The organism is Pseudomonas sp. IT-347P, from assembly GCF_949768005.1.
Classification (GTDB): domain Bacteria; phylum Pseudomonadota; class Gammaproteobacteria; order Pseudomonadales; family Pseudomonadaceae; genus Aquipseudomonas.
In genome coordinates this window covers 691,044-747,906 of record NZ_CATKPQ010000011.1, presented here as the reverse complement: position 1 = coordinate 747,906, position 56,863 = coordinate 691,044, and the positions used below count along the sequence as shown (strand labels likewise).

Annotated in this window: 53 protein-coding genes (2 of these 53 only partly in view); 32 read left to right on the top strand and 21 right to left on the bottom strand. The window is 60.4% G+C overall.

Translation table 11 applies throughout. The annotated features are described in order from the left end of the window. Both ACM6IV_RS07255 and ACM6IV_RS07250 read right to left on the bottom strand, forming a co-directional pair. On the bottom strand, positions 1-908 hold the 5' portion of the coding sequence (locus ACM6IV_RS07255) for an isopenicillin N synthase family dioxygenase (protein ID WP_414869348.1). Its footprint begins 139 nt before the window's first position; 908 of the gene's 1,047 nt are visible here — the first part of the coding sequence; the start codon lies at positions 906-908; the stop codon falls past the left edge of the window. 1,034 nt (positions 909-1,942) lie between these two features. After that, complete coding sequence (locus ACM6IV_RS07250; protein ID WP_414869347.1) at positions 1,943-2,218, bottom strand: hypothetical protein; 276 nt, start codon at positions 2,216-2,218, stop codon at positions 1,943-1,945. 137 nt (positions 2,219-2,355) lie between these two features. On the opposite strand from ACM6IV_RS07250, the gene ACM6IV_RS07245 reads away from it, so the two are divergent. Next, positions 2,356-3,192, top strand: coding sequence for an AraC family transcriptional regulator (locus ACM6IV_RS07245; RefSeq protein WP_414869346.1), 837 nt, complete (start codon positions 2,356-2,358; stop codon positions 3,190-3,192). Between the two features lie 54 nt (positions 3,193-3,246). Further along, positions 3,247-3,843 (top strand): LysE family translocator, encoded by a 597-nt coding sequence (locus ACM6IV_RS07240; protein WP_414869345.1) that lies wholly within the window; start codon positions 3,247-3,249, stop codon positions 3,841-3,843. A gap of 61 nt (positions 3,844-3,904) precedes the next feature. Here ACM6IV_RS07240 and ACM6IV_RS07235 read toward each other — a convergent pair whose 3' ends face one another. Then, on the bottom strand, positions 3,905-4,675 hold the full coding sequence (locus ACM6IV_RS07235; RefSeq protein WP_414869344.1) for a helix-turn-helix domain-containing protein: 771 nt from the start codon (positions 4,673-4,675) through the stop codon (positions 3,905-3,907). Positions 4,676-4,905: 230 nt separating this feature from the next. Here ACM6IV_RS07235 and ACM6IV_RS07230 point away from each other — a divergent pair, with 230 nt between their 5' ends. From ACM6IV_RS07230 to ACM6IV_RS07200, 7 genes are all read left to right on the top strand, one after another. Continuing rightward, the gene (locus ACM6IV_RS07230; RefSeq protein WP_414869343.1) at positions 4,906-6,531 is read left to right on the top strand and encodes an APC family permease; all 1,626 of its coding nucleotides are present in this window, start codon (positions 4,906-4,908) and stop codon (positions 6,529-6,531) included. Positions 6,532-6,553: 22 nt separating this feature from the next. After that, positions 6,554-7,480, top strand: coding sequence for a 4-hydroxyproline epimerase (locus tag ACM6IV_RS07225; protein ID WP_414869342.1), 927 nt, complete (start codon positions 6,554-6,556; stop codon positions 7,478-7,480). A 55-nt stretch (positions 7,481-7,535) separates the two neighbouring features. After that, a complete protein-coding gene (locus ACM6IV_RS07220; protein WP_007916052.1) occupies positions 7,536-8,483 on the top strand; it encodes a dihydrodipicolinate synthase family protein in 948 nt (315 codons plus the stop codon). A gap of 70 nt (positions 8,484-8,553) precedes the next feature. Continuing rightward, positions 8,554-10,146, top strand: a complete 1,593-nt coding sequence (locus ACM6IV_RS07215; RefSeq protein WP_414869341.1) for an aldehyde dehydrogenase (NADP(+)) — start codon at positions 8,554-8,556, stop codon at positions 10,144-10,146. Beyond that, on the top strand, positions 10,136-11,398 hold the full coding sequence (locus ACM6IV_RS07210) for an NAD(P)/FAD-dependent oxidoreductase (RefSeq protein ID WP_414869340.1): 1,263 nt from the start codon (positions 10,136-10,138) through the stop codon (positions 11,396-11,398). The genes ACM6IV_RS07215 and ACM6IV_RS07210 overlap by 11 nt, the downstream gene beginning before the upstream one ends. Before the next feature lie 173 nt (positions 11,399-11,571). Continuing rightward, complete coding sequence (locus ACM6IV_RS07205) at positions 11,572-12,405, top strand: oxidoreductase (RefSeq protein ID WP_414869339.1); 834 nt, start codon at positions 11,572-11,574, stop codon at positions 12,403-12,405. A gap of 11 nt (positions 12,406-12,416) precedes the next feature. Then, positions 12,417-13,355, top strand: a complete 939-nt coding sequence (locus ACM6IV_RS07200) for an AraC family transcriptional regulator N-terminal domain-containing protein (protein ID WP_414869338.1) — start codon at positions 12,417-12,419, stop codon at positions 13,353-13,355. Positions 13,356-13,360: 5 nt separating this feature from the next. On the opposite strand, the gene ACM6IV_RS07195 is transcribed toward ACM6IV_RS07200, so the two are convergent. The 3 genes from ACM6IV_RS07195 to ACM6IV_RS07185 all read right to left on the bottom strand — a co-directional run bounded on the left by ACM6IV_RS07195 (position 13,361) and on the right by ACM6IV_RS07185 (position 14,898). Next, the gene (locus tag ACM6IV_RS07195) at positions 13,361-13,573 is read right to left on the bottom strand and encodes a DUF2945 domain-containing protein (protein WP_095111899.1); all 213 of its coding nucleotides are present in this window, start codon (positions 13,571-13,573) and stop codon (positions 13,361-13,363) included. Between the two features lie 29 nt (positions 13,574-13,602). Next, the gene (locus tag ACM6IV_RS07190; RefSeq protein WP_102899126.1) at positions 13,603-13,803 is read right to left on the bottom strand and encodes a hypothetical protein; all 201 of its coding nucleotides are present in this window, start codon (positions 13,801-13,803) and stop codon (positions 13,603-13,605) included. A gap of 168 nt (positions 13,804-13,971) precedes the next feature. Next, a complete protein-coding gene (locus ACM6IV_RS07185; RefSeq protein WP_414869337.1) occupies positions 13,972-14,898 on the bottom strand; it encodes a Gfo/Idh/MocA family protein in 927 nt (308 codons plus the stop codon). Positions 14,899-15,086: 188 nt separating this feature from the next. On the opposite strand from ACM6IV_RS07185, the gene ACM6IV_RS07180 reads away from it, so the two are divergent. The 6 genes from ACM6IV_RS07180 (at position 15,087) to ACM6IV_RS07155 (ending at position 19,780) form a co-directional block, all read left to right on the top strand. Then, complete coding sequence (locus ACM6IV_RS07180; RefSeq protein ID WP_414869336.1) at positions 15,087-16,136, top strand: NAD(P)-dependent alcohol dehydrogenase; 1,050 nt, start codon at positions 15,087-15,089, stop codon at positions 16,134-16,136. A gap of 123 nt (positions 16,137-16,259) precedes the next feature. Then, the gene (locus tag ACM6IV_RS07175) at positions 16,260-16,955 is read left to right on the top strand and encodes a tRNA (adenine(22)-N(1))-methyltransferase (protein WP_414869335.1); all 696 of its coding nucleotides are present in this window, start codon (positions 16,260-16,262) and stop codon (positions 16,953-16,955) included. 181 nt (positions 16,956-17,136) lie between these two features. Next, entirely contained in the window at positions 17,137-17,352 is a 216-nt protein-coding gene (locus tag ACM6IV_RS07170) for a tautomerase family protein (protein WP_414869334.1), read from the top strand. Then, entirely contained in the window at positions 17,349-18,005 is a 657-nt protein-coding gene (locus ACM6IV_RS07165; protein ID WP_414869333.1) for a DsbA family oxidoreductase, read from the top strand. Before ACM6IV_RS07170 ends, ACM6IV_RS07165 begins: the two co-directional genes overlap by 4 nt. A 47-nt stretch (positions 18,006-18,052) precedes the next feature. Beyond that, a complete protein-coding gene (locus ACM6IV_RS07160; protein ID WP_414869332.1) occupies positions 18,053-18,763 on the top strand; it encodes an SDR family NAD(P)-dependent oxidoreductase in 711 nt (236 codons plus the stop codon). Positions 18,764-18,856: 93 nt separating this feature from the next. Next, positions 18,857-19,780, top strand: coding sequence for a LysR family transcriptional regulator (locus ACM6IV_RS07155; RefSeq protein ID WP_414869331.1), 924 nt, complete (start codon positions 18,857-18,859; stop codon positions 19,778-19,780). Positions 19,781-19,855: 75 nt separating this feature from the next. Here the strand turns inward: ACM6IV_RS07155 and ycaC (ACM6IV_RS07150) are convergent, their stop codons facing one another. Next, positions 19,856-20,488, bottom strand: coding sequence for an isochorismate family cysteine hydrolase YcaC (gene ycaC, locus ACM6IV_RS07150; RefSeq protein WP_394506975.1), 633 nt, complete (start codon positions 20,486-20,488; stop codon positions 19,856-19,858). A 171-nt stretch (positions 20,489-20,659) separates the two neighbouring features. After that, positions 20,660-21,670 (bottom strand): LacI family DNA-binding transcriptional regulator, encoded by a 1,011-nt coding sequence (locus ACM6IV_RS07145; RefSeq protein WP_414869330.1) that lies wholly within the window; start codon positions 21,668-21,670, stop codon positions 20,660-20,662. Between the two features lie 178 nt (positions 21,671-21,848). Here ACM6IV_RS07145 and ACM6IV_RS07140 point away from each other — a divergent pair, with 178 nt between their 5' ends. From ACM6IV_RS07140 to ACM6IV_RS07130, 3 genes are read left to right on the top strand one after another with little or no spacing between them, the layout of a single operon-like run. Next, positions 21,849-23,039: a Gfo/Idh/MocA family protein gene (locus ACM6IV_RS07140; protein ID WP_414869329.1), complete on the top strand. Its 1,191-nt coding sequence runs from the start codon at positions 21,849-21,851 to the stop codon at positions 23,037-23,039. Continuing rightward, positions 23,029-24,111, top strand: coding sequence for a sugar phosphate isomerase/epimerase family protein (locus ACM6IV_RS07135; protein WP_414869328.1), 1,083 nt, complete (start codon positions 23,029-23,031; stop codon positions 24,109-24,111). The genes ACM6IV_RS07140 and ACM6IV_RS07135 overlap by 11 nt, the downstream gene beginning before the upstream one ends. Before the next feature lie 42 nt (positions 24,112-24,153). After that, a complete protein-coding gene (locus tag ACM6IV_RS07130) occupies positions 24,154-25,392 on the top strand; it encodes a nucleoside permease (RefSeq protein WP_414869327.1) in 1,239 nt (412 codons plus the stop codon). Positions 25,393-25,475: 83 nt separating this feature from the next. On the opposite strand, the gene ycaC (ACM6IV_RS07125) is transcribed toward ACM6IV_RS07130, so the two are convergent. Continuing rightward, complete coding sequence (gene ycaC, locus ACM6IV_RS07125; RefSeq protein WP_160040662.1) at positions 25,476-26,108, bottom strand: isochorismate family cysteine hydrolase YcaC; 633 nt, start codon at positions 26,106-26,108, stop codon at positions 25,476-25,478. A 264-nt stretch (positions 26,109-26,372) separates the two neighbouring features. Between ycaC (ACM6IV_RS07125) and ACM6IV_RS07120 the strand changes: the two genes are divergently transcribed. After that, positions 26,373-26,771: a hypothetical protein gene (locus ACM6IV_RS07120; RefSeq protein WP_414869326.1), complete on the top strand. Its 399-nt coding sequence runs from the start codon at positions 26,373-26,375 to the stop codon at positions 26,769-26,771. A 42-nt stretch (positions 26,772-26,813) separates the two neighbouring features. Then, positions 26,814-27,230: an organic hydroperoxide resistance protein gene (locus ACM6IV_RS07115; protein WP_414869325.1), complete on the top strand. Its 417-nt coding sequence runs from the start codon at positions 26,814-26,816 to the stop codon at positions 27,228-27,230. Positions 27,231-27,340: 110 nt separating this feature from the next. Here ACM6IV_RS07115 and ACM6IV_RS07110 read toward each other — a convergent pair whose 3' ends face one another. The 7 genes from ACM6IV_RS07110 to ACM6IV_RS07080 form a co-directional block, all read right to left on the bottom strand. Continuing rightward, positions 27,341-28,759, bottom strand: coding sequence for an aldehyde dehydrogenase family protein (locus tag ACM6IV_RS07110; RefSeq protein WP_414869324.1), 1,419 nt, complete (start codon positions 28,757-28,759; stop codon positions 27,341-27,343). A 90-nt stretch (positions 28,760-28,849) separates the two neighbouring features. Next, positions 28,850-29,599, bottom strand: coding sequence for a creatininase family protein (locus ACM6IV_RS07105; RefSeq protein WP_414869323.1), 750 nt, complete (start codon positions 29,597-29,599; stop codon positions 28,850-28,852). 87 nt (positions 29,600-29,686) lie between these two features. Beyond that, positions 29,687-30,463 carry an alpha/beta fold hydrolase gene (locus tag ACM6IV_RS07100; RefSeq protein WP_414869322.1) on the bottom strand — a complete coding sequence of 259 codons (777 nt, stop codon included), beginning with the start codon at positions 30,461-30,463 and terminating at the stop codon, positions 29,687-29,689. Between the two features lie 23 nt (positions 30,464-30,486). Then, entirely contained in the window at positions 30,487-30,984 is a 498-nt protein-coding gene (locus tag ACM6IV_RS07095) for a cytochrome P460 family protein (protein WP_414869321.1), read from the bottom strand. A gap of 15 nt (positions 30,985-30,999) precedes the next feature. After that, positions 31,000-32,073: an alpha/beta fold hydrolase gene (locus ACM6IV_RS07090; protein ID WP_414869320.1), complete on the bottom strand. Its 1,074-nt coding sequence runs from the start codon at positions 32,071-32,073 to the stop codon at positions 31,000-31,002. Positions 32,074-32,129: 56 nt separating this feature from the next. Next, complete coding sequence (locus ACM6IV_RS07085) at positions 32,130-33,494, bottom strand: epoxide hydrolase family protein (protein WP_414869319.1); 1,365 nt, start codon at positions 33,492-33,494, stop codon at positions 32,130-32,132. 359 nt (positions 33,495-33,853) lie between these two features. After that, positions 33,854-34,828: a quinone oxidoreductase family protein gene (locus ACM6IV_RS07080; RefSeq protein ID WP_414869318.1), complete on the bottom strand. Its 975-nt coding sequence runs from the start codon at positions 34,826-34,828 to the stop codon at positions 33,854-33,856. A 344-nt stretch (positions 34,829-35,172) separates the two neighbouring features. Here ACM6IV_RS07080 and ACM6IV_RS07075 point away from each other — a divergent pair, with 344 nt between their 5' ends. The 3 genes from ACM6IV_RS07075 to ACM6IV_RS07065 are packed head-to-tail and all read left to right on the top strand — an operon-like array spanning position 35,173 to position 39,051. Beyond that, entirely contained in the window at positions 35,173-37,986 is a 2,814-nt protein-coding gene (locus ACM6IV_RS07075) for a PAS domain-containing protein (RefSeq protein WP_414869317.1), read from the top strand. Continuing rightward, complete coding sequence (locus ACM6IV_RS07070; protein WP_414869316.1) at positions 37,986-38,384, top strand: response regulator transcription factor; 399 nt, start codon at positions 37,986-37,988, stop codon at positions 38,382-38,384. Before ACM6IV_RS07075 ends, ACM6IV_RS07070 begins: the two co-directional genes overlap by 1 nt. A 49-nt stretch (positions 38,385-38,433) precedes the next feature. Continuing rightward, positions 38,434-39,051, top strand: a complete 618-nt coding sequence (locus ACM6IV_RS07065; RefSeq protein WP_414869315.1) for a response regulator transcription factor — start codon at positions 38,434-38,436, stop codon at positions 39,049-39,051. A 16-nt stretch (positions 39,052-39,067) separates the two neighbouring features. Here the strand turns inward: ACM6IV_RS07065 and ACM6IV_RS07060 are convergent, their stop codons facing one another. After that, positions 39,068-41,962 carry an ATP-binding protein gene (locus ACM6IV_RS07060; RefSeq protein ID WP_414869314.1) on the bottom strand — a complete coding sequence of 965 codons (2,895 nt, stop codon included), beginning with the start codon at positions 41,960-41,962 and terminating at the stop codon, positions 39,068-39,070. A 147-nt stretch (positions 41,963-42,109) separates the two neighbouring features. Next, positions 42,110-43,042 carry a helix-turn-helix transcriptional regulator gene (locus tag ACM6IV_RS07055; protein ID WP_414869313.1) on the bottom strand — a complete coding sequence of 311 codons (933 nt, stop codon included), beginning with the start codon at positions 43,040-43,042 and terminating at the stop codon, positions 42,110-42,112. Positions 43,043-43,613: 571 nt separating this feature from the next. Between ACM6IV_RS07055 and ACM6IV_RS07050 the strand changes: the two genes are divergently transcribed. The 4 genes from ACM6IV_RS07050 (at position 43,614) to ACM6IV_RS07035 (ending at position 47,552) form a co-directional block, all read left to right on the top strand. Beyond that, positions 43,614-44,963 carry an MFS transporter gene (locus ACM6IV_RS07050; protein ID WP_414869312.1) on the top strand — a complete coding sequence of 450 codons (1,350 nt, stop codon included), beginning with the start codon at positions 43,614-43,616 and terminating at the stop codon, positions 44,961-44,963. A gap of 97 nt (positions 44,964-45,060) precedes the next feature. Next, positions 45,061-45,753: a fumarylacetoacetate hydrolase family protein gene (locus tag ACM6IV_RS07045; RefSeq protein ID WP_414869311.1), complete on the top strand. Its 693-nt coding sequence runs from the start codon at positions 45,061-45,063 to the stop codon at positions 45,751-45,753. A gap of 50 nt (positions 45,754-45,803) precedes the next feature. After that, the gene (locus ACM6IV_RS07040; protein WP_414869610.1) at positions 45,804-46,562 is read left to right on the top strand and encodes an SDR family oxidoreductase; all 759 of its coding nucleotides are present in this window, start codon (positions 45,804-45,806) and stop codon (positions 46,560-46,562) included. 33 nt (positions 46,563-46,595) lie between these two features. Beyond that, entirely contained in the window at positions 46,596-47,552 is a 957-nt protein-coding gene (locus ACM6IV_RS07035; RefSeq protein ID WP_414869310.1) for a 2-hydroxyacid dehydrogenase, read from the top strand. Positions 47,553-47,787: 235 nt separating this feature from the next. Here ACM6IV_RS07035 and ACM6IV_RS07030 read toward each other — a convergent pair whose 3' ends face one another. Then, positions 47,788-49,914 carry a TonB-dependent siderophore receptor gene (locus tag ACM6IV_RS07030; protein ID WP_414869309.1) on the bottom strand — a complete coding sequence of 709 codons (2,127 nt, stop codon included), beginning with the start codon at positions 49,912-49,914 and terminating at the stop codon, positions 47,788-47,790. Positions 49,915-50,180: 266 nt separating this feature from the next. Between ACM6IV_RS07030 and paoC the strand changes: the two genes are divergently transcribed. Further along, positions 50,181-52,382 carry an aldehyde oxidoreductase molybdenum-binding subunit PaoC gene (gene paoC / locus ACM6IV_RS07025; protein ID WP_414869308.1) on the top strand — a complete coding sequence of 734 codons (2,202 nt, stop codon included), beginning with the start codon at positions 50,181-50,183 and terminating at the stop codon, positions 52,380-52,382. A 20-nt stretch (positions 52,383-52,402) separates the two neighbouring features. On the opposite strand, the gene ACM6IV_RS07020 is transcribed toward paoC, so the two are convergent. Next, positions 52,403-53,113 carry a carboxymuconolactone decarboxylase family protein gene (locus ACM6IV_RS07020; RefSeq protein WP_414869307.1) on the bottom strand — a complete coding sequence of 237 codons (711 nt, stop codon included), beginning with the start codon at positions 53,111-53,113 and terminating at the stop codon, positions 52,403-52,405. A gap of 306 nt (positions 53,114-53,419) precedes the next feature. Here ACM6IV_RS07020 and ACM6IV_RS07015 point away from each other — a divergent pair, with 306 nt between their 5' ends. The 3 genes from ACM6IV_RS07015 to ACM6IV_RS07005 are packed head-to-tail and all read left to right on the top strand — an operon-like array spanning position 53,420 to position 55,395. After that, positions 53,420-54,367 carry an NAD(P)-dependent alcohol dehydrogenase gene (locus ACM6IV_RS07015; RefSeq protein ID WP_414869306.1) on the top strand — a complete coding sequence of 316 codons (948 nt, stop codon included), beginning with the start codon at positions 53,420-53,422 and terminating at the stop codon, positions 54,365-54,367. Continuing rightward, a complete protein-coding gene (locus ACM6IV_RS07010; RefSeq protein WP_414869305.1) occupies positions 54,367-55,071 on the top strand; it encodes a helix-turn-helix transcriptional regulator in 705 nt (234 codons plus the stop codon). The genes ACM6IV_RS07015 and ACM6IV_RS07010 overlap by 1 nt, the downstream gene beginning before the upstream one ends. Before the next feature lie 3 nt (positions 55,072-55,074). Continuing rightward, positions 55,075-55,395, top strand: a complete 321-nt coding sequence (locus ACM6IV_RS07005; RefSeq protein WP_414869304.1) for a hypothetical protein — start codon at positions 55,075-55,077, stop codon at positions 55,393-55,395. A 12-nt stretch (positions 55,396-55,407) separates the two neighbouring features. On the opposite strand, the gene ACM6IV_RS07000 is transcribed toward ACM6IV_RS07005, so the two are convergent. Continuing rightward, complete coding sequence (locus tag ACM6IV_RS07000; protein WP_414869303.1) at positions 55,408-55,992, bottom strand: TetR/AcrR family transcriptional regulator; 585 nt, start codon at positions 55,990-55,992, stop codon at positions 55,408-55,410. Between the two features lie 212 nt (positions 55,993-56,204). Here ACM6IV_RS07000 and ACM6IV_RS06995 point away from each other — a divergent pair, with 212 nt between their 5' ends. Next, positions 56,205-56,863, top strand: the 5' portion of a protein-coding gene (locus ACM6IV_RS06995; RefSeq protein ID WP_414869302.1) for a type 1 glutamine amidotransferase domain-containing protein. The gene runs 19 nt beyond the window's last position; the window shows 659 of its 678 coding nt (coding positions 1-659); it begins with the start codon at positions 56,205-56,207; the stop codon falls past the right edge of the window.

Genomic DNA, 56,863 nt, shown 5'->3' with positions numbered 1-56,863 from the left:
GCCGGCCCGCGCGCCTCGCGCAACAGTGCGGTGGGCAGCGGATACAGCGGCACCACGGCATCCAGTTGCGCGCCGAGAAAGAACGCGACAGACAAGCGTTCACTGCCCTCGGGCGGCGACACGACCCGGTGCACCGTGGCACGCAAATAACCGTTGCTGGCCAGTTCCAGCAGTTCGCCGATGTTCACCACCAGGGTGTTTTCACGCGGCAAGGCGTCAATCCAGCGCCCCTCTTCGATTTCGACTTGCAGACCGGCCTGCTGGTCTTGCAGCAGGAAGCTGAGGAAACCGGAGTCCTTGTGCGCGCCGACGCCTTGGTGGCTCGACTCGCTCGACTGGCCGGGATAGCGCATCAGTTTGATGTGTTCATTGGGTTTGTCGCCGTACAGCTGATCAAACGCATCGGCGCGCAGCGACAGCGCCTGAGCGAACGCACGCAGCAGGCGCAACGACATCCGTGTCATCGCCTCCTGCCACTCGAACAACAGAGGTTTCAGTTCCGGCAATGCCGCCGGCCATTGGTTGGGGCCTTGCAGCCGCGCCCAGAACGGGCTGTCCGCTAGCAAGGGCAGCGCCTCGCGCTCGGCGCCCAGGTCAAACTGTTCACGCAGATCGGGCTGCCCACGGGTGATCTCCGAAGCGGCACGGTTGTACCCGCGAAAGTGCGGTGAGTTGATCATGCCGACGGCGGTTTTCTCGCTGTCGGGCAAGGCGAAAAACTGCCGGGCATGGGCTTGCACCTGCTTGAGCAATTCGCTGTCGATGCCGTGGCCGGTCAGGTAGAAGAACCCGACGTCGCGGGCGGCATGGCGCAGGTCTTCCAGAAATTCGTAACGCTGCTGCGCCGTGCCTTCAAACAGCGACAGGTCCAGCGTCGGTAATGTGGTGATGTTGAGGGTATGCGGCATGATTCACTCCCGTGTGAATCAAACCTGAAGAACCTGTGATCGATTCAGCGTGTGCCGTCATGGCAATCGGGGTCTATCGGTTTGATGCGTTTTGATTCGTGGTTGAGACGAAACTAAACGATCTTAAAAAAGCGTAGCCAATATCTTTTTCGCATTACCTTAGGTCGACATGAAAACCGCAGGTGTTGATGGATTCGGGCAATCCTTGGGATGACGTAACGTCCAATCGGACCCGCACCTACACGTATCCGAGAAATGTCCTACGCAATAAAGCGACAAATAAATTAATTATTACTTTTGACAGCTATCCTTAACCAAAAAAAGCCCGTTCCAGTCGAAACCGAAACGGGCTTTTCCCACCTCAACGGCCGTTACTTCAGGTCGTCAAAATGGTCTCGCAGGAACTCGTAAAAGCGAAACGCCTTAAACAATCTCCATACAAGGCTCAGCGTACGCAGCAACAGCTTCATACGTTTTGGCCTCCAGGGCTGGGGGCCAATCCTCCAGCAAGCTTACCGGATCATGCTTGCTTTCAGCCTGAATGTCAGTTCGACTAGTGAGGCGGCCGGTTGAAAACCCTTTGAGCCATCATCCGGCACGGGTGCAAAACCGTGTCAAAGGGAATGAAACTGTTAAGTTTCCAGCCAGACCTCAACGCCGAACCAACATATGAGCGCCTGCATCATAACCCTCAATCAAAGGGTCTCATGCAGAGAGATTTAGTGCTTTTGTAAATTGTTATTTCTGTCTGTTTATATGAATAAAAAGACTTGAAAAAAATCGTTCAAAAAAGGCTCTTGCCGTTGCAAGGTGGCACAAAGGCTCATACTATCCTCACACGTCAGTTCGGCTAGTGAAGCAACAAACCTCGGTCGCAAACCAGGGTTTACAAAAAAAACCGCCCCGCAAAGGCGGTTTTTTTTCGTCTGACTTTTCACTGCACCCGCCGACGAAGTACAGATCACAGTCCCCGCGCGCAGGTGGGACCGTAATCGCTCAGGTACTGGGCGACCCCCTCTGCCATCAACAAACAGCTATCGGCACTTGGCCAACACCACCTGGCAGGTGTCCGGCGTGCCCCCGGAGCGTCCGGCATAACGAATACAGTTGTTCAGCGACTTCTGCCGGGCCATGTTCAGGCTGGAACCCCAAGCCAGACCGCCCTCGCCGATTGACGGCAAGGCTTTGGCGTAGCAGGCATCGCCAACACCGGACGGTGGATAGTGTTTCCGGCTGGAGCAACCTGCGTTAAGCGTCAGGCTGAGACCGATCAGGGTAAGCATGCCCCAGAGCGTGCATCGGTTGAGCATCGTATTTCACCTGCCGCCAAAGGGGTTGTGACCTACAGAGTCTAGCCCCCTCACCTGCACAAATCTTCTAAACGTCGATGACCATTGCGCGGTATTTTATGGGGCCGCACCTTTTCATGGCGAACACTGGAGCCTTCGTGGATAAACGCAACTGGATCGAGCTGTCCCAGGATGTCGACACCGGGATTGAGTCGATTCGCGCTCATTTTCAGGGGCATGCCTACGATCCGCACTGGCATGACAGTTTCCTCGTCGGCGTCACCGAGCAAGGTGTGCAGCAATTCAATTGCCGCCGCATACGCCATCGCAGTACACCGGGCAACGTGTTCCTGCTGGAGCCGGGGGAGATTCACGATGGGCAAGCGCCGACCGAGGAAGGTTTTACCTATTCGATGCTCTACCTCGATCCGCAGTGGCTTGAGCGTGAAATGCATGCGCTGTTCGAAGACGCACCGTCCGACGGCCAGCCCGGTTTTGCCGACACGCTGAGCCAGGACCCGCGTCTGGCCAAAGCGATCAGCCAAGCCTTCCATGCGCTGCATGACGGTGATCTGCGCATCGTTCGGCAGACCGCCATCGACGCTCTGCTGAGCTCGCTCACGCACCATCTCGACTGGCGCAAGCGCCAGAATTTCGATCCGCGGCTGCCGTTGGTGGCGCAACTGGCTCGCGACTATCTGCACGCGCATACCTATGAAGATGTCGGACTCGATGATCTCGCACGGGTTTGCGGGGTGGACCGTTTTCGTCTCAGCCGCGCCTTCAAGTCAGCGTTTGGCCTGGCGCCGCACGCGTACCTGATCCAGTTGCGCCTGGCCAAGGCGCGGCAGATGCTGGCGCGCGGTGAAACGCCGGCGCAGGTGGCCAGCGTGCTCGGTTTTGCTGATCAAAGTCACCTCGGCCGCTGGTTCCGGCGCGCCTATCAACTGACGCCGGCGGATTACCGCAAGCGCTGCTCAAACCTTCCAGACTGACGCCCGTCACCTGGCGATGATGGATACCTGTGTTGATTTCAGGGAATCCCGATCATGGCGTCATTGCTGCCTTTTCTGCTGTTTGCTTTCGTTGCTTCGATCACACCGGGGCCAACCAACATTCTGGTGTTGAGCCACAGTTCACGCCAAGGCTTGCTCGCCACGCTACCGATCATTTTCGGTGCCTGCGCGGCAGCGGCGCTGATCGTGCTGGTGGTCGGCCTCGGTGCCGGTGAAACCTTGCTGCGCTACCCACGCGTGCAGCAAGCCATGGCGTGGGGCGGCGTGTTCTGGTTGAGCTGGCTGGCGTGGCAGATCTTTCGCAGCGCGCCACCATCGCTGGACCCGGCTGATACGCGGGAAGAAGGCTTCAGCGTAATGAGCGCCGCCATGCTGCAACTGGTCAACCCCAAGGTGTGGATGATGGCCGTGGCGGTGGTCAGCGTGTTTGTCGGCGGGGGTGACAAGACCTTGCGGTTGATGGTGTTGTCACTGGCGTTTCTGCTGGTGTCCCTGCCGTGCATGACGTTCTGGGCGTTGCTGGGTGTGGGTAGCGCTCGTTTGATGGGATCGCCGAACGCGTTCAAGCTGATGAACGCGGCACTGGCATTGTTGCTGCTGCTGTCGGCATGGCTGACCGTCCTGGCTTGACAACACATTTACTGTAGGAGCTGGCGCAGGCTGCGATCTTTTGATCTTCATAGCCCTTTCATCAGGGTGAGGTCGCCTGTCGATACTCACGCGGAGTAAACCCGGTAGACGCCTTGAACTGGCGGGTAAAAGCGCTGTGATCGGTGTAACCACATTGCAAGGCAACCTCGGTAATCGGCAGCTCGGTATGCAGCAACCGGTGCGCGTGCTCCAGGCGTACTTTCTGGATCATCTGCCGTGGCGTCAGGTGGAACACCCGTTTGCAGTAACGCTCCAGTTGCGCCACGGAGATATCGGCGATGCGGGTCAGTTCACCGAGGGTCACGCGCCGATTGAAATTCGCGCGAATGTGCTCATCGACAGCCGCGAGCCGCTCGAATGCCGGATGGGTTTCGCTGGCCGATTGCAGGTCTACCGAGATTCCCACCAGACCAATGATTACCCCGTCACGGTTGTACAACGGTTGTTTGTGCGTCAGACACCAGCCTGGTTCGCGACTGCCGTAAAGATGCAGTTCGAGCTGATCCTCCAGCACAAAGCCCTCCTCCAGTACCTTGCGATCCTGCTCGGTGTAGCCCGGCCCGAGTTGCGCCGGAAACACTTGCGCGCTGGTCTTGCCCAGTAACGGACGCAAATCCTTCAAGCCACAACGCTGCACCAGTGTGCGATTGGCGAGGACGTAACGGGCCTGCACATCCTTGATGAATATCGCCGCGTTGGGGATCACATCGAGCATCGGCAACAGCAGCGCCGCGCCCGTCAACAGCTCCTCCAGAGTCTGCGGCCGCTGGCCATCCATGCCTTGAGCCAGGATCGAAAACGCCTGCTGCATCAAACAATCCCCTCGTGATGCGGATGGGCGAAGCACCCGCGATGCGCCCCTCGGTGCAGATTGCAGCATCGTTGAAGGCGTGTCGAGAGGCGTGTTTCATCGGCGCCATTGTGCTGATTTCGTCATCGAAGCCTGCAAAAAACATCAATCGCCACGAGGTCGATGAGTTCAAAGTCTGGCCGTCCCAGTGACACAACTGCCTATCCAATAACTCACAAGAAGGCGATGCCATGTCAGGCCAAGGCAAGTTCAAAAAACAGCTATCACTGATCGACCTCACATTTATCGGGCTGGGGGCGATCTTCGGTTCCGGCTGGTTGTTCGCGGCCAGTCATGTGTCCGCCATTGCCGGGCCGGCGGGGATTTTGTCCTGGCTGCTGGGCGGCTTCGCCGTGTTATTGCTGGGCATCGTCTATTGCGAACTTGGCGCTGCCCTGCCGCGTGCCGGCGGCGTGGTGCGTTACCCGGTGTACTCCCACGGGCCGCTGCTCGGCTACTTGATGGGCTTCATCACGCTGATCGCGTTTTCCAGTCTGGTAGCGATCGAAGTGGTTGCCTCACGCCAATACGCAGCGGCGTGGTTTCCTGGCCTGACCAAGGCTGGCACCGGTGATCCGACGATTCTCGGCTGGCTGGTGCAGTTCGGTCTGCTCTGCGTGTTCTTCCTGCTCAACTACCGCAGCGTGAAAACCTTCGCCAAGGCCAACAATCTGGTCAGCGTGTTCAAGTTCATCGTGCCGTTGCTGGTGATTGGCGTGCTGTTTACTTTCTTCAAACCGGCCAACTTCGAGGTGCAAGGCTTTGCTCCGTTCGGCCTGTCCGGTGTGGAGATGGCTGTGTCGGCGGGCGGTATCATCTTCGCCTATCTGGGGCTGACACCAATCATCTCGGTGGCCAGTGAGGTGAAGAATCCGCAGCGCACCATTCCCATCGCGCTGATCCTTTCGGTGCTGCTGTCGACATTGATTTACGTGCTGCTGCAAATGGCCTTTCTCGGCAGCATCCCCACAGAAATGCTCGCCAACGGCTGGGCCGGAATCAGCAAGGAATTTGCCCTGCCCTATCGCGATATTGCCCTGGCACTGGGCGTCGGCTGGCTGGCGTATCTGGTGGTCGCCGATGCGGTGATCTCGCCGAGCGGCTGCGGCAACATCTACATGAACGCTACTCCGCGGGTGATCTACGGCTGGGCGCAGACCGGCACCTTCTTCAAAGTTTTCACGCACATCGATGAAAAGTCCGGCATCCCGCGTCCGGCGCTGTGGCTGACCTTTGCCCTGTCGGTGTTCTGGACCTTGCCGTTCCCATCGTGGGAAGCGCTGATCAACGTCGTCTCCGCCGCGCTGGTATTGAGTTACGCCGTGGCCCCCGTGTCCGTCGCCGCACTGCGCCGCAATGCGCCAGACATGCCACGGCCGTTCCGGGTCAAGTGCATGGGCGTGCTCGGGCCGGTGTCGTTCATCATCGCCGCGCTGATCGTCTACTGGTCGGGCTGGAACACCGTGTCGTGGCTACTCGGCCTGCAAATCCTGATGTTCGTGGTGTATCTGCTGTGCGGCCGCTTTGTGCCGACCGCCCACTTGAATCTGGCGCGTCAGGTGCGCTCCTCGGCGTGGCTGATCGCCTTTTACGCGGTCACCATCGTGCTTTCGAAACTTGGCACCTTCGGCGGCCTCGGCATCCTCGCCCATCCGTTCGACACCCTTGTCGTCGCGGCCTGTGCCACCGGCATTTACTACTGGGGTGCGGCGACAGGCGTACCGGCGCATCTGCTGCGACTGGAAGAGGATGAAGAGGAAAGCGAAGTTGCCGCCCCTGCCTCGACCGTGTCTGCGCGCCCTGCCGGCGCCTACTGAAATCATCCAAAGGGACATGTTCATGAAACAAGTACACGTGATTGATTCCCACACCGGCGGCGAACCGACGCGCCTGGTGATGAACGGCTTCCCCGCTCTGCCCGGCAACACCATGGTCGAGAAACGCGATGCGCTGCGCGCACAACATGATCAATGGCGCCGCGCCTGTCTGCTGGAACCGCGCGGCAACGATGTGCTGGTGGGCGCTTTGTATTGCGAGCCGGTCTCGTCCGATGCCACTTGCGGGGTGATCTTCTTCAACAACGCTGGCTACCTCGGCATGTGCGGCCACGGCACCATCGGCCTGATCAATTCGTTGCAGTACCTGGGAAAAATCGAACCGGGCGTGCACAAAATCGACACCCCGGTCGGCCCGGTCAGCGCCACGTTGCATGACGACGGCTCGGTGACATTGGGCAACGTGCCCGCCTACCGCCATCGCAAACAGGTACCGGTGGATGTACCGGGCTTCGGCCGCGTTTTTGGCGACATCGCTTACGGCGGCAACTGGTTCTTCCTCGTTTCCGAACACGGCCAGACGCTGACGATGGACAACGTCGAACACCTCACTGCCTACACCTGGGCCATGCTCAAAGCCCTCGAAGACCAAGGCATTTACGGCGAAGACGGCGCGGTGATCGATCACATCGAACTGTTCGCCGATGACGATCAGGCCGACAGCCGCAACTTCGTCATGTGCCCCGGCAAAGCCTACGACCGTTCCCCCTGCGGCACCGGCACCAGCGCCAAACTCGCCTGTCTGGCCGCTGACGACAAGCTGCAACCCGGCGCGACCTGGGTGCAGGCGAGCATCACCGGCAGCCAGTTCGAAGGTCGCTTCGAATGGCAAGGCGAACGCATCCGCCCGTACATCACCGGTCGCGCTTACATGACCGCCGACAGCACCTTGCTGATCGACGCAGAAGACCCGTTCGCGTGGGGCATCTGAGTCGCCACGCTGACTTTTCACCTCAATTTGAACGATGTGCCAAGGAGTTAAAACAATGAGCGACAACATCTTCACCGGTTGCATGCCGGCCCTGATGACCCCGTGCACCGCCCAGCGCAAACCGGACTTCGACGCCTTGGTGGCCAAGGGTCGCGAGCTGATCGATATCGGCATGAGCGCGGTGGTGTATTGCGGCTCGATGGGTGACTGGCCGTTGCTGACCGAAGCCGAGCGTCAGGAAGGCGTGGCACGTCTGGTTGCGGCGGGTATCCCGACGATCGTCGGCACTGGCGCGGTGAATTCCCGGGAAGCGGTTTCACACGCGGCGCACGCCGCAAAAGTCGGCGCACAGGGCTTGATGGTGATTCCCCGTGTGCTGTCCCGTGGTGCTTCGGTCACGGCGCAAAAGGCCCATTTCGCCGCGATTCTGCAAGCCGCGCCGAATCTGCCGGCGGTGATCTACAACAGCCCTTACTACGGCTTTGCCACCCGTGCCGATCTGTTCTTCGAACTGCGCCGCGAGTACCCGAACCTGATCGGCTTCAAGGAATTCGGCGGTGGCGCCGACCTGCGTTACGCCGCGGAAAACATCACCTCCAAGGACGATGACGTGACCTTGATGGTCGGCGTCGATACGCAAGTGGTGCACGGTTTCGTCAACTGCAACGCCACCGGCGCGATCACCGGTATCGGCAACGCCCTGCCGCGCGAGGTACTGCAACTGGTTGCCCTGAGCAAGCAAGCGGCCAAGGGCGATGCCAAGGCCCGGCGTCAGGCGCGGGAGCTGGAATCGGCGCTGGCGGTGTTGTCGTCGTTCGATGAAGGCTGCGATCTGGTGCTGTATTACAAACACCTGATGGTGCTCAACGGTGACAAGGAATACACCCTGCACTTCAATGAAACCGATGCACTGAGCGATTCGCAACGTCGGTATGCCGAGAAGCAGTATTCGCTGTTCCGTCACTGGTACGAGAACTGGTCGGCGGAACAGAACTTCGCCTGACGCGCCCCTCACCTGCCGCGAAGCCTTGTGATTCGCGGCAGGCCTCCCTCTTTTTTATCAGGAAGACACCATGACTCTGACGGGCCACATGCTGATCGGGCAGCGCTGGATTGCCGGCAATCGCATCGCCATTCGCGGGATCGATCCGGCCACCAATCAAACGCTGGAACCGGCATACGCCGGTGGGTCGGCCGAGCACGTCGAACAAGCCTGCGCGCTGGCCTGGGCAGCGTTCGATGATTATCGCGAGACAACTCTGAATGTCCGCGCTGACTTCCTGGAAAGCATTGCCGTAGAAATCGAAGGTCTCGGCGATCAACTGATCGACCGTGCCCACGCCGAAACCGGCCTGCCACGCGCACGCCTGCTCGGTGAACGCGGGCGTACTTGCCAACAACTGCGAGTGTTCGCCCGCACGGTTCGCGCCGGTGAATGGCTGGATGTGCGCGTCGATAGCGCACAGCCGCAACGTCAACCGCTGCCGCGCGCCGATCTGCGTCAGCGGCAGATTGCGCTGGGGCCGGTCGCGGTGTTTGGCGCGAGCAACTTCCCGCTGGCGTTTTCAGTGGCGGGCGGTGATACCGCATCGGCACTGGCCGCCGGTTGCCCGGTGGTCGTCAAGGCGCACAGTGCGCATCCCGGCACCAGCGAACTGGTTGGCCGCGCGGTCGCTCGGGCAGTAAAAGCCTGTGGCTTGCCGGAAGGCGTGTTCTCGTTGCTGTACGGCTCCGGCCGCGAAGTGGGCATTGCGCTGGTCACAGATCCACGGATCAAAGCGGTAGGTTTCACCGGTTCGCGCAGCGGCGGTCTGGCGTTGATTCAAGCGGCGCAAGCGCGGCCCGAACCGATTCCGGTGTACGCGGAAATGAGTTCGATCAATCCGGTGCTGCTGTTTCCAGCGGCGCTGGACAACCGAGCGAAGGCGTTGGCTGAAGGGTTTGTGGCTTCGCTGACATTGGGCGCAGGCCAGTTCTGCACCAATCCGGGCTTGGTGATTGCCTTGAAGGGAGCAGCGCTGGACAGGTTCATCGCCGCCACTGCCGAGATCATTCAGCACAGCCCGGCGCAGACGATGCTGACACCCGGCATTTTCAGTGCCTACGAGTCAGCCGTGAATGCGCTGGCCGAAAATGCCGCTGCACGCATCACCGGTATCGGTCAGGCCGGCAATGGCGTGAACCAATGTCAGGCCCGTGTATTCGTGGCTGAGGCTGCCGATTTCCTCACCGATCAGAGCCTGCAAGCCGAAGCCTTCGGTGCAGCGGCGCTGATCGTGCAATGCAGCAGTGAGGCTGAAATCCGCCAGGTCAGCGAACATCTGGAGGGCCAGTTGACCGCAACATTGCATCTGGATGACCAAGACCTGGAACAGGCCCGTGCATTGCTGCCGACGCTGGAGCGCAAGGCCGGTCGCTTGCTGGTCAATGGCTGGCCCACCGGCGTCGAGGTGTGTGACGCAATGGTGCATGGCGGACCGTTCCCGGCCACCTCTGATGCGCGCACCACCTCCGTGGGGACCGCAGCGATCCTGCGATTCCTGCGCCCGGTCTGCTATCAGGACTTTCCGGAAAGCTTGTTGCCGACCGCACTGAAACAGGCCAATCCGCTGCAATTGCGGCGTTTGGTGGATGGGCACAGGGAAGCGCAGCACTATGGCGAATAACGTCTCCCACGACATCGCGGTGGTCGGCGCCGGCATCATCGGCGTCGCCTGCGCACTGCGTCTGGCACGCCAAGGATTGCGCGTGGTGGTCATCGATTCGCAGCAACCCGGCCACGGCGCTTCGTTCGGCAATGCCGGGCATCTGGCGACCGAGCAGGTATTCCCGATTGCCGATGCCTCCATCCTCAAGCGCCTGCCGGCGATGCTGATGGACCCGATGGGGCCATTGCGCCTGGACTGGAAATACCTGCCGCGCGCCTTGCCGTGGTTTACCCGGTTGTTGCTGAATCTGCGCCCGGCGCCATTTCAGAACACCGTGGCAGGCTTGCGCGCGTTGAATGAAAGCAGTCTGCAGGCCTGGCAGCGCCTGCTTGCCGACATCCAGCGGCCGGAATTGTTGAAGATCGACGGCTCGTTGCTGGTGTTCGAACGTGCCGAGTCGCGTCAGGCCATCCAGGCATTACAGACACGACTGCATCAGCAGCAGGTGCCGGTCGATTACTGGCAGACCGGCGCCATACGCGACACCGCACCGCAACTCAGCGAACAGATTCAGGGCGGCTTGTTCTTCCCGTGCACCGGGCATTTCATCGATCCCTATCGCGTGGTCTGTGAACTGGTCGAAGCGGCCAAGGCTTGTGGCGTGAGTTTTGTACAGCAACAGGTTCAGGGCGGCCACGTGCAGGCACACGGTGTGGAGCTGATCACCAGCAACGGCGCTCTGACTGCCAGCCGCGTGCTGATTGCCTGCGGCGCACATTCGGCGAAGCTCACCGCCGCCCTCACCGGCAAAAAAGTACCGCTGGACACCGAGCGCGGTTATCACCTGATGCTTCCGCAGGAACACGACCGACTGCCCTTCCCCGTCACCTCGCTGGAGCGCAAGTTCATCATGACGCCGATGTCCGCAGGGCTGCGCCTGGCCGGCACAGTTGAATTCGCCGGCCTGGAAAAACCACCGAGCATGCAGCGCGCGTGGCAGTTGCACCGGTTGAGTCAGGGCTTGTTTCGCAAGGATTTGAATGCTGAAGCGGCGACGCCGTGGATGGGTTTTCGACCATCGTTACCCGATTCATTGCCGGTGATTGATCAGGTCTGTGAGGGCAAGGTGTTGCTTGCGTTCGGGCATCAGCATCTGGGGCTGACGCAGGCGGCGGTGACGGCGGAGATGGTGGTGCGGATGGCGGGCGCAGATGCAATCCCGACAACGGCTTTGCCAAGTGGCGCGCCCTATCGACTGGCACGTTTCTGATGGCCACAGAACAGCAAGATCGACGGTGAGCGTGCTTTGCGGCGTTGCCACCGTTTTTTTCTGAACATCACGAACGCCTGATAGGAACAGGCAAGGCTCCAAGACAAACCGGCATAGGTTACCGCTTGTGTGGTGGCTACCATGACGTCACACCCGAGTCATTGGAGCCCGTCATGAAACCAAGCAAAACCCTGTTCATCACCGGCGTCAGCAGCGGTTTTGGCCATGCACTGGCCAAGGAAGCCATTGCCAACGGCCACCGCGTGATCGGTACTGTGCGCAATCAAACCGACCTGAAAAACTTTCAGGCGCTGTCCCCGGAGAACGCTTACGGCGTGCTGCTGGACGTCACTGATTTTGAGCGGATCGAAAGCGTTGTCGCTCAAGTGGAAGCCAGGCACGGCCCGGTCGATGTGCTGGTCAACAATGCCGGTTACGGTCACGAAGGCATTTTTGAAGAGTCGCCGCTGGAGGACATGCGTCGTCAGTTCGACGTCAATGTGTTCGGCGCGGTCGCCGTGACCAAGGCCTTCCTGCCCTACTTGCGCCAGCGTCGCGCCGGCCACATCCTCAACATCACCTCCATGGGTGGCACCATCACGATGCCCGGCATCGCCTATTACTGCGGCAGCAAATTTGCGCTTGAAGGGATCTCCGATACCCTGAGCAAAGAGCTGCGGCCCTTCAACGTCTTCGTCACGGCGGTGGCGCCCGGCTCGTTTCGCACCGACTGGGCCGGCCGTTCGATGCAACGCACCGCGCGCAGCATTGCCGACTACGACGCCAGTTTCGACCCGATACGCCAAGCCCGGGAAGCAAAAAGCGGCAAGCAGCTTGGCGACCCGCAAAAGGCAGCGCAAGCGATGCTGCAGATCATCGATTGTCCCGAGCCTCCCGCCCATTTGTTACTAGGCAGTGATGCGATGGGACTGGTGCGTGTCCGGCTGCAACAGGCGCTCGACGAGATTGATCAATGGCAAGCGCTGAGCTGCTCCACCGATCACTGAGAGAGAAAGCAATGTCGCAGGCCAATGACAGCACCGCGCGCATGGTGCAACTGATGGAAGTCCTCGCGCCGGTCGAAGGCTACAACCTCAGCGCGCTCGATGACGTGCGCTTCCTGCGTTCGAATCGCCCACTGACCCGCACTCCGGTGTTGTACGATCCGGGCATTGTCATCCTCTGTCAGGGTCGCAAGCGCGGTTATCTGGGTAAGGACACTTACGTCTATGACGCGCAGCATTATCTGGTGGTGTCCGTGCCCATCCCCTTCACCATGGAGACCGACGCCACGGCAGCCGAGCCGATGCTCGCGATTTACATGCACCTGGACTTTCAATTGGCCAGCGAGTTGATGTTGCAAGTCGATGAGGTGCATGGCGTCAGCAATGCTGAGCCGAAGGGCATGTACGCCTCGCCGATGGACGACGCGCTGCGCACCACGACCTTGCGTTTTCTCGAGGCGATGAGCGTCGCCGGTGAAGCGCAAATTCTCGGGCCGGCGCTGGTGCGTGAGATCTACTACCGCATTCTGACGGGCGAGCAAGGTGGATCAATGCGTGCCGCGCTGCATCGTCGCGGGCATTTCGGCAAGGTGAGCCGGGCGATCCGCAAGATTCACAGCTGTTATCAGCAGCGCCTCGACGTCGAGCAATTAGCCCGCGAAGCGAGCATGAGCGTACCGAGTTTTCACCTGCACTTTCGCAGCGTGACCGATACCTCGCCAATGCAATACCTGAAGTCGACACGCCTGCATCAGGCGCGGCTGCTGATGCTGCGCCAAGCCATGAGCGCATCGGCGGCAGCGTTCGACGTCGGTTATGAAAGCGCCTCGCAATTCAGTCGCGAGTTCAAACGGTTTTTCGGCCGCACGCCCCAGGCGGAGGTTGAATGGATGAAGGCAACGTACTCCTTGCCGCCGCCGACAACGCCTTCCGAGTTCGTTTCGTCGCACTAGACCGGTCACTTCGCGGGATGAAGCGCCGCGCCGTGGTGCATCGCCAGATGCCCGGTCTTGTCACTTTTGACTTCGTACTGTGGCTCGTCCTTTGAAGCAGGCCGATGGCGGCCCATGAACTCGACATCCCGGGTGTGCACCTTGACAACCTTGCCGCGAATCTCGCCGGCCTCGCTGTTCCAGTGAACCGCGTCGCCGACCTTGAATGGTGTGCTCATGGCCTGTCCCCCACACTGATTCAATCCGGTCATTGCGACTCAGGATGCTCGCTCGACACCGAGTTGTTGGCCGCCACATCCGTCATGTCTTCATCGACCGGCGACTCTTCATCGGCGGGCAACGGAACCTCGGGCGGGTTGCGTTTCGGATCATGCCCCGTCTCATTGTCCGTCGTCCGTGTCACGTCTTGCTGTGACCGGTTGCCCGGTGCATTTTCATCGATGTCCATGCTTGCTTCTCCGCTCTTGTACGCGGGATATCCGCGCTTAAACGTGAGAGGCAATGGCACAGCGCAAGTGCCGGGCACTGGACGAACGGTGCTTCAACGAAAAAAGCCTGCCGTTAAGGGCAGGCTTTCGCTTGGCGACTAAAATAACCGTGCCGGGCCAGCCGGACGCTAATCGTAAAACGCCTCAACCGACACTCGGCTGCCGACAAAGAAACTGTCCGCCACCAAGCGCAAAGGCTGCACATCCAGATCGCTGGCCTTGTCGCCAATCAACTGCTGAAAGTGCCGATACACCGCCGCGTACTCACCCTCCTCCGACACGCTCTGGCGCACACCGTCGATGCTCAATACCGCACCGCCGTTATCCAGACGCAACACACCTTCAGCGCAACGAACCTCAATGCTCCACAGCTCATCATGCCCATGGTCGAAATCAAATTCGGCACGCACATCGAGTTGATGCGCATCAGCCATTTTGATCGACGCCGCAATCGGCGATTGGCAGTTGTTCGGCACACGCAGTTCGGCCGATTCGACAAACAGCGGCAACTTGAGCAAATGAGTGACGATCGACAAGGCGTTGATGCCCGGATCGAAAACACCAAGGCCGCCGGGTTGCCAGATCCAGGCCTGGCCAGGATGCCATTTGCGCACGTCTTCTTTCCAGTCGATCTGCACGCTTTGCAACGTGCGAGAGGCAAGCCAGTCGCGTGCGGCTTCGATGCCGGGGGCGTAGCGTGAGTGCCAGGCAAACAAAGCACTGACGCCCTGCTCAGCGGCCTGATCGACCAAGGCCAGCGCTTCGCCCAATGTGGCGCAGGGTGGCTTCTCCACCAGCACGTGTTTGCCGGCGGCCAGCGCTTGCTGCACGAGGGCGAAGCGTCCTTGCGGCGGCGTGCAGAAGGCAATCGCATCCACCACCGGGCCGTTTTCCAGCAATTCACTTAAGGATTGGAAGTTTTCCACGCCTGCGCAAGGCTTGCCTTGGGTAGCGACGGAGACTAGCTGGAACGCGGGATTGGCGAGGATCGCCGGGACGTGTTGATCCTGGGCAATCTTGCCGTAGCCCACCAGACCGAGACGGATTGGTTGCATCAATGACTCCTGTTTTGATTTTGTTGTCGTCAGTGGACCGCGAGATTACCTGCAAACGCCACAAACGTCTGTCCGCACAATGTCACAACGATGCACAGGATCAGGCAAGGATTGCACAGGAATGCGCTACTGCCCGCAGCGCTGGAACAGGAACAATGCCTTACGACAAACCGATTGAGGACGTTCCCATGCTTGTTCAAGCCTACGGTGCCCACGCTGGCGACAAACCCCTTGAGCCGATGCAGATCAACCGCCGCGCGCCGGCCGCCCATGATGTGCAGATCGACATCGCGTTCTGTGGCATCTGCCATTCCGACCTGCACCAGGTACGCGCGGAATGGGCCGGTACACAATTCCCTTGCGTACCGGGGCACGAAATCGTCGGTCGCGTTTCGGCCGTCGGCGCCCATGTCGGGGATTTCAAGGTAGGTGATCTGGTAGGCGTCGGTTGCATCGTCGACAGCTGCAAACATTGCGATGACTGCGAAAGCGGTCTGGAAAACTACTGCGACGGCATGATCGGCACCTACAACTTCCCGACCCCGGATGCACCGGGCTGGACGCTGGGCGGCTACTCGCAAAACATCGTTGTGCATGAACGCTACGTGCTGCGCATCCGCCATCCCGAAGCGCAGCTGGCCGCCGTCGCACCGCTGCTGTGTGCCGGCATCACCACCTACTCGCCACTGCGTCATTGGAACGCCGGTCCCGGCAAGAAAGTCGGCGTGGTCGGCATCGGTGGCCTGGGTCACATGGGCATCAAACTGGCCCACGCCTTGGGCGCCCACGTGGTGGCGTTCACCACCTCTGAATCCAAACGCGAAGCGGCGAAAGCGCTGGGCGCCGATGAAGTGGTGGTGTCGCGCAATGCCGAAGAAATGGCCGCCCACGCCAAGAGCTTCGACCTGATCCTCAACACCGTTGCGGCGCCGCACGATCTCGATGCTTTCCTCGTGCTGCTCAAGCGTGATGGTGCCTTGACCCTGGTCGGTGCGCCGGCCACTTCGCACCCGTCGCCGAACGTGTTCAACCTGATCATGAAGCGCCGCACGATTGCCGGCTCGATGATCGGCGGCATCCCTGAGACCCAGGAAATGCTCGACTTCTGCGCCGAGCACGGCATCGTCTCCGACATCGAACTGATCCGCGCCGACCAGATCAACGACGCTTACGAACGCATGCTCAAGGGAGACGTGAAGTATCGTTTCGTGATCGACAACGCCACGTTGGCGGGCTAAGCGCAAACGCCGATTGGCAGCCCAGCGCGGCCAATCGGCTATTCAATTCCGTCGCCGGGATTTGACAGTCCTGGCGTTGCTCGCCAGAGTCGCACCCCTTTGCCTGCCATCAAGGGGTTGCCGTTGAACGAACAGACATTGTCCATGCGCCTTGAACGCGTGGCTGCCCACGTGCCTGCCGGTGCCCGGCTGGCGGATATCGGCTCGGATCATGGTTATCTGCCGGTAGCGCTGATGCGCCGTGGTCTGATCAGCGCCGCCGTGGCGGGTGAAGTCGCGCCGACGCCGTTCCACGCGGCTGAACGCACCGTGCGCGAAAATGATCTGCAGCAGCAGATCAGCGTACGCCGGGCCGATGGTCTGGCGGCGATCAAACCTGACGACGGCATCACCGCCATCAGCATCTGCGGCATGGGTGGTGAAACCATCCGCGACATCCTCGACAGCGGCAAGGCCCACCTCAGCGGCGAGGAACGTCTGATCCTGCAACCCAACGGCGGCGAGCAACCGTTGCGCCAATGGCTGATGGAAAACGGCTACCGCATCCTCAGCGAAGAGCTTCTGCGGGAAAACCGCTTCGACTACGAAATCATCGTGGCCGAACGCGCCGAACCGGTGAGCTATACCGACAAGGAGCTGTACTTCGGCCCCTTGCAGATGCAGGCCCGCAGCCCCGAGTTTCTGCGCAAATGGCAGCACAAACTTCACCACAAGCAAAAGACGCTGAGCCAGCTCGCTCATGCGCAACAAAGCCTGCCAGAGCAAAAGCTGCAAGACCTCAAACAACAGACACGCTGGATTGCCGAGCTGCTGACCTGAGCGCCAGCGTTTCGCACGGAGAAAACGCGTGCACTGGATAAATACTCGCGCGCCCTCATTTGATACACCACATCACAAATGATGTACCTCAAGCCCCATTTATCAATTCCTGCCTGCCTCTTAAAGTTCTCTCCAACAGCCGCCCGTCACCCCGACGGGCCAGCGATTGGAGAGTCCTCACATGCCTTTCATCAGCGTACGCATCACCCGTGACGGCGTGACCCGGGAACAGAAAGCCCAGGTCATCAAGGAAATCACCGAAACGATGGAGCGGGTGCTGCACAAGGATCCAAAGCTCACCCACATCGTGATCGAGGAAGTCGACACCGATAACTGGGGTTATGCCGGCATCACCACCACCGAGTATCGCCAACAGTTAAAGGACTCGCAGTCATGAACCGGGCGGTGAAAATCGATTTCGTTTCGGATGTCGTTTGCCCCTGGTGCGCCTTAGGCGTCACAGCTCTGGAACAGGCAATCGAGAATCTGGCAGACGAAGTCGATGTGGAGTTGACCTACAAACCGTTCGAACTGAATCCGGACATGCCCGCCGAAGGTGAGCACGCCATCGAGCACATGATGCGCAAATACGGGCGCAGCGCTGAGCAAGTGGCGGATCGCAACGCGATGATCATCGAGCGCGGCGAGCAGATCGGTTTTCACTTCGACCTGGAAAAACGCAGCCATTTTTACAACACCTTCGATGCCCATCGACTGCTGTTCTGGGCCGCCACACAAGGACGTCAGCGTGAGTTGAAGCAAGCCTTGCTCAAGGCCTACTTCACTGACGGCATGAACCCGGATGACCACGCCACGCTGGTGATGCTGGCAGGCGTAGTCGGGCTCGACAGTCAGCGTGCGCAAGAGGTTCTGGCCAACGCTGAGTTCAGCCAGGCCGTGCGCGAACTTGAACGGTTTTACCAGCAACGCGGCATCGACTCGGTTCCGGCCATGGTGATCGATGACAGACAGGTCGTCCCCGGTTCCCAGTCCATTGCCTATTACGAGCAAGTGTTACGTCAGGCAGCGCAGCTTCCGGCTCACGCCTGACCAGTGAAATCCGTTTTTCAACCTTCCATATTGCATGAGGAAACATCATGAGCACGTCCAACAAAGTTGTCGTAATCACCGGCGCCTCGCAAGGCATTGGCGCAGGCCTGGTCAAGGGTTTCCGCGAGCGCGGCTATCAGGTTGTCGCGACCTCCCGCTCGATCAAACCGTCCACTGACCCGGACATTCTCGCCGTCGCCGGTGACATTGCCGACCCGCAGACCGCCGAGCGGGTGATTCGCGAAGCCGTCGCACGTTTCGGGCGTATCGACACGCTGGTCAATAACGCCGGGATATTCGTCGCCAAGCCGTTCACTGAATACAGCCAGGAAGACTACGCACAAGTGGTGGCGACCAACATGAGCGGCTTTTTCCATATTTCGCAATTGGCGATCGCCGAGATGGAGAAAAACGCCAGCGGCCACATCGTCAGCGTCACCACCAGCCTCGTCGATCACGCGATTGACGGCGTGCCGTCGGTGCTCGCTTCGTTGACCAAGGGTGGCATCAATGCCGCGACCAAGTCGCTGGCCATCGAGTACGCCAAGCGCGGCATTCGGGTCAACGCGGTGTCGCCCGGCATCATCAAAACACCGATGCACGGCGAAGAGACCCACGCCGCCCTCGGCAGCCTGCACCCGGTCGGCCATATGGGTGAGATCGATGACATCGTGCAAGCGATCCTTTATCTGGACAGTGCGAACTTCGTCACCGGCGAAATCCTCCATGTCGACGGTGGTCAGAGCGCTGGCCATTAATAGCGGCCTGCAGCACCGCCGGTGTGTACCGGCGGTGTCGCTTCATGAGATAAGCCTGAAAATGGACTATCAGTCGATTCCCGGTGTACTCACATGAAGCGCCACTTTGATGATTTGCAGTTAGGCAGTATCGAACTCTTTTGCCTCGCCGCTGAAGCGGGCAGTTTCACCGCCGCTGCCCAACTCGCAGGGGTTACGCCAGCCGCCGTGAGCCGGTCGATTCTTCGCCTTGAAAAGCGTTTGGGTTCACGCCTGTTTGCCCGCACCACCCGCAGCATTCGCTTGACCGAGGCCGGCCGAAACTTTTTCCTTCAATGCAGCCAGGCCCTGACCCAACTGGTCGAAGCGCAACAGGAAGTCATGGGCGCACAGACGTCACCATCCGGTCAGTTGCGCATCAGCCTCCCGACCACTTACGGGCATCACCGCATCCTGCCGCTGCTCCCCACATTCCGCGCGCTCTATCCCGACGTCAGCGTCGACATCCATTTGGGCAACCGCAATATCGACTTCGTCGGCGAAGGCTACGATCTGGCAATCCGCGTCCGCGCCCAACCGGATTCGACCATGGTCGCGCGACTGCTGGAGGATGCAAAACTGGTGGTGGTCGCCTCCCCCGAATACCTGAAAAAGGCTGGCACACCGAAGACGCTGGAAGACCTGGTGCAACACGAATGCATACAGTTCGAACTGCCCAGCAGCGGGCGGCGGATTTCCTGGCTATTTCAGGAAAACGGTGAGGACCGTGAAGTGATTTCCGACGGCGGCTACTCTTGCTCCGACGATGTCCTCGGCGGCGTCACGCTGGCCAAGCATGGCGCAGGGGTCTTTCAGACCTACAAATTCATCGTCGAAAAAGAACTGGCCGACGGCAGCCTTGTCGAGGTTCTCCAGCCGTACGCCGGGCGCTCGCGACCGTACACCTTGCTGTACCCGCATGGCCGGTATGTGCCGCAACGGGTGCGGGCGTTTGTCGATTTTCTGCTGCAGTTTCGGGATGAGTGGGCGCAGGCGTAATGCTGAATAAATCGGCGCTACGCAAACGTTGAAAGCCTGCTTTTCAGGGCAGGCTTTCGTTTAAGTCGCGTCAGCTCACTTCTGCTGAGCAGTCAGCGCCGTGTAGCTGTTCATCAGGTTGCGGTAGTTGGGGATGCGCTGCGACAGCAGGTTACCCAGTCCTTCAATGTCGTTGCGCCAGTCGCGGTGCAGCTCACACGCCACCGAGAACCAGTTCATCATCTGTGCACCAGCCTGAGTCATGCGGCTCCACGCTGCCTGTTGCACGGTGGTGTTAAAGGTGCCGGAAGCATCAGTGACCACAAACACATCAAAGCCTTCCGCCAGCGCCGACAAGGTCGGGAACGCTACACAGACATCCGTGACCACACCGGCAATGATGATCTGCTTGCGGCCGGTAGCCTTGATTGCCTTAACGAAATCTTCGTTGTCCCAAGCGTTGATCTGACCTGGACGGGCGATGTAGGGCGCATCCGGGAACATCTCTTTCAACTCCGGCACCAGCGGGCCATTCGGGCCTTGTTCGAAACTGGTGGTGAGGATGGTCGGCAGGTCGAAGAACTTGGCCAGATCGGCCAGGGCCAGCACGTTGTTCTTGAACTCGTTCGGCGAGAAGTCCTGCACCAGAGAAATCAGACCGGTCTGGTGGTCGACCAGCAGCACGATAGCGTCGTCTTTGTTGAGGCGGTTGTAGGTTGGAGTGGTCATGGTCTGCTTCCCTATTGAGTGTTTGAATTTTGTTGTTGCGTTCAAGTTGGGTACAGATTACCGACGCATCGAAAAGGGATAAATCGGCTGAAAAGCGTTTCACCGTCCACTCAGACAGGACAATTTTCAGGTCAGGGTGGAGGCTGAAACTTGAGCGGGGAATTCAGAGGTTTATCTACCCCCTTCATCGACCCGCGCCGTGCTGTCGCGCTTGGTCAATGCGAATGGCAGTACCACATGCCGTTGCGGCAACGGCCGTTTCTCGATCAACGCGATCAGCATTTCCACGGCTTTCTCGCCGAACATTTCGGCGGGTTGGGCAATGGTCGTCAGCGCTGGATCGCAGTACGCGGCCATTGGGATATCGTCGAATCCCGCGAGCGAAATATCCTCCGGCACGCGCAACCCCATCTCTTTGATGCGCTTGAGCGCGCCGATGGCCATCTCGTCATTTTCACAAAACAGCGCGGTCGGTCGGTTGTTCAGCGCGAGCAGTTTCCCCGCCCCCGAGTAGCCTGCGTCCAGCGTGAAGTCGCCGTGACAGATGAGCGCATTGTCCAGGGCGAGACCGGCTTCGCGGATGCCCGCTTCGTATCCAGCCAGACGATCCCGGGTGAGCGGACTGCCTTTGGGTCCTTTGATCAGCCCGATGCGCTGATGCCCCAGCGCGATCAGGTGCTTGGTCATGGCTTTGGCCGCCGCAACGTTATCCAGGCTGATCGTCGGGTGGCGCCCATGCCGGATGACTTCGCAGGCATTGACGATCGGCGTCAGTGCCGGCTCGGCGGCGGACTCATCGAATGGATCATAGGCACGCAACTGAATGACGCCATCGGCTTGATGGGCGTACACCAGATGGGCGAACTGGCGCTCCAGCGATTCCTGGCCCTGGGTATCGCACAACAGCAAGCGATAGCCGGAGGCCTGCGCGGCTTTCTGTGCGCCGCTGATCACCCTGGCGAAAAAGGTGTTGGCAATGGTCGGGACCAGAATCACCAGGTTGCCCGTTCTGCGCGAGCGAAACTGCACCGCCATCAGGTTCGGTCGATAGCCGGCTTGCTGGACGGCGGCCATCACCCGCTCGCGGGTATCGGGCAGCACACGCTCGGGGGACGTCAATGTTCTCGACACCGTTGCCACCGAGACACCCGCCAGCCGTGCCACTTCGCGGATATTGGACAAGACTGCCTCGCTCTTTCATTCAAATCGGCCGTCGAGCTTACCGCACGGCGTCATGCACCGAAACGTTCACATTCGTCAGGCACGGTTTGACACCCGGTGAATTCAAGCCTAGATTCCGCCAACGATGTAACCGGTTACATCACCAATAATATGCGCAGACTCCCCTGAGACAATTGCCATGATTGCTGAAAGTCGAAAAATAAGAATGGGCTTCGTCGGCGGCGGTGAAGGCGCCTTCATCGCCCAGGCACACCGGCAAGCCGCCGGCCTCGATGGACGCTTCGAACTGGTCTGTGGTGCGTTCAGCCGCGACGTTCACAACAATCGACGCAGTGGCGAGGCCTTGGGCTTGCCTGCGCAACGCTGCTATGACGCCTGGCAAGACATGCTCGCCGCCGAACACGCACTGCCGGCCGATCAGCGCATGGAACTGCTGGTGATCGTCACCCCCAATCACCTGCACGCCCCTATCGCCAGTGCAGCATTGAGTGCGGGTTTCCATGTGTTCAGTGAAAAGCCTGCTGCGCTCAATCTGGCGCAAGTGCAGGACCTGGCGCGGGTGGTCAACAACAGCCAGCGAATCTACGCCCTGGCGCACACCTATCTGGGGTATGCGATGGTCTGGCAGGCACGCGAGATGGTCGCCAGCGGTGTCATTGGGCGTCTGCGCAAAGTCCTTGTCGAATACCCCCAGGGCTGGCTAAGCAGCGATCTTGCTGGCCAGGGCAACAAACAGGCGGGCTGGCGCGACAATCCTGAACAATCCGGCATCGGTGGCTGCATCGGTGACATCGGCACACACGCGTTTTCCCTCGCAGAGTTCGTCGCTGGCCAACCCATTCAATCCATCAGCGCGATGCTCGGCTCACATTTGAGCGGTCGCCAACTGGATGACGACGCTTCGATGCTGTTCAAAATGGCCGACGGCGCCAGCGGCGTTTTAATCGCCAGCCAAGTGTGCGCCGGCGAAGAAAACCCGCTGAAGATTCGTCTGTATGGCGACAAGGGTGGGCTGGAATGGCGTCAGGAAGAGCCGGCCAGTCTGATCCATCGCTCCCTGGATGCACCGATGCGCGTGCTGCGTTCGGGTCTTGGTCAACCCTGGCTGTGCGAAGCCGCGACCCGGCGCATGCGCTTGCCTGCCGGCCATCCGGAAGGCTACCTGGAGGCCATGGCCAATCTCTACGGCGACCTTGCGCAGGCCATTTTCAACGGTGCGGATGGCCCTGACGCACCCGGTGTTCCCGGCATCGCCATCGGGCTACGCGGTATGGCCTTTATCGAGACCGCCATCGCCAATCATCGCGGCGAAGCCAAATGGACCGCCATCCCTGACCTAGTCAATGGAGCAACCGCCAATGAGCATTGATCAACAGCCTCCGACCGGGATGCGCGGCCCGGGCATTTTTCTCGCCCAATTCATCGCCGACGAAGCGCCCTTCGATACCTTGGCCAATATCGCGCAATGGGCGGCGTCTCAAGGTTACAAAGCCATTCAGTTACCGACACTCGGCACGCGCTTCATCGACCTTGAACGTGCTGCGCAGAGTCAGGATTACTGCGACGAGCTCATCGCCGTATGTGCCAACGCCGGCGTGGTGATCAGCGAGTTGTCGACGCACCTGCAAGGCCAACTGGTCGCGGTGCATCCGGCGTTCGACGCCCTCTTCGACGACTTCGCCCCGGCAGCGCTGCGTGGCCAGCCGCAAGCACGTACCGAGTGGGCCATCAACCAGTTGAAACTGGCGGCACGTGCCAGTCAGCGCTTGGGCTTAACCGCCCACGCGACCTTTTCCGGTGCCCTGCTCTGGCCGTACGTCTACCCGTGGCCACAACGTCCGGCCGGGCTGGTCGAACAGGGCTTTGCCGAATTGGCAAAACGCTGGTTGCCGATTCTCGAGTGCTTCGATGAGGCCGGTGTCGACCTCTGCTACGAGATCCACCCCGGCGAAGATTTGCACGATGGCGCTTCATTTGAACAATTTCTCGAAGCGGTGAATCACCATCCGCGCGCGGCGATTCTGTACGACCCGAGCCATCTGTTGCTGCAGCAAATGGATTATCTGGGCTTCATCGATCGCTACCACGCGCGGATCCGCATGTTTCACGTCAAAGATGCGGAGTTTCACGCCGACGCTCGGTCCGGCGTTTACGGCGGCTATCAGAGTTGGGTTGATCGTCCGGGCCGCTTCCGTTCACTGGGCGATGGCCAGATCGACTTCAAGGCGATCTTCAGCAAGTTGACTCAATACGATTTCAACGGTTGGGCCGTGCTGGAATGGGAATGCTGTCTGAAAGACGCTGCGCAAGGCGCTGCCGAAGGGGCGGCGTTCATCGAACGTCACATGATTACCCGAACCCGCAAGGCATTCGACGATTTCGCCAGTGTGAACGCCGATGAGCAATCCAACCGGCGTTTGCTGGGCCTGGGCGAGCTTTGATGACCACGCTGTTACCGACATAAAAATAATACGGTGATTGAAATGAACGTAATGAATGCGCGACTCAGCGTGATGATGTTTTTGCAGTTTTTTATCTGGGGCGGCTGGTTCGTCACCCTCGGCACTTACCTCACCACGACGCTGGCGGCAAGCGGCGGCCAGGTGGGAATGGCGTTCTCCACACAATCGTGGGGTGCGATCGTTGCGCCTTTTGTGATTGGCCTGATTGCCGATCGTTTTTTCAATGCCGAACGCATTTTGGCAGTGTTGCACTTGCTGGGCGCGGTGCTGCTCTATCAGCTCTATCGGGCAACTGATTTCAGCGCGTTTTATCCCTATGTGCTGGCCTACATGATGGTCTACATGCCCACACTGGCGCTGGTCAACGCCGTAGCCTTCCGACAGATCAAAGACCCGGCCCGGGAGTTTTCCCGCATCCGCGTGTGGGGCACCATCGGCTGGATCGCCGCCGGCATCGTCATCAGTTTCGGCTTTGCCTGGGACGCTCAACAGGCGATCGTTGCCGGCGGTTTGCGCAACACGTTTCTGATGTCGGCCGTGGCCTCGCTGCTGTTGGGCCTCTACAGTTTCAGCCTGCCGGACACTGCACCGCTGAAATCCACGGCCGCTTCGCCGGGCATCAAACAGATGCTGGGGGTGGACGCGTTGGGCTTGCTCAAGGATCGCAGCTATCTGGTGTTCTTTCTCGCGTCCATCCTGATCTGCATTCCGCTGGCGTTTTATTACCAGAATGCCAATCCGTTTCTGGCCGAAATCGGTGTCACCAACCCCACCGCGAAGATGGCCCTCGGGCAGGTCTCCGAAGTGCTGTTCATGCTTCTGTTACCGCTGTTCATCCAGCGTTTCGGTATCAAGATTGCGTTACTGGTCGGAATGCTCGCCTGGGCCTTGCGCTATGTGTTGTTCGCCTACGGCAACAATGGTGACCAGGCGTTCATGCTGCTGATGGGGATCGCTTTGCACGGTGTGTGTTATGACTTTTTCTTTGTCTGCGGGCAGATCTACACCGATGCCAAAGCGCCCGAGCGCTTTCGCAGCTCGGCTCAGGGCCTGATCACCCTGGCGACTTATGGTGTGGGCATGCTGATCGGATTCTGGGTGGCGGGTCAGATCACCGACCACTTCACCTCGGCGAACGGCCACGACTGGACAAGCATCTGGCTGTTCCCGGCGGGATTCTCGGTGGCGGTTCTGCTGTGTTTCGCACTGGCATTCAAAGGCCGTGGTGGCGAAAAGGAGGGTGTACCGTCGACCGTTTAGAAACGCTGACCTTGTAGCTGCTGCGACAGGACAGCGCAGAAAGCCTGCTTTTCAGGGCAGGCTTTCGTTTAAGTCGCGTCAGCTTACTTCTGCTGAGCAGTCAGCGCCGTGTAGCTGTTCATCAGGTTGCGGTAGTTGGGGATGCGCTGCGACAGCAGGTTGCCCAGCCCTTCAATGTCGTTGCGCCAGTCGCGGTGCAGCTCACAGGCCACCGAGAACCAGTTCATCATCTGCGCGCCGGCCTGGGTCATGCGGCTCCACGCGGCTTGTTGCACGGTGGTGTTGAAAGTGCCGGAAGCGTCGGTCACCACAAACACATCAAAGCCTTCCGCCAGCGCCGACAAGGTCGGGAACGCGACGCAGACATCCGTGACCACACCGGCAATGATGATCTGCTTGCGGCCGGTAGCCTTGATTGCCTTAACGAAATCTTCGTTGTCCCAGGCGTTGATCTGGCCTGGACGGGCGATGTACGGCGCATCCGGGAACATCTCTTTCAACTCCGGCACCAGCGGGCCGTTCGGGCCTTGTTCGAAACTGGTGGTGAGGATGGTCGGCAGTTCGAAGAACTTGGCCAGATCGGCCAGGGCGAGCACGTTGTTCTTGAACTCGTTTGGCGAGAAATCCTGCACCAGAGAAATCAGACCGGTCTGGTGGTCGACCAGCAGCACGATAGCGTCGTCTTTGTTGAGGCGGTTGTAGGTTGGAGTGGTCATGGTGTGCGTCCCTTTTCAATGTTGGAAAGTTGTTGTTGCGTTCAAGTTGGGTACAGATTACCGACGCATCGAAAAGGGATAAATCGGTTGAAAAGCGTTTCACCGTCCACTCCAGCAGGACAATCTAACAAGCGCTAACAGCACATAACTGGCGGCTCATCCCCTGGCACGTCAGGCTTGAACTCCACCCCTTCACGCTTGCGTACACGCTTGTGCCCAGCGGTTGGCTGAACAGTCGAACAAATGACGCCGAGGGATTCGATCATGGTCGAAGATTATTGTGTGAGCTGCCTGAGCGCGGATGACCGGCTCGCCAATGAGCAACTGCATGCCTTGATGGCAGGCGTGGTCAGACGTGACCGCATTCAATCGCAACGGTTGTTCGCCACTGTGACGCCGTTGCTCATAGCGTTTTATGAGGGGCAGGCGCAGGCCGGCCGGATCAGCCGGGACCAAACGTCTGGCCTGGTTCAGCAGGCCTTCAAGACGCTTTACCTCGACCAGGAACGCTATGATCCGAACCAGCCTTTTCGAGCCTGGATTATCGACATCGCACGCTCCACGCTGCTCGGCAACCGGCAATGCCACGAGAACGAAGCGGCAGTCGACCTCCGTACCAGCATGACCCGTCGCGCTTCTGATCGGGTGCCACATACCCGCTGAATCGATAAGCCGATACCGTGTTATCCAGGCCAGGAAGTACGCATGATCAATATCGAAAGAACGTTGTATACCGCGCACACCTACACCGCCGGTGGTCGTGAAGGACATGCTCTCAGCCTTGATGGACGGCTCGACCTGAAGCTTTCTCCGCCGGGCGCGCCCGGAACCGGCACCAACCCTGAGCAATTGTTCGCCGTTTGTTGGTCGGCCTGTTTTCTCGGGTCGCTGCGCCACGCCTGCAATGCACGCAAAATCAGCTTTCCCGACAAGGCGTGCGTCGATGCCCAAGTGGACCTGGCCCATGGCGAGCAGGGTTTCTTTCTACAGGTGCGACTGGTCGTGTCCTTGCCTGACATCGAAGCGGAAACGGCGCTGCAGCTCATCGAATTGGCCCATCAGAACTGCCCCTACTCCAAGGCCACACGCGACAACATCGATGTCAGCATTACGCTCGGCTGAGCACAGCTTTCCTCTCTGACAGCCCTGTCTGTGCTTGTCGATGCACACAGGGAGCACAAGCCGTCCCTCAGCCGAAGCCGATCGGTCGATCAGCTTCGGCAACCGGGCGACTAGTCCATCACAATACTTTTCGGCTCCAGGTACGATTCCAGGCCAAAGACCCCGAACTCTCGCCCGACCCCCGACTGCTTGAGCCCGCCAAACGGCGCCAGCAACTCGGGGGCAATGCGGTTGATCAACACCGAGCCGACCTCCAGCCTCGCGGCCAGACGTCGGGCGCGCTCCGGTTGCTGGCTGAACACGTAAGCCTGCAAGCCGTACACACTGGCGTTGGCAATTTCGATCGCCTGCTCGTCGGAGTCATAGGCAATGATTGACAGCACCGGGCCGAAAATTTCCTCGCGCGCAATGTCCATGTCATTGCTCACATGGGCAAACACGGTCGGCCTGACGTAATAACCCTTGTTCAGACCGGCGGGTCTGCCCTCCCCGCCGGCAACCAGCCTCGCACCTTGCTCCAGCCCGCGGCGAATGAAGCCCTGCACGCGATCGAATTGCGCCTGATTGACCAGTGGCCCGATAACCGTGGCCGGATCCTGCGGCTGCCCGACGGTCATCGTCGCGACCTGGGCTGTTACCCGTTCGATGATGTCCCTCTCCAGGTTGCGTGGCACCAGCAGCCGCGTGCCGGCGACACAGGCCTGACCGTTGTTCATGAAGGCCGCGTTGACGGCCAGCGCAATCGCGGTGTCGAAGTCGGCATCGTCGAGGATGATCGAGGCCGATTTGCCAGTCAGCGACAGACTGACGCGCTTCATGGTCTCTACCGCCGACCGGGCAATGAGCTTGCCGGTTGCAGTGGATCCGGTGAAGGAAATTTTCGCGACATCGGCACTGCGGCTGATTTCGTCACCGACATCAGCACCGCGTCCCAGGAGAATATTGAACACCCCTTTAGGCAATTCGGCGCGGTGCAACGCGCGGGCGAGGACGTCAGTCTGCAAGGGACTCAACTCGCTCGGTTTGATCACCGACGCACAACCGGCGGCAATGGCCGATGCCAGTTTGCTGCAGATCGTACCGGCCGTGCTGTTCCAGGGCGCAATCAGCGCTGCCACTCCCACCGGCGCCATCACCACGCGCGCGTCGCCGAAGTGGCGAACCAGCTCGTAGCTTTCCAGGGTTTGCGCCGCGTTGGCGAACGACTGCGACGCATAGCGACTGACCCACTGGGCCCGCGCGAACGGCGCGCCGTATTCTTCGATCGCGGTATCGCGAATCTCATCCGTACTGGCCAGCACGGCGGCCTGCAAGCGCTTGAGCATGTCGATGCGCTCGGCTTTGGAGGTGAGGTTCATGCTGTGCTGGGCACGCTGCGCCGCTGCAATCGCCCGTCTGGCGTCTTCGCGTCCGGCCAGCGTGGCCGTGCCGATCACCGCCTCGGTGGCCGGGTTCAAACACTCCATTGTTTCTTGTCCCTGAACGGGAACGAACGCTCCATCAATGTAGCTGTGATTGATCTTCCACATCGTGGCGTACCTGATTGATTGGTGGTGTCCGGTGAAAGAGCAACGCCCGGAATAACCGGGCGTTGCTGCGCAAGACGCTGAAGTCCGGGTTCAGCCCGGCATCGCTTCACGGCTGAAGGCGTTCACCTCGTGGATCAGGCCCTGAGCAGCCATCATCACCAGTTGCCGGCCTTTTTCCGGGGACGCTTGTGCGGGGTCCGAGCCCATGCGGCCATCGGGATGCCGTGCGCGGAAGTCAGCGGCCTCGCGAATCGGGCCCCAATTGGCAATCTGTGGTGAATAGTCAGCCGACTTGATCGCGTCCGGATAAGCCCACTGGGTCACGGCTATTTCAGAAGGCGTGGCATGGATGCCGTGGCCTGTGGGGAATTGGTCGCGGGCCAGCTCGTTGACGCCCTCCAGGTCCCACCAATTACACAGTTTCAGGGCGAATCCGGCCGGACGACGGGCAAAACTTGCTTCGGCATACAGCTCCGAGAACGCCGCTTCGATCGACGCGATGTTGCCGCCATGGCCGTTGAGGAAGAAGATTTTTTCAAAGCCATGCGCGGCCAATGAGCGTGTCCAGTCACTGATGGCCGCGATGAACGTTGAAGGGCGCAGCGAGATCGTCCCGGGGAACCCGAGATGATGCTGCGCCATGCCAATATTGAACGTCGGCGCGATCAGGAGATCGGCGCTTTTCTGCGCCTCATGCGCGATGATTTGCGGGCACATCCAATCGGTTCCGAGCAGGCCGGTCGGACCGTGTTGCTCGTTGGAACCGATCGGAATGACCACCGTACGGCTGCGTTGCAGGAATTGCTCGATTTCAGTCCAGGTCGATAGATGTAAAAGCATCTGCGTTCTCTCTTTGGAAAGGTTCCTTGCGGAACATCACGGGAAATTCAAAGCGCTGCGCACTGGCAGCGCTTTCTCATGGATTCATCACTTCACCACAGCGGCCTGTTCGATCAGGTGGGCCACCGCCCCCGGATGGGACACCATCACCACATGCGAGGCGCCCTTGACCACCTCCACGGCTTTCGAGGCGGCGCGTTTGGCCATGAACGCCATGGCCTGCGGCGGGATGTTCTTGTCCTTGTCGCCGTAGATGTACCAGGACGGAATATGCTTCCACGCAGGACTGCCCGACGGCTCGTTGAGCGCCGCTTCTGTCACCGGACGCTGAGTGGCGGCCATCAAGGCAGCATCGGCGGCGGGCACGTCGGCGGCGAACTGATCGTGAAACTTGTCCTGCTGTATGTACAAATCCTTGCCCCCCTCGGCCAGCGGCACGGGGGCCGCCAGCGTCGGGCCGAGCGTACTGCCGGGGAATTTTCCGGCCAGCTCGGCGACGGTTTCCCCGCTCTCAGGCGCAAAGGCACTGACGTACACCAGCGCCTTGACGTTGCTGTGATCGTTGGCAGCATCGGTGATGACGTTACCGCCGTAGGAATGGCCCACCAGCACCACAGGTGTATGAATGCTCGTCAGCAATGCCGAGATCGCTGCACCGTCGCTCTTGACGCCGCGCAACGGGTTGGCGGCGGCGACCACCGGGTAACCATCCTTCTCAAGGATTTTCACGACGCCGTTCCAGCTCGAGGCGTCGGCAAAGGCGCCGTGCACCAGCACGACCGTGGGTTTTTCAGTTTGCGCCCACGCTTGGGCACCGAGGCCGAGACTGATGGCCATGGCCAATGCGCTGAATACTTTTTTCATGTGCGGACTCCAGGGTTGAAGGATCAGGGGGCAAATCGGGTGAAGACGTAATCGTGATTGCGCACGCGTGCCTGATGACAGGCAAAGCAAGTCTGGTGTTGGGCCTCGTCGGCAGGCTTGCCATTGATAAAGCGGCCAAAGCCCCAGCCACCGGTGGCGGCATATTTTTGCGAGTCCTTGACCATCACTTGCACCGTGGTGGCAGCACCGGGGATGGACGCCGGTTCGAACTCCGGTGACTGCACGTGTTTCCAGGCAAGCTTGACCAGCACCGTGCCATCCGGAAACGGCAGGGTTGCCTGTTGATACGCCTTGACGGCCACGTCATTGCCCAGCACCGCACGCAACTCGTCCAGTGGCGCTGCTTCCTGCGCCGGCGCAATCAGCGGCCATTGCCGATAGTTGTCCGGCAGTTTCACGCCGTAGATCGGTGAAGCGTTGAGGTCGCCGGTATCGCTCAGGGCAGCTCCGCTGGCAATCAGCGCGACACCCGCAATGGCAGCCAGATAGCTGAGTTTCATCGTTGTCTCCTGCGCTTAGAGATGATCGGCATCCATTACCGCCTGAGCGAAGGCTTGCGGCGCTTCCTGCGGCAGATTGTGGCCGATACCGCCATTGATCAACCGGTACTCGTACTTGCCGGTAAAGCGCTTGGCGTACGCTTCGGCCGGTGGATGGGGCGCGCCGTTGGCATCACCTTCCAGGGTGATGGTGGGTACGGTGATGGATGGAAACGCCGCGAGTTTTTTCTCCAGTCCATCGTATTTGGCCTCGCCTTTGATCAGGCCCAGGCGCCAGCGGTAGTTGAAGATCGACACCGCGACATGATCCGGATTCTGCAACGCAGCGGCGCTGCGGTCGTAGGTGGCGTCATCGAAATTCCACTGCGGCGAGGCCAGTTTCCAGATCAGCTTGGCGAAGTCGTGGGTGTTCTTTTCATAGCCCTGACGACCACGCTCTGTCGCAAAGTAAAACTGATACCACCATTGCAGTTCGGCGGCGGGCGGCAGCGGGGCCTTGCCGGCATCCTGACTGCCGATCAGGTAACCGCTCACCGCGACCAGCGCTTTGACCCGCTCCGGCCACAGCGCAGCGACGATATCGGCCGTGCGGGCGCCCCAGTCATAGCCGCCGAGGACGGCTTGCTTGATGTGCAGCGCATCCATGAAGTCGATCAGGTCACTGGCCAGCGCGGCGGGTTGACCATTGCGTACGGTCTTGGCCGAAAGAAACCGTGTATCGCCATAGCCACGGGCATACGGCACCAACACCCGATAACCCTGCTGCGCCAGCGCCGGGGCAACGTCGCTGTAACTGTGAATATCGTAGGGCCAGCCGTGCAGCAGGATGACCACGGGGCCGTCGGCGGGACCGAGTTCGGCATAGGCAACATCCAGCAGTCCGGCCTTGACGTGCTTCAGAGGCCCAAATGAAACGTGGCTGCCGGGCGTAATGGCGCTAATTTTGCCGGCCGGCACTTCTGCGGCGTTGACAGAGGAGAACGGCATACTCAGTACACCGACTTGCAGCAAGGCGATGGCCAGAATGGATCGAGCGAGCAGGCGCCGATGGCCGAGGTTCGTGAAGCGGTTCAACACGATCTTGTTCATGGTGAGTCTCCATTGAGAGCCGTCCGTTAGCGGCGCGGCCGTAAGTGCGAAGCGTTTTATCGGGTGGCGGTGGTGCTTGCAGCCGTGCGCAGCGGACGGAATGCCGCGCGCAATTCCTCACTGAACAGTTGCGGCTGTTCCCACGCCGCGAAGTGGCCACCCTTGCTGACTTCACTGAAATACGAGAGCGACGGATAGGCACGCTGCGCCCACACTTTCGGGGCACGGTAGATTTCATGCGGGAACACGGTGATTGCCACGGGCACCTTGATGTCGGCGGTCTTTTGCGCGGCGGCGCTGAAATTATTGTTGTTGTTCTCCCAATAGAATCGGGACGACGACGCACCGCTGTCGGTCAGCCAGTACAGACTGATGTCATCGAGCATTTCATCGCGGCTCAGGACACGCTCGGGATGACCGTCACTGTCCGTCCATGCGGCAAATTTTTCATACATCCAGGCTGCCGTGCCCGCCGGGGAGTCGGCCAGCAGGTAGCCAATGGTCTGTGGCCGCGTCACCATCATGGCGCCGTACGCAGCATTGCGGCCGAAAAACGTGCTGAGCGCGTTGTAGGCAGTTTGCTCCGGCGCGGTCAGCCCGGCCGGTGCCGGATCGCCGCTGTTGATCGGTTTGACCAGTTCCGGTGGCACCGTGGCCGGCATGTTCAAATGAATACCGAGCAACCCCGGTGGTGACAGACGCCCGAGCGCGTCGGAAATCACCGACCCATGGTCGCCGCCCTGCGACACGTAATGGCTGTAACCCAGGCGCTTCATCAGCACGTCCCACGCTTTCGCCACCCGATCAGGTCCCCAGCCAGTCCCGGTCGGCTTGCCGGAAAAGCCATGGCCGGGAATCGACGGAATCACCACATCGAAGGCATCTTCGGCGCGGCCGCCATAAGCGCTCGGGTCGGTCAACGGGCCGATGGTCTTGAGAAACTCGAACTGCGAACCCGGCCAGCCATGGGTCAGGATCAGCGGCATGGCGTTGGGGTTAGAGGAGCGAACGTGGATAAACTGAATATCAACGCCATCGATCGTGGTCACGAACTCTGGCAAGGCATTGAGTTTCGCCTCCGCTTTGCGCCAGTCATAACCGTTGCCCCAATACTTCACCAGCGCCTGCACTTGAGCCAGCTGCACGCCTTGTGAACCGTCGTTGACCGTTTCCTTGTCAGGCCAGCGGGTGTCCATGATTCGCTTGCGCAGGTCGGCCAATTGCGCCTCATCGACATGAATGCGATAGGGCCGGATCGCCTGCGACTGCACCGCCGTGACCGTGGCAGAAGGCTGTTCGGGCGCCGCGTCGGCAGCCCACACGCCGCTGCCGACAGTCAGCAAGGCGAGCCCCAGCATGCCTGCACTGATGGACGTCGCCAGGTGTTGGCGGCCGATGGAAAAAGACGATAGCGCAAGCATGATGAAGCTCCTTTCAAAAGATGGCCTGTCTTGGCGCCAGTCCAGGCTCTGTCGTCTGCGGCGCAGGACTGATGCCAACCGATCAAATCACTCGTAGGTTGCGGGCGCGATTACACGATGGTGTCGGTCGATACCTTGGTATGACGGCCAGACGGCCCCAGCAGAATTTCCCACCCGAATTGCGCGACGATTACCGGGCCACATGCCCCGTCATTGGCTTGCACAGCGACGCCCTGACGGCGCTGCGGGTCGCGGTGAAGGCAAGCATTCGTCTGCCTGCCGCATACATTGAAATGACATTGAGGGTTACCAGTTCATGACGACACCTGCGTGCTTGAGTGATTGGATGTGCGGACGTTTCACGCCTGCCAAGGCTGGATAATCAGCTTGCCGCTGGTGTTTCGAGACTCGATATCGCGATGAGCCTGGACCACGTCTTCAAGCGCATAACGCTTGCCGATCAGCGTTTTCAACTTGCCTGAACCTGCCCAGGCGAACAGTTGCCGGGAATGCGCCAGCAACGCCTCTCGGGTACGCACGTAATGCATCACCGAGGGGTACGTCAGCTTGATACTGCGCGGCAGGGAAAAAACATCGATCGGGTCGATCGGATTCATGAACGGCCCGTAGAGCGCCAGCGTGCCGAAGTAATCCAGCAGGCTCAGTGATTCGCTGAAACCTTCCGCCCCCGTGCCGTCATACACCACATTCACAAGTTGGCCCCCGGTCAGACGCAGCACCTGGCTGGCAATATGGCTGGCGCGTCCGATCACCACATAATCGGCGCCTGCGGCCAAAACCGTGTCGACCTTGTCGGCTTGCGAAACGCGACCGATGACCTTGCCGCCACGCAGTTTGATCATCTGCGTCAGCAGCAGCCCCACCCCACCCGCCGCGGCATGGACCAACGCGACGTCACCGGGTTTGATGGCATGAACCATGTCCACCAGGTTGCTCGCCGTCAGGCCTTGCATCATCAGGCTGGCGGCGGTGTCGAAGTCGATGCCGTCGGGCAGCGGCACCAATTGGTTGACCGGTGCAATGACTTGTTCGGCGTAACTGCCGGGAACGTAGTGCCACGCAACCCGATCGCCCGGCTGGACCGTCTCCACGTCGGGGCCGATCGCCATGACCACCCCGGCGCCCTCCACGCCCGGTGTCATTGGCAACGACCAGGCCGCCCCCAGACCGCGGCGTGCGCCGGTGTCCATAAAATTGATACCGGCGGCCATGACCCGGATCAAGGCTTGACCGGGCCCGGGCGCTGCCAGGTGAATGTCTTGCACCGTCATGACGTCGGGGCCGCCAAAAGCCTGCATTAGCACTGCTTTCATGATGATCTAACCTGCTGAGTGGACGGACTGCCCTGAGCCAGGACGCGTGCGTCACATCAAAGTCATTCAATCGTCGAGTGACGTTGAAACCGGAGTCCATGCTGGCGGCGGCGTGTATCCGGGCGGTTTCGAAAACACCGGCGTTTGCATGCTGATGTAACCGGGCGCGCGCTGGATACATTGGCTTACAACGGTGCGAACGAATCGTTTGTCCAACAGCAAATGCATTGATTGGCGGGGGTCAATCAGGGGGATATTCGCCCTGACCGACACCAAAGTATGATGGGCGAGCGCGGCGCGAAGGCGCATCTTGGTTCACTGGCGACAGCACAATGAGAATCGGTATGGCGAATGACCTCAAGCGCATTCTGGATGCGCTGCCGGGTGTGGTTTTCACCGCACGGGCCGATGGTTGCGTCGATTATGTCAATCAGCAATGGCACGCCTGCACCGGACGCGAAGCCCTGGCAGACGCGTGGCTGTCGGCCGTTCACCCTGACGACCGTTCGGGGTTGCTTGAACGCTTGCAAGGCAATCCGGATCAGGGCTCACCCACGCAAAGTTATGCTCGCCTGCTGCGCGCCGATGGCAGCTACTGCCAGTTCGCTTGGCGATTCTCTGCCATGGATGATCACCCGCACGGCCAAAGCAAATGGTGTGTGATGGGCAGCGCTGTCGAGTCACCGCACAGTGCTGATTCAGGTAAGGCCCTGGACGTCAGTTCGATCATCGACAGCATCCCGGCAATGGTCGCGTTCATGACGCCCTGCGGCGAACTGGAACAGGTCAACCGCCAGATCGTCGATTACATTGGCAGCCCCCTTGAGGTGCTCAAGCACTGGGCCGCCAGCGACACCGTTCACCCGGATGACCTGCCATCGGTGATCGCGGCCTGGACGCATTCGGTGGCGACCGGTGAACCCTATGGCTGCGAGCATCGCATCCGTCGCGCCGATGGCGTCTATCGCTGGTTCCATGTGCGCGGTCTTCCGATCAGGGACACTGAAGGCACAATCACCCGCTGGTGCGTCTTACAGGTCGATATCGAAGAACGTCGGCGCGACAAGGCGCTGATCGCCGAAACCCTCGCCGAGGTCACTGCGTCGGAAGATCGTCTGCGCAATATTATTGATGCCGTCCCCGGATTTGTCTGGAGCGCCTCGCCAGAAGGCTGCGTCGGCTTCGTCAATCAACGCTGGTGCGATTACACCGGCATGACCCTCAGCCAGGCCTGCGGTGACGGCTGGACCGCCTCGATCCATCCTGACGATCAGGCCAGCCTTGAGACCTACTGGCGCGGGCTTCTGCGTTCGGGCTGCGCCGGTGAATACGAAGCTCGTCTGCGGCGTTTTGACGGTGCTTATCGCTGGTTCCTGATCAGGGCCGTGCCACAGCGCGATGAGGCTGGCCGGCTACTGCGCTGGTACGGCGAGAACACCGACATCGAAGACCGCAAACGCGCAGAAATATTACTGGACGGCGAAAAACGCCTGCTCGGCCTGATGGCGGGAGGTTCCTCCCTGCCGGTGATCCTGCAAACGCTTTGCGGGTTGGTAGAGGTTTTTCTTGATCGTTGCGTGGCCAGCGTGGTGCTGGTCGACCACACACGCTCAGACGCTGCAGCACAAGCGTCGCTGCGTTTGCATGCGGGTGCGACTGGCAACATGCCGAGCGAATTGATCCCGGCAGCGAACGACAAACCGCTCAATCCTGAGCGTTGCCCCATCGTCTCGGCCGCCGCGTTCAATACGTCGATCATTGCCAACGACCTCTCGCGGGAAACACGTTGGCCGGGCTGGTGCTCGCTGGCTTTGTCCCAAGGCTTCAGCGGCACCTGGTCGATCCCGATCGCCTCCAACAGCGGCACGCTCACCGGTGTCCTGACGGTCCTGCATCGGGAGAGCAAAGCGCTCGGTGCCGATCAACAGGCGCTCATCGCACAATTCACGCATCTGGCCAGCATCGCCATCGATCGTGTGCGCGCCGAAGCCGCGTTGAAGCAAAGCGAGGCGTTTCTGGCCAAGGCCCAGCGCTTGAGCGCCACAGGTACATTTTCATGGTGCGTCAACACGGACGAAATGACCTGGTCCGATGAGGTCTTGCGCATCCTTGAGCTGGATCCGGGCACGCCGCCAGGATTCGATGCGATTTACCGCCGCATGCATCCGGATGACCTGTCGAGCCATCGGGAAATGATCCGTCGCCAACGCCGCAAGGGCGGTGACTTCGAACACGAGTACCGGCTGTTGATGCCGGAAGGAGCGGTGAAACACGTACGTCTGGTGGCGCACTCGATCAGGCACCCGGAAAAAGGCCTCGAATACATCGCGGCACTGCAGGACATCACGGCGCGGCGGCTCGCCGAAGAAGTTCTGCACAAAGCGCGCGCCGAGCTGACGCACCTGGCCCGGGTGGCAAGCCTGGGTGCAGTCACCGCTTCGATTGCCCATGAGGTCAACCAGCCGCTGGCCGGAATCATCACCAATGCCAGTACCTGCTTGCGCATGCTCGGGGCCGATCCGCCCAATGTGACGGGCGCCCTGGAGACGGCACGACGCACGATCCGCGACGGCAATCGCGCCGCCGATGTGATCAACCGGTTGCGCGCGTTGTTCTCGAAAAAAGACATCACCCTTGAGGATGTCGACCTTAACGAAGCGGCGCGGGAGGTGATCGCCATGTTGCTGGGGGAATTGCAGCGCAACGGTGTCGCTCTGCACCCGCAATTTGCCGAACCGTTACCGAAAGTCAGGGGGGACCGGGTACAGCTGCAACAGGTGATTTTCAACTTGATCATGAATGCCGCGGAAGCCATGAACACCCTCACTGGCCGCGCACGAAACATGCAGGTCAGCACCGCTGTGACTGATGGGCAAAGCGTCATGTTGGCCGTCACCGACAGCGGAAACGGCGTCGACCCACAGGACCTCGAACGCATTTTCAACGCGTTCTACACCACCAAAAGTGCCGGCATGGGTATTGGCTTGTCGATCAGCCGATCCATTATTGAACGTCACGACGGCAAGCTGTGGGCCTGCGCCAACGACGGACCAGGGACCACGTTCCGGTTTTCCATTCCGCACCTCAACGAGGACGCCATCGAACAACCGGCCTTCCCTGCAACGGCGAATGACCGCCAGGCCATGGAGAGCAACTGATGGACACTCCCCTACTCGTATCGGTCGTCGACGACGACGAGTCAGTACGCGAAGCGTTGCCGGACCTGATCAGAGAATTCGGATTCGCCGTCCAGGCGTTCGCCTCGGCACAGGAATACCTCTGCTCTGCTTACATCAACAGCACCGACTGCCTGATTCTGGACGTGGCCATGCCGGGAATGTCGGGGCCGGATCTGCTCAGGGCATTGCGACTTCGTGGTCACGCCACGCCGGTCATCTTCATCACCGCCCACGGCGATGACCGCGAGCAAGCGCAACTGAAACACTGTGGCGCGGTGGAATGTCTGCTCAAGCCGTTCAGCGAAACAGCGCTGATCAAGGCGTTGAGTACGGCACTGCCGCTCGATCACCCGGACACCGAAGACGCAAGGAGCTGAACAGTTGAACATGCCCAACGTCCTGGTTGCGGAAAACGGAGCATCACTGATGAACGATGTCATGCCTGTCGTATTCGTCGTGGACGACGACATTTCCGTGCGCGAGTCGCTGGAACTGCTGATCCGCTTCGCCGGCTGGCAGCCACGACTGTTCGAGTCGGCGCAGGCTTTTCTCGACGAGCCACGGCCACACGCCCCCAGTTGCCTGGTGCTGGACATCAACCTGCCGGATCTCAACGGCCTGGACTTGCAGCGCTCTATTGCCACCGCCCGGCACACCCTGCCCATCATTTTCATCACGGGTTACGGTGATATTCCGTTGACCGTGAGAGCACTGAAGGCCGGCGCAGTGGAGTTTCTGACCAAGCCGTTCAACGATGAGGTGTTGCTCGAAGCCATGACCGAGGCGCTGCAGGGCAGTCGTGCCGCCCTTGCAGAGGAGCAACAGCTGGATTCGCTGCGACAGACCTACCGAACCCTGACGCCGCGCGAGCAAGAGATTATGGCGTCGGTGGTCAGGGGGCGCCTGAACAAGCTGATCGCCGCTGATCTCAATATCAGCGAGATCACCGTCAAGGCGCATCGCGGCAAAGTCATGCGCAAGATGAAAGCGCGCTCACTGGCGGAGCTGGTGAAAATGGCTGCCTTGATCACGGACCCGGACTGACGGGGTCACACGCGAGTCATGAGCTTTCCTGAACACTGTGCCAAAGCGCTTGCAGTCGGCGCACATCAAGCGTGTCGAAACCTTCCGATAACCCCTCGCGGCAGTTTCCGAGCAACGTTATTGCCCGCTCGCGATCCCCGTGCTCAAGCGACAATCGGGCCAGATCCATTGATGTGCGTACTTCCCAGGCCCACGCGCCCTGCGCTCGGCTCAGGGCGAGTGACTCTTCGAGGCTGACCGTCGCCGCACGAATGTCCTTCTCATCACTGGCCTTGAGGGTGCCGGCCCTGATCCGCAACAACTCCGGCAGGGCGAAGGCGTCACCGCTGGCACGGCAGTGGCGGATTGTGCCGTTCACGACCTCCATGGCCTTTATGTGTTGCCCGTTGAGCATCAAGCCTTCTGCCAGGGCAATTTCGAATGACGTAGTGAGCAGCTCGTAACGCATGCCGTGCAGGCGCGTCAGACTCTCTTCGAGCACGGCGACCGCGTTACCCGGTTGTTCGGCGCGTATGGCGATCATTGCGCGGAAGCCGTGCGCCGCAGCGATATATGGCGCCAGCGCATTGGATTCAGCGGTTACGCTGAACTGTTCAAGGCTGGCCAGCGCTTTGTGCAAATCGCCCGTCCAGATGTAAATGCACAGAATCCACACCATCGCGATGCAATACGTGACCGAATGCTGGAGTGCCAAGGCTTCTCTCTCTATCTGCTGCGCCCAGTCTCGTGCCTGATCCGCAAACCCCTGCAGCCAGAGCGTGCGAGCCAATGCCAGGCCCGTACGATTACGGTGGTCGAAACCGTAGTAAATCGTGCCGCTGCGTTTTGACGGCAAGCTGTCGCGCAATGAACGTTCCAACTGCTGGCGGGCCAGCGGCTGGTTGCCCAGCAGATGATGGGAAATGCCGAGAAGTGAAGAGGCAATGGCACTGGCTTCGGGCCTGTTCAGCACAACACCGACTTCACCGGCGCGTTCCGCCCACATCAGCGATGAGGCGAAATCGCCAATACGTTCGTAGAAGATCTGCAGCCGCCCGAGCAATCTCAGCTGTGACCAGTAGTCCCCTGCGGCAGTCGCGATGTCGAGCGCCCTGAGCAAGGCTTTTTCTGCGGACGCGCTGTTGCCACGGGTGAACATCAGCACCAGACCAAGTGCCGCCTGCAATTCCATTTCAGTCGACGTGCCGAAATACCCTAGCTCAAGTAATTCCGCGGCCCGCGAGCACCAGGTGCGGCACTCCACCAGCAACGAAAAATGCAAAAACAATGCAGCGCTTGCTGCGGCCAGAGGCAGCGCCAACCCCGGGTCCCCCTCAGGGCCGAAACTCCATTCCAGCGCACTTCGCACGTTGCCCAACTGACTGGCAAGACGCGCCGACCGCAGAAAAATTTCATTGGGCGATGTGCCTAGATGCCCCAGCAGATCCATATAAAAGGCCGCATGCCGGAACGCCAGCGCGTTGCACTCGGCATCGCCTCGAACCATCAGCTTTTCACGGGTATAAGCACGGGTCATTTCCAGCAGGCGGTAGGTCCACGTCGAGTCGCTGTGATCGATGGCGACCAGGCCCTTGCACACCAACTCGTCAAGCATTGCCGCTGCGACGGCCGCGTCGATCTGCTCATCGGCAATGACCTGCGAAACCGCTTCCTGGGAAAACGGCCCGACAAACACCGAAAAACGTTCCAGGGCCAGCCGTTCCAGCGGTGACAGCAGTTCATAGCTCCAATCGAGCATCGCGCGCAAAGTCTGATGCCGTGGTAACGCCGTTCTTCGTCCCGACCAGCCCAGCGAGAAACGCTCGCCGAGCAATGCGTGAGTCGATTTCAGGCCATGGCTGGCGACGCGCATCGCCGCCAGCTCGATCGGCAACGCCATGCCTTCCAGACGCAAGCACATGTCGGCAATCAGCTGCGCATCAGCGGCGTCGGGCAGCCATGCCGCGTTACCCGATGACGCGCGTTCGATAAACAACCTGATCGCGGCAAACTCCAGAAGCTCAGCGATTTGCAGACGCTGCGGTTCACGGGGAAATGCCAGCGGGTTGAGCCAGTGAACGTATTCGCCACGGGCCCGCAACGGTTCGCGGCTGGTGGCCAGAACGCCGACATTGGGCGCCGCCTCACTGATTTCCTCAACCATCGCGGACACTGCGTCGATCACATGCTCGCAATTGTCGATGACCAGCAACAGCCGCTGCGTACGCAGGTGCGCGAGCAGTACAAACAGCGAATCTTCGGCCTGAACCGGGATCTCCAGCGACCTGGCCAGCGCCGACAGCACCAGCGCAGGGTCTTCCACCTGAGCCAGGTCGACGAAGCGCACCGTCTGGTAGCCTTGTGCGGCGGTGCGGTGCGCGACCTCGATGGCCAGACTGGTCTTGCCCACGCCGCCGGGGCCGACGAGGGTGAACAGCTTGGGCTGTAGCATATGCTCGACGACCAATTGCAGGTCGCTTTCGCGTCCGATCAGCTTCGCACGCGCCGGCAGGCTGCACCGTGGTTCGTCAGCCCTGCTGTCGGCAGGCGCCATCGCCACCGACGCGGATTGAAACCTGACCTGTTTCTTTTCCAGCGCCGCCACGAACGCATAACCCACCCCTACCTGGGTGGCGATATAGCGCGCATGCTCGTCGCCATCGCCCAGTATCCGCCGCAATCCGGTCATGTGAAAACGCAGACTGCCCTCCTCAACGATGCTGTCGGGCCAGACTTGCTTGATCAGTTCGTTCTTGGCAATCACCCGCCCCGGTTGTTCCAGCAGCGCGATCAACAGATCCAGGGCCCGTCCGCCAATCTCGACAGGCCGGCCATTTTTCTCCAGCTGTCTTTTCGCGGGAACGACACAGAACGGGCCGAACACGAATTGGGTGGTGAGTGACCCGGGCAAGTTGTCCGCAAAAGGCTCCACGCAATCACTCTCACAAAAACGAAGGGGTGTACTCACAGGAAAATTCCTGCGTGCCAGCCTCGTATCATAGTTTTTTTGCGCGATCCTTCAAGGCTCCGGCGCCATCGGCTCAGCGCTGCGCCATGCGCTGTCTGCCGCGACGTCAGCTCAGGTATTCAAGGGTGTTTGCGGCGTATCCGGATTGAGCTGTCGGCGGCGGAATTGTCCTGGTGGCTGGCCGTGAATCTGCCGAAAGCGTCGAGAGAAATACGCCTCGTCAGCGAAGCCGCACAATCGCGCCACCTCGCCCACCGAGCGCGTGCTGTTGAGCAGGAAATTGCGCGCCGCGTGCATCCTGCGTTCGAGCACCAGTTCGGTGAAGGTCTTGCCGATCTCCTTGCGCAACCAGTGCGTCAGATAGGTCGGTGACAGGTACGTGGCGGCCGCCACCTTGATCAGGTTGAGATCGGGGTCGGCGATGTTCTTGCGCAAGTACTCGAACATGCGGCCCAGGGCATCGCGGCGGCTGACCTCGGCGGCATTCTCTTCGGCCAGACGCTTGAGTGGTTCGGCGTACAGGAAACAGACGCTGCCGATCAGTTGCAGCAACAAACCCTTGAGCATCTCGCGCGTACCAAACTGACGATTCTCGTCCAGCCTGCGCATCTGCTCGATCAAGGCGCAGACCTGGTTGAAATCTTCATCGCCGAGAATGAAATCCAGATGTTCCTGAAAACGGAATGGCGACAATTCCGGCGCGAGCAGAATCGACACTTCTTCCAGGTCCATCGGGTCGCACTGCAAATGCGGCAACAGGAAGGTCTGGGAAAAATTGATCACCATGAAATTGCTGTCCGCTGGATGTGGGATCACGTGCACCCGGTGCGGCAGGATAAAGGCCAGGGTGTTGCGCGGAAATGCCCGCTCGACGTTGCCGATGTGCTGCACGGTGTCGCCGCCGAGGTTGATCTGAATCTGGAAATACTCGTGCCGATGAGGACTGGTCTCGGCGCGTCGGCCCTTTTTGTCGCGGATATAGAAGTCGGTCAATTCGCTGCGCTGCTGCATGACATAGGTAGGAATGCGGTGCTGAGACGACATCTGTTGAGCATCCTCGACAGGTACATGGGCCGTGAAAATCTGCCTGTCATCTTGCAGGCATGCCAATAACCGATCAAGGAGTCATACGACGACTATTGCTTGATGTGAATTTTCCTGTTGGGCGATGGCATTGGGCCTGTCCAAAAACACAGAAAACCATACGAAGTAATTTTACGTTACTTATCAATAGATTAAGTGGTACTCCTGAATAATTCGTGAGGTTCTTATCAATTGATTTTTTTGGACAGGTTTATCAAAGCCCTTCCCGTCCAGAAAAAACGATCTAACACCTTGGTTGATTCCGCGAAGTTGTACGACCACTGTTGTAATCAACGCAGCCCAGCCTCTTCCAAAAACAATCAAGGTGCGCACGTCATGACCCAGTTATTTCCCCTCGCCGAACCGCCCGACCTCTCCCGCATCACGCCTGCTGGAAGACGTACCTGAACGTCTGACACGGCTCGCTTGCACCCTTCGTTTCAGTGTCGATCGCCATGCCCCGATCATCGCGGGCGACGCCTTCGGCTGCGCAAAAACATCTCGATTCTTCTAACAATAACGAGGTCTGTTCATGTCCAATTCACATGCTTCCCAAGCCACCGTACCGCCCGAGATAGCCGGCAGCCGCGACGCCGTCCTGGGGCAACGCCTGCCCTCGCGGCGACGCTGGTTCATGCTTTCGTTGCTGCTGATTGCGACGATCATCAACTACATCGACCGGGTCAACATCTCGATTGCCGCGCCGTTCATGGCCAAGGATCTGGGGCTGGACAAGATCGAAATGGGCCTGATTTTCTCGGCGTTCGCCTGGACGTACGCGCTGGCCCTGGTACCCGCCGGGTTTATCGCCGACCGCTTCGGCTCCCGCTTCACTTACGGGGTGTCGCTGATCAGTTGGTCGACAGTGACCGTGTGCCAGGGCTTTGCCACGGGGTTTGCCTCATTGTTCGGCTTGCGGCTGGCGGTCGGTGCCATGGAAGCACCGGCATTCCCGGCCAACAGCCGCGCGGTCACCGTGTGGTTCCCGGCGCGGGAACGCGGTCTGGCCAGCAGCATCTACGTCTGCGGGCAATACCTGGGGACGGCACTGTTTACCGGCGCCCTGCTCTGGCTGGCAACCACGTTTGACTGGCGCCACGTGTTCTATAGCACCGGCCTGCTCGGTATCGTCTTCGGGGTGTTGTGGCTGTACCTGTATCGCGATCCGTTGAACTGCAAGAAAGTCAGCAAAGAAGAATTGAAGTACATCGAAGCCGGCGGCGGTCTGGTCAAAAGCAGTCAGGAACGCACCCGCTTCAACTGGCGACAAATCGCCGAACTGTTCAGCTACCGGCAGATCTGGGCGATTTGCATCGGCAAGTTCGCCAGCACCTCGGCGCTGTACTTCTTCCTGACCTGGTTCCCCACCTACCTGATCGAAGAGCGCAAGCTGACCATGATCAAGGCCGGGATCTTTGCTGTGCTGCCCTTTGTGGGCGCGACGGTCGGCATCCTGCTCGCTGGTATCGTTTCCGACCTGTTGATCCGTCGTGGCTACTCGATGTCGTTTGCCCGCAAGTTGCCACTGGTGGTCGGTTCGATGCTCGGCATGTCCATCGTGCTGGTGAATTTCACCGACTCGAACACGATCTGCATCGCCGTACTGACCATCGCCTTCTTCGCCCAGGGCATCGCGTCGTCTTCGTGGGCGGCGGTGTCGGAAGTGGCGCCCAAGGAACTGATCGGCCTGACCGGCGGGATCACCAGCCTGGCGGCGAACATTGGCGGCATTGTCACGCCGATCGTGATTGGCGCCATTGTGCATGCCACCGGTTCCTTCGCCTGGGCCTTCTGGTTCATTGGCGGCGTGGCGCTGATTGGCACCCTCTCCTATTCGCTGTTGCTTGGCCGCTTGTACCGCATCGAGTTGAAGGTGCGCTGAGCCAATACCACCGTTTTCTCCAACCAGAGGCGGCTTTCGTCCAACTTCACCAACGATTGCCGCCGTACGCTGACGCTACAAAAGGACAAACAACAGGATGAACATGACTGAATACGTCTTCACCCCGGACCTGCCCGTGACCTTGCCCGTGGTCGGCAGTGCGCAACGCTTTCCCGTCGGCCGGGTGTTTTGTGTCGGTCGCAACTACCCCTGGCCTGACGCCGTCGGCCAGTCGCGCCAGCCGCCGGTGTTTTTCATGAAGCCGGCGAGCAACGTCGTCGATGCCGTCGGTGAGGTGGCATTCCCCTCACTGACCGAAGACTTTGCGCACGAGATCGAACTGGTGGTGGCCATCGGTGAAGGCGGCGCCGATATTCCCGAAAGCGAGGCGCTGGCCTATGTCTGGGGCTACGCCGCCGGGCTCGACCTGACCCGTCGTGATGTACAGCGCGCGGCCAAGAGCAACGGTCTGCCGTGGGAAGGTGCCAAGGTGTTTGACGGCGCCGCGCCGATGACGGCGATTGTCCCGGTGACCCGCGCCGGCCATCCCGAGGGGGAATTGTGGCTGAACGTCAACGGCCAGGAGCGTCAGCGCGACAGTCTCGACAGCCAGATCTGGTCGGTCGCTGAAGTGATCAGCCGGATCTCCCGCTCCGTGGCACTCAGGGCCGGTGACCTGATCATGACCGGCAGCCCGGCCGGCGTTGACGGGCTGCAACCCGGCGACGTGATCAACGCCGGCATCGACGGTATCGGCCAACTGGAAATGCGCGTCGGCCCCAAGCCGTGAACGCCCTGCACGCCGCAGCGATTTGAAGACAGGAGAACAACAAGATGTCCATCACTCAACCTTTGAAAGTTGCGCTGGTTACCGGTGCCGGCAGCGGCATCGGCCGCGCCGTGGCCCTTGGCCTGCTGGCCGACGGCTACACCGTGGTGCTCGCCGGGCGCCGGCCGGAACCTTTGCAAGCACTGGTCGAACTGGCGGCGAGCGAGGGACATGAAGCCCTGGCAGTGCCTACCGATGTACGCGATCCGGCCAGTGTCGACGCGCTGTTTGCCAGCATTGCCGAGGTTTACGGACGGCTGGATGTGGTGTTCAACAATGCCGGGGTCAATGCCCCCGCCGTGCCTCTGGATGAGTTGACGTTCGAGCAGTGGCGCAACGTGATCGACACCAACCTCAACGGGGTTTTCCTGTGTGCCCGCGGCGCCTTCGGCCTCATGCGCCGCCAACAGCCACAGGGCGGACGCATCATCAATAACGGCTCGATTTCGGCACACACCCCGCGTCCGTTCAGCAGCGCCTACACCGCCAGCAAACATGCGGTGCTGGGCCTGACCAAATCCCTGGCCCTGGACGGTCGCGAATTCAATATCGCCTGCAGCCAGATCGATATCGGCAATGCCCTGACCGAAATGTCGGTGCGCATGACCAAGGGCGTGCGCCAGGCCAACGGCACCATCGCCGTGGAGCCGATGGTCGACGTCAAGCATGTCGCCGATGCGGTGCGCTACATCGCCAATCTGCCGCTGTCGGCCAACGTTCTGAACATGACCGTCATGGCCAGCGCCATGCCGTTTGCCGGCCGCGGTTGAGCCGGCCTTTTTATTTGGTCAGTGAGGTTATACATGAAGCCAGAAATCCTGCAGCTCAGCCCGATCCTGATTCCTGAAATCAATGCCCGTCTCGACGAACTATTCACGGTCAGACGCTATTTCCAGCAAACGGACAAACCTGCGTATTTGCTCGAACACGGTGCCAATATTCGCGGTGTGATCACCGGTGGGCATACCGGCATTACGCAGGCGCTGATGGCACAACTGCCGAATCTCGAGATTGTCGCGGTCAACGGTGTCGGTACCGATGCGGTCGATCTGGCGTACGCCCGCGATCGCGGCATTCGCGTGACGGCCACCATTGGTGCGTTGACCGAAGACGTCGCCGACCTCGCCATTGGCTTGCTGATTTCGGTGTGTCGCGGCCTGTGCACCAGCGATCGCTACGTGCGTTCAGGTCAATGGCCGCACAGTCCGACGCCGCTGGCGCCGTTGCCTCTGGCCCGGCAGGTGTCCGGCATGCGCATCGGCATTGTCGGCATGGGCCGGGTTGGCCGCGCGGTAGCCAGTCGAGCGGCAGCCTTCGGCTGCCCGATCAGTTACACCGATCTGCAACCGATGAGCGATGTCAGTCACACTTTCGTCGCCGACCTCAAGCAGTTGGCCCGCGACAGCGATGCGCTGATTCTCGCCGCTGCCGCCGACAAGGCTGAAGCCATCGTCGACGCCTCCGTTCTGAAGGCCTTGGGCAAGGAGGGTTATCTGATCAACGTGGCGCGGGGCAAACTGGTCAACGAGGCTGATTTGGTCGCGGCACTGGCGGCCGGTGAGATCGCCGGTGCGGGGCTGGATGTTTTTGTCGACGAACCGCATGTGCCAGAGGCGTTGTTCGGCAATGAGCAAGTGGTGCTGCAACCGCACCGCGCCAGCGCCACCTTGCAGACGCGCACGCGCATGGGGGAAATGGTGGTGGCGAGTCTGCTGGACAGCTTTGCCGGCAAGACACCGCAAGGTTGTGTCACTGGCTAAGTGGCGAGTGCCGAAACAGCTGCCCTCACCCTGGCCCTCTCCCCCAGGAGAGGGGACCGACTGGGGGATATTGGCGATGAGCGCCGGTGAATCCAACAACGCCAAGCGCTGCGGATGAACCCGTAATCGACGCGGTCTTCCAGGTCGATGCATAACCCAAGACACCTCGGTCGGCTCCCTCTCCCTCCGGGAGAGGGCTGGGGTGAGGGGCCGCGGTTGCAGCGTCGAGGTCGGCTTACAAGGTGTAGGAAATCCCCACCTGCACGGTTCTTGGTGCGCCCGGATAGGCGTAAACATTGCCGAACGCGCCCTCTTCGTAATCGCGATCAAACAGGTTTTTCAGGTCCAGGTTGAGCCGTACTTTTTCGTTGACCTTATAAAAGCCGAGCAAGTCGACCACGGTATAGCTGTCCATCGAGAAAGCAGTGTTAGCGGTTTGCCCGGCGCGCTCGTCGACGTACTTGAGTCCAGTGCCCAGGCCCAGGCCTTTCAGTGCACCGTCCTGAAATTCGTAGACGTTGAGCAGGCTGAAGCTGTTTTGCGGAATGTTCATCAGCCGCGTGCCGGAGCGGATCACGTTGTCTTTGGTCACCTCGGCATCCACGTAGGCATAGCCGCCGATCACTCGCCACTCGGGCGTCAGGTTGCCGGCGACGTTGAGGTCAAAACCACGGCTGCGCACTTCCCCGGCCGCCACGCTGAAGGTCGAGTCCACCGGGTCGGTGGTCAGCACGTTGCGTTTTTCGATCTGGTAGATCGCTGCATCCACGCTCAGCTGATGATCCAGTGCCTCCCACTTGATGCCCATTTCATACGACTTGCCCTTCTCCGGGGCAAACCCTCCGCCTACCCGATTCGCGCCGGTATTGGGCTTGAACGAACGCGCCGTGTCGGCATAGATCGCCAGGGTCTCGGTCAGGTCATAGGTTACGCCGATGCGCGGGGTCACCGCGTTGTCACTGGCCTGCCAGTTTTTGCCGCCCGGCACGTAGGTCTCATAGTCGTGCTCGAAACGCTCGAAACGTGCGCCAGCCAGAACCTTCAGACGCTCGGTCAACGCAACCTGATCCTGCACAAACGCCGCGTAGGTCTTGAGGTTTTCCTTGTCGTGGGTCGGCGTGCGGGTCAATGTCGGGCGCGGCTGACCATAAACCGGATCAAAGATGTCGATCGGGTAAGCACCGACGGCGCCACTGGAGCGCTGAATGATCGACTTGTAGTCATAGTCCTCATACTCGATACCGGTCAGCAAGGTGTGCTGCAGACCGCCGGTGTTGAAATGCCCGGTCAGGTTGAGTTGGGTGTCCTTGTCAGTCCATTCCAGTTTGCGGTAATTGAAGTTGCGCCCCAGGGTTCGACCGTCAGCGGCAATGCCGTTGGCCTCGATCGCATTGCCCTGCAATGAGCCGTCGAGCCACTGAAAGCCACCGCCCAGCGTCCAGTCATCATTGAGCAGATGCTCGAAACGCAGTTGCGCCATGTTGTTGTCGTTGTGCAATTTGCCGGCGTCTTTTTCGCCGAAGAACGTATCGCGCGAGGCGGTGCCGATCTGCTTGGGGTAACGCGTCACGCCGCGGTCCAGCGGGTGATTGTTACGCATGAAATCGCCTTCGAAGATCACCCGGGTGGCATCGCTGGCCTGCCAGGTCAGCACCGGCGTCACGCCGTAGCGCTCAGTCTCGACGTGATCGCGGAAGGTATCGCCGCCCTCGCCCACCACGTTCAGTCGATAGGCCAGGCGCCCTTCGTCATCCAGCGGGCCGGAAGCATCGAGGGTGCCGCGCTTCATGCCTTGATCGTTCAACTGGCTGCCCAACGTGACCGTGCGCTCGGCCAACGGTTGCTTGGACACGACATTGAAGGTGCCGCCAGGATCACCCCGGCCGTAAAGCATGGTCGCCGGCCCGCGCAACACTTCCAGACGCTCGATGGTGTTGGCGTCAGGCATGTTCGGGTAACCGCGATTGATCGGGAAACCGTTGCGATAGAACTCGCCGGTGGTGAAGCCGCGCACAGTGAAGGTCGTCAGCCCCTGGCCGCCGAAATTGTTCGCCCGGCCCACACCGCCGGCGTAGTCGAGTGCGTCCTGCAAACGCGTGGCGCCAATGTCTTCGACCGCATCCCTGGTCACTACGCTGATCGATTGCGGGGTTTCATGGATCGAGGTGTCGGTACGGGTGGCACTGGCAGAACGCGTCGCGCGATAGCCCTGCACCGGGCCGTCGGCCCGTTCGTAATCTGCCGTACCGACCACGTCGGTCGCCTCCAGCTCCAGCGCTGAAGAGGTCGAGTCGGCCGGCTCGGCCCACGAGGTAGAAGACAACGCTTGCAGCACACACACGGAAAGCAGGGTTCGACGCATGAAATGAAAACCTTGTGAATAGGCCAGAACGAAGGGTAAAACCGCCAGAACAGCGGCGCGGATGGTATACCAGAGAACGTGTAATTGAAACTTATTCTTATTTGTCATGTTGGTCAGGATTCGTGAGCCGGACTCATGACTTCATCCTGGCAAGGCGCATTATCAGATGCGTTTCAATGGCCTAGGCTCGTAGGCGATATGGCCTGCAACGCTGGTGCCGAGGCGCCCGGCGTTGACCGCCAGCCCGCCTCATGAGGAGATCTGCGATGAAATTCGACACACCGGCCGGCACTAATCCGATCGATCAATTGCACGTCATCGGCCAGCCTGCTGACCGCATCGATGGCAAGTTGAAAACCACCGGGACAGCGCCCTACGCGTACGAACAACATGCGGCGGTACCCGATCCGGCCTATGGCTATATCGTCGGCGCCGGGATCGGCAAGGGCCGCATTGCCTCGATCGACTCGACGCAGGCGCGCAACAGTTCCGGAGTGATCGCGATCGTCACCTACGAGAATGCCGGGCCTTTGGCCAAAGGCGAGTTCTATGTCGCGCGTGCATTGGCCGGACCGCAGGTGGACCACTATCACCAGGCTGTCGCGATTGTTGTGGCGCAGACGTTTGAAGAGGCCCGCAGCGCCGCCAATCTGCTTGAAATCACCTATGTGGCCGAACCCGGCGCGTTCGATCTGGCGGCCGCCAAGGATTCGGCCACCCCGCCGCCGCCCGCCGGTTTCGGCCCACCGCCGCAGACGCAGATCGGTGATTTCGACGGCGCCTTCAGCGCCGCGCCGATCCAGATCGATCAGCACTACAGCACGCCGGACCAGGCGCACGCGATGATGGAACCCCACGCCACCATCGCCCAGTGGAATGGCAATTCACTGACGTTGTGGACGTCGATCCAGCAGATCAACTGGGGCGTGCGCGATCTGGCCAAAACACTCGGCATACGCAAGGAAGATATTCGTTTGGTATCGCCCTACATCGGCGGCGGTTTCGGCGGCAAAGGCACGATCCTGTGTGACGCGGTGCTGGCGGCGCTGGCGGCACGACACGCCGGGCGCCCGGTGAAAGTCGCATTGCCGCGTCCGCTGATGTTCAACAACCTGACCCATCGCCCCGCGACGCTTCAACGCATTCGCATCGGCGCCAGCCGCGAGGGTTTGATCACTGCCATCGGCCACGAGAGTTGGTCGGGCAACCTGCCCGGGGGCCGGGCCGAAGCTGCAACAGCCTCGACACGTTTGCTCTACGCTGGCGCCAACCGCATGACCCGTTTGAATCTTGCCGTGCTGGACCTGGCCGAAGGCTCGGCCATGCGCGCGCCGGGGGAAGCACCGGGCATGATGGCGCTGGAAATTGCCATGGATGAACTGGCGGAAAAACTCGCCATCGATCCGCTGCAATTGCGCCTTCTCAATGACACCCAGGTCGACCCCGAACAGCCGTCACGCCCGTTCTCCACACGGCAACTTGTCGAGTGCCTACAAACCGGCGCCGAGCAATTCGGCTGGCACCAGCGCAACGCAAGCGCCGGCCAGCGTCTGGAGAATGGCTGGCTGATCGGTATCGGGTTGGCGTCTGCCATACGGGGCGCGCCTACCACCGCATCGGCGGCCCGTGTGCGCCTTGATCGGCACGGCACAATCACCGTCGAAACCGACATGACTGATATCGGCACTGGCAGCTACACGATCATTGCGCAGACCGCCGCCGAGATGATGGGTGTGCAACTGGACCGGGTCGCAGTGCACCTTGGCGACTCGCGTTTTCCGGAGTCGTCGGGATCGGGCGGTCAATGGGGCGCGGCATCGTCAACCGCCGGGGTCTATGCCGCGTGCGTCAAGTTGCGCGAAGCCGCTGCCCGCGCCGTCGGCCTGGATCCGCAAACCGCCGAATTTGCCCACGGCGAGGTGCGCGATGGCACGCGGCATTTTCCGTTGGCGCAGGCTGCGGCCGCGGGCGATCTGGTTGGCGAAGACCGCATGGAATTCGGCGATCTGGCCCAACGCTTTGCCCAGCAAACCTTTGGCGCCCATTTCGCCGAGGTCGCGGTCAACGCGGCGACCGGCGAAATTCGTTTGCGCCGGCAATTGGCGGTCTGCGCAGCAGGGCGGATTCTCAATCCGAAGACCGCACGCAGCCAGATCATCGGCGGCATGACCATGGGCGCCGGGGCCGCACTGATGGAAGAACTGCAGGTCGACAAGCGCCTTGGCTTCTTCGTTAATCACGATCTGGCCGGTTACGAAGTGCCGGTGCACGCCGACATTCCCCAGCAGCAGGTAATTTTCCTCGATGAGGTTGATCCCTATGCCACGCCGCTCAAGGCCAAAGGTGTTGGCGAGTTGGGCATCAGTGGCGCGGCGGCAGCCATCGCCAATGCGATTTACAACGCCACCGGCGTGCGCGTGCGCGACTATCCGATCACCCTGGACAAACTCATCGCGCACTTGCCGTAACGGTTTGCCGCTCTGTTCAGTCAGCCCGGCGTACGCTGGCTGAACACTTCCTTGAACACTGGCACGGCGGAAAACGCATTCGGCCATCCGGCATAGAACGCCAGTTGGGTAATCATTTCCGCCGCTTCGGTCTGGCTCAAGCCGTTGTCCATCGCCCGCCCCAGGTGATAACCGACCTGGCCTGTCTGCCCGTTGGCCACCAATGAACTGACCGTGATCAAGCTACGATCACGGGGCGCCAGACCCGGGCGCAGCCACAGATCGCGGAACAACGCTTTGGTGGTGAACTCGACCAGCCCCGGCGCCACTGCGCCCACCGCCGCATTCACGCGCTCCACGCGGTCAGCCTCGCGAGCCTGGTCCAGCGGCAGCAACGACGGCGACACCGGCGCCAGTTGCTCAGCACCGATGTTGCGCGCGGTAAACACCTCGGCGGCGATAGGCAGCGCCGCTGCCGCATTGCCCCAGCCGGAATAAAACGCCAGATGATTGAGTGTTTCGGACACTTCAAGGGGGGTGACACCGTTGTCCAGTGCGAGGTTGAATTGCGCAGCCATCTCGGCGGTTTGTCCGCGCGCGATCAACACCGCAACGGTCACCAGACTACGGTCACGGGGCGACAAGCCCGGGCGTTTCCATACTTCGCCAAACAATATGGCATCGGTGTTATGCGCCAGTGCCGGGGACACGGCAGCCGCGGCATCGGAAGTCATTGCGGGTGAACGTTTCATGGAGGTCGAACCTTTTTCAGGTGAAGCACAGGCTGTCAGCAACAGTGCGATGGCCGTCAACAGAAGTCGGTTGGAATGGGTCACGCTACGAACCGGGTGGGCTGCCATTGCAAAGCTCCTGCTGGCGGGATAATCAGCCGCCACGTTAAACCGACGAGCACCCTGCGACTATCGACGTTCAGCTTCATGAAGTCATGAACACCGTTCATCAATCCGCCTGCTCGATGGAAAGCGAATGGTGCCAAAAACTGGCACTGCCGCGTTATAGAGTCGACGTCATGTCCACTCTCGGAAGGCGAGCCCAACATGTCAGCAGGCTATAAACGTATTCAGTATTCGCGCTACGGCGGTCCGGAGGTAATGCGCGTTGAAGCATTCCCGCTACCGGCACCCGGCAAGGATGAAGTGCTCGTGCAGGTCAAATGTGCAGCGATCAATCCCATCGACTGGAAGTTGCGCCAGGGCCAGATGAAGCTCATCACTGGCCGAACATTTCCGCGCGCGATGGGTATGGATTTCTCCGGCGTGGTCCTTGCGGTGGGCGCAAGGGTCAGCCGTTTCCAGGTCGGCGATGCGGTGTTCGGATTATCCCGCTTCAAAGAAAGTGGCGCATTGGCCGAAGCCGTTGTGACCGGGGAGGACTTTCTGGCGCGCAAACCGGATACTCTTTCCTTCGTCGATGCAGCGTGCCTCGGCACACCGGGCATTACCGCGTGGAACGGGCTGATCGACAAGGCCCGGCTGCAAGCCGGTCAGCAGGTTTTCATCAATGGTTGCGCGGGGGCCGTCGGCGCAGCGGCGGTGCAGATCGCCCTGATGTCGGGGGCCACGGTATCGGGCAGTTGCAGCGCGTCGGACGGCGCCCGTGCGCGGGCGCTGGGGGTATCGAACGTGTACGACTACCGGCTCACCGACCTGAAGAAGCTGCCGGCACGCTTTGATGTGGTGTATGACACGGCCGCTACGCTTGCGGTATCAACTGGTATCGGCTTGCTGCGTCCGGGCGGCTGTTTGCTTGATCTCAACCCGAATCCGGGCAAATTCCTGCGTGGTTTGATCGATCGGCGACTGAAACTGGTGATTGGTACACCGCGGCACGAAATCCTCGAAACACTGGCCAGCGCCGCCAGTGAGGCACGCTTGAAGATTCAGGTAGGAGAAGTGGTGCCGCTGGACGGCGCCATCCAATTGATCCGCGAGCTCGAACAGGGCCGCAAATTGGGCGGCAAAGGCGTCGTCGCCGTGGAGCATTAATGGCCAGAAGTCATCGTCTGTTTGAGCTGATGCAAGCGCTGCGGCGTCATCGTCGAACGGTGTCCGGCAAAGCCTTGGCGACTGAATTGGGCGTGTCGCTGCGCACCATTCGCCGCGACATCGTCACGCTGCAGGACATGGGAGCCGAGATCGACGGCGAGCCGGGCCTTGGCTATGTGCTCAAGCCCGGCTTTGTCCTGCCGCCGTTATCGTTCAGCGCCGAGGAAATACAAGCCTTGGTCATTGGCGCACAATGGGTCAGCCGTCAGACGGACAGCCAACTTGCCAGCGCCGTCAACGATGCGCTGGCGAAAATCCGTGCCGTGTTGCCTGCACAGATGCGGCCGATCTTCGAAGACGAAACCTTTTATGTGGCCAAGCCACCGAGACCCGGCACGATCATCGACCTCAGCGAGATTCGTCGGGCGCTGCGCGAGCAGAACAAGCTGCGCATTACGCTGTTGATCGAACATGCGGATGCCGGCGAACACATCATCTGGCCGATCATGTTGGGCTTTATCGAAGGCAAACGGTGCATCGCGGCGTGGTGCGAAAGCGACAGCCGGTTTCGCGTGATTGATATGGCTGATCTGGCGACGGCGCAGGTGCTCCTCGAACACTACGCACCTGACCGCCGACGCTTGATCAAACAATGGCGGGCCGAGGATGTGCGGCCCTGCAACAGTCAAGGCGAGGCGTGTTGAGCCATGTATCCGACTACGCCGGACGGACGTTATTTTGTGGTCAGGCAGCAGCTCTGGCGCTGCAGCAATCCGGCGCTGCCGCCCGCCGAGCGTCAGCAGCTGGTCAGCCAACTGATGACAGCGCGGCGCGCGGTCAAAGAAGCGAAGCACCATGACGATGCCGCTGCGCTGAAGTCGGCGCGCGCCGAGGTGCAGCAGGCCAAAGTGGCTCTGGGCGAACGGGGGCCGGTCTGGTGGGATGACGGCAGCCCGGACTACAACCGGTACAAAGTCAGCAACACGCCGTACGCCGAGTGGTATCGAGATTTGACCGCCGGGCAATGATGCCTTGGCCGATCACACCGCCAGCAGTTGTCGGGTCATCGCCATCGATGTCTGCAGCGATTGCCCGGTACGCTGCAACTTGTTCAGCAAACTGGCGCCCAGCCACAGCTGATACAGGGTTTCCGCCAGGTGCCGGGCATCGCCCTCGGGCAGGCTGTTTTCGGCCTGGCCCTGTTCGATGCACTGGGTGATGCGCGCCACCACCTGCTCGGCGCCATCGCGCAAGGTCAGGCGCATCGACTCCGAGAGGTCGGCGACTTCAGCACTGAGCTTGACCACCAGACATTCGTCGCCGTGACCTTCGAGGGTGCAGCGGTTCTGCCAGCCCTGCCAGTAATCCATCAGCCGCTCGTAGGCGCTCAGCCCTGGCAGCGTCAGGCGCCGCTCCATGTCGGCGAGGTAGTCGACGAAGTAATCCGCCAGCAACGCCTGGCCGTACAACTCTTTTGATTTGAAGTAGTGATAGAACGAACCCTTGGGCACACCGGCGGTTTGCAGGATCTCGTTGAGGCCGACACTGGTGAAGCCCTTCTCGGCCATCATCCGGTGGCCGGTGTCGAGCAAGTGTTGGCGGGTGTCGTCGTAGGTCGGTTTCATCGGGCGCACATTACCAGGCAATAGACCAGTCGTTTTCTGGGAGGAACGGAAGTTTGCCATACCTGTCGATGAAAAACCTGCGGATAAAAATTTACTAGACGACTGGTCTAATTGAGATCTATGCTGCGCCCCGACAACCGTTTTCCGACCGGTGTGGCCGATGCGCGAATGGTTCGCCCAATCGAAGACACCCGACCTACGCAAGGTGCTCTATGAAAATCCTGATGGTTTTGACTTCCCACGATCGACTTGGCGACACCGGCAAGAAAACCGGCTTCTGGCTGGAAGAGTTCGCCGCGCCCTACTACGCCTTCAAAGACGCCGGCGCCGAGATCACTCTGGTCTCGCCGGCCGGTGGCCAGCCACCGCTGGACCCGAAAAGCGATGAACCCGGTGCCCAGACCGCCGAGACCGAGCGTTTCCGCAAGGACCCGGCGGCGCAACAGGCCCTGGCCAGCACCGGCCGTTTGGCCGACATCAGCGCTGAGGGTTTCGATGCGGTGTTTTATCCGGGTGGCCACGGCCCGCTGTGGGATCTGGCCGAAGACAAACATTCGATCGCCCTGATCGAAGCCTTCGACCGCGCAAACAAGCCCCACGGTTTTGTCTGCCATGCGCCAGGCGTGTTGCGTCACGCCCTCACCGCTGACGGCAAACCGCTGGTGCAGCATCGCCAAGTCACCGGTTTCACCAATTCCGAAGAAGCCGCAGTCGGCCTGACAGACGTGGTGCCATTCCTGATCGAAGACGAATTCCAGCGTCTCGGCGGGCATTACTCGAAAGTTGCTGACTGGCAGGTTCATGTAGTCGCCGACGGCCAACTGGTCACCGGCCAGAATCCGGCCAGCTCCGCCGCCGTCGCCGAGAGATT

Bases quoted from the DNA above. Each gene is read 5' to 3' on its own strand.
- ACM6IV_RS07250 (WP_414869347.1), bottom strand. From the start codon at position 2,218: ATGCTCAACCGATGCACGCTCTGGGGCATGCTTACCCTGATCGGTCTC.
- ACM6IV_RS07240 (WP_414869345.1), top strand. From the start codon at position 3,247: ATGGCGTCATTGCTGCCTTTTCTGCTGTTTGCTTTCGTTGCTTCGATC.
- ACM6IV_RS07235 (WP_414869344.1), bottom strand. From the start codon at position 4,675: ATGCAGCAGGCGTTTTCGATCCTGGCTCAAGGCATGGATGGCCAGCGG.
- ACM6IV_RS07230 (WP_414869343.1), top strand. From the start codon at position 4,906: ATGTCAGGCCAAGGCAAGTTCAAAAAACAGCTATCACTGATCGACCTC.
- ACM6IV_RS07225 (WP_414869342.1), top strand. From the start codon at position 6,554: ATGAAACAAGTACACGTGATTGATTCCCACACCGGCGGCGAACCGACG.
- ACM6IV_RS07220 (WP_007916052.1), top strand. From the start codon at position 7,536: ATGAGCGACAACATCTTCACCGGTTGCATGCCGGCCCTGATGACCCCG.
- ACM6IV_RS07215 (WP_414869341.1), top strand. From the start codon at position 8,554: ATGACTCTGACGGGCCACATGCTGATCGGGCAGCGCTGGATTGCCGGC.
- ACM6IV_RS07210 (WP_414869340.1), top strand. From the start codon at position 10,136: ATGGCGAATAACGTCTCCCACGACATCGCGGTGGTCGGCGCCGGCATC.
- ACM6IV_RS07205 (WP_414869339.1), top strand. From the start codon at position 11,572: ATGAAACCAAGCAAAACCCTGTTCATCACCGGCGTCAGCAGCGGTTTT.
- ACM6IV_RS07200 (WP_414869338.1), top strand. From the start codon at position 12,417: ATGTCGCAGGCCAATGACAGCACCGCGCGCATGGTGCAACTGATGGAA.
- ACM6IV_RS07195 (WP_095111899.1), bottom strand. From the start codon at position 13,573: ATGAGCACACCATTCAAGGTCGGCGACGCGGTTCACTGGAACAGCGAG.
- ACM6IV_RS07190 (WP_102899126.1), bottom strand. From the start codon at position 13,803: ATGGACATCGATGAAAATGCACCGGGCAACCGGTCACAGCAAGACGTG.
- ACM6IV_RS07185 (WP_414869337.1), bottom strand. From the start codon at position 14,898: ATGCAACCAATCCGTCTCGGTCTGGTGGGCTACGGCAAGATTGCCCAG.
- ACM6IV_RS07180 (WP_414869336.1), top strand. From the start codon at position 15,087: ATGCTTGTTCAAGCCTACGGTGCCCACGCTGGCGACAAACCCCTTGAG.
- ACM6IV_RS07170 (WP_414869334.1), top strand. From the start codon at position 17,137: ATGCCTTTCATCAGCGTACGCATCACCCGTGACGGCGTGACCCGGGAA.
- ACM6IV_RS07165 (WP_414869333.1), top strand. From the start codon at position 17,349: ATGAACCGGGCGGTGAAAATCGATTTCGTTTCGGATGTCGTTTGCCCC.
- ACM6IV_RS07160 (WP_414869332.1), top strand. From the start codon at position 18,053: ATGAGCACGTCCAACAAAGTTGTCGTAATCACCGGCGCCTCGCAAGGC.
- ACM6IV_RS07155 (WP_414869331.1), top strand. From the start codon at position 18,857: ATGAAGCGCCACTTTGATGATTTGCAGTTAGGCAGTATCGAACTCTTT.
- ycaC (WP_394506975.1), bottom strand. From the start codon at position 20,488: ATGACCACTCCAACCTACAACCGCCTCAACAAAGACGACGCTATCGTG.
- ACM6IV_RS07140 (WP_414869329.1), top strand. From the start codon at position 21,849: ATGATTGCTGAAAGTCGAAAAATAAGAATGGGCTTCGTCGGCGGCGGT.
- ACM6IV_RS07135 (WP_414869328.1), top strand. From the start codon at position 23,029: ATGAGCATTGATCAACAGCCTCCGACCGGGATGCGCGGCCCGGGCATT.
- ACM6IV_RS07130 (WP_414869327.1), top strand. From the start codon at position 24,154: ATGAACGTAATGAATGCGCGACTCAGCGTGATGATGTTTTTGCAGTTT.
- ycaC (WP_160040662.1), bottom strand. From the start codon at position 26,108: ATGACCACTCCAACCTACAACCGCCTCAACAAAGACGACGCTATCGTG.
- ACM6IV_RS07120 (WP_414869326.1), top strand. From the start codon at position 26,373: ATGGTCGAAGATTATTGTGTGAGCTGCCTGAGCGCGGATGACCGGCTC.
- ACM6IV_RS07115 (WP_414869325.1), top strand. From the start codon at position 26,814: ATGATCAATATCGAAAGAACGTTGTATACCGCGCACACCTACACCGCC.
- ACM6IV_RS07110 (WP_414869324.1), bottom strand. From the start codon at position 28,759: ATGTGGAAGATCAATCACAGCTACATTGATGGAGCGTTCGTTCCCGTT.
- ACM6IV_RS07105 (WP_414869323.1), bottom strand. From the start codon at position 29,599: ATGCTTTTACATCTATCGACCTGGACTGAAATCGAGCAATTCCTGCAA.
- ACM6IV_RS07100 (WP_414869322.1), bottom strand. From the start codon at position 30,463: ATGAAAAAAGTATTCAGCGCATTGGCCATGGCCATCAGTCTCGGCCTC.
- ACM6IV_RS07095 (WP_414869321.1), bottom strand. From the start codon at position 30,984: ATGAAACTCAGCTATCTGGCTGCCATTGCGGGTGTCGCGCTGATTGCC.
- ACM6IV_RS07090 (WP_414869320.1), bottom strand. From the start codon at position 32,073: ATGAACAAGATCGTGTTGAACCGCTTCACGAACCTCGGCCATCGGCGC.
- ACM6IV_RS07085 (WP_414869319.1), bottom strand. From the start codon at position 33,494: ATGCTTGCGCTATCGTCTTTTTCCATCGGCCGCCAACACCTGGCGACG.
- ACM6IV_RS07080 (WP_414869318.1), bottom strand. From the start codon at position 34,828: ATGAAAGCAGTGCTAATGCAGGCTTTTGGCGGCCCCGACGTCATGACG.
- ACM6IV_RS07075 (WP_414869317.1), top strand. From the start codon at position 35,173: ATGGCGAATGACCTCAAGCGCATTCTGGATGCGCTGCCGGGTGTGGTT.
- ACM6IV_RS07070 (WP_414869316.1), top strand. From the start codon at position 37,986: ATGGACACTCCCCTACTCGTATCGGTCGTCGACGACGACGAGTCAGTA.
- ACM6IV_RS07065 (WP_414869315.1), top strand. From the start codon at position 38,434: ATGAACGATGTCATGCCTGTCGTATTCGTCGTGGACGACGACATTTCC.
- ACM6IV_RS07055 (WP_414869313.1), bottom strand. From the start codon at position 43,042: ATGTCGTCTCAGCACCGCATTCCTACCTATGTCATGCAGCAGCGCAGC.
- ACM6IV_RS07050 (WP_414869312.1), top strand. From the start codon at position 43,614: ATGTCCAATTCACATGCTTCCCAAGCCACCGTACCGCCCGAGATAGCC.
- ACM6IV_RS07045 (WP_414869311.1), top strand. From the start codon at position 45,061: ATGAACATGACTGAATACGTCTTCACCCCGGACCTGCCCGTGACCTTG.
- ACM6IV_RS07035 (WP_414869310.1), top strand. From the start codon at position 46,596: ATGAAGCCAGAAATCCTGCAGCTCAGCCCGATCCTGATTCCTGAAATC.
- ACM6IV_RS07030 (WP_414869309.1), bottom strand. From the start codon at position 49,914: ATGCGTCGAACCCTGCTTTCCGTGTGTGTGCTGCAAGCGTTGTCTTCT.
- paoC (WP_414869308.1), top strand. From the start codon at position 50,181: ATGAAATTCGACACACCGGCCGGCACTAATCCGATCGATCAATTGCAC.
- ACM6IV_RS07020 (WP_414869307.1), bottom strand. From the start codon at position 53,113: ATGAAACGTTCACCCGCAATGACTTCCGATGCCGCGGCTGCCGTGTCC.
- ACM6IV_RS07015 (WP_414869306.1), top strand. From the start codon at position 53,420: ATGTCAGCAGGCTATAAACGTATTCAGTATTCGCGCTACGGCGGTCCG.
- ACM6IV_RS07010 (WP_414869305.1), top strand. From the start codon at position 54,367: ATGGCCAGAAGTCATCGTCTGTTTGAGCTGATGCAAGCGCTGCGGCGT.
- ACM6IV_RS07005 (WP_414869304.1), top strand. From the start codon at position 55,075: ATGTATCCGACTACGCCGGACGGACGTTATTTTGTGGTCAGGCAGCAG.
- ACM6IV_RS07000 (WP_414869303.1), bottom strand. From the start codon at position 55,992: ATGAAACCGACCTACGACGACACCCGCCAACACTTGCTCGACACCGGC.